Origin of the sequence: Streptomyces sp. NPDC127129 (assembly GCF_042671585.1) — a bacterium.
Taxonomy (GTDB): Bacteria; Actinomycetota; Actinomycetes; order Streptomycetales; family Streptomycetaceae; genus Streptomyces.
Map to the genome: position 1 here is coordinate 167436 of NZ_JBHXTV010000004.1, position 57671 is coordinate 225106.

The 57671-nt window shown below is 72.0% G+C and carries 45 protein-coding genes and 1 pseudogene (2 of these 46 cut by a window edge); 25 read left to right on the forward strand and 21 right to left on the reverse strand.

What is annotated here, in order from left to right; genetic code table 11:
• From ACFVGW_RS09195 to ACFVGW_RS09220, 6 genes are all read left to right on the forward strand, one after another.
• Positions 1-370 carry the final stretch of an ABC transporter substrate-binding protein gene (locus ACFVGW_RS09195; RefSeq protein WP_385851443.1) on the forward strand. Its footprint begins 941 nt before the window's first position, so the window shows 370 of its 1311 coding nt (coding positions 942-1311); its start codon lies beyond the left edge, outside the window; the stop codon is at positions 368-370.
• Positions 371-460: 90 nt separating this feature from the next.
• The gene (locus ACFVGW_RS09200; RefSeq protein ID WP_385851444.1) at positions 461-1447 is read left to right on the forward strand and encodes a carbohydrate ABC transporter permease; all 987 of its coding nucleotides are present in this window, start codon (positions 461-463) and stop codon (positions 1445-1447) included.
• Positions 1444-2379 carry a carbohydrate ABC transporter permease gene (locus ACFVGW_RS09205; RefSeq protein WP_385851445.1) on the forward strand — a complete coding sequence of 312 codons (936 nt, stop codon included), beginning with the start codon at positions 1444-1446 and terminating at the stop codon, positions 2377-2379. Before ACFVGW_RS09200 ends, ACFVGW_RS09205 begins: the two co-directional genes overlap by 4 nt.
• A gap of 86 nt (positions 2380-2465) precedes the next feature.
• The gene (locus ACFVGW_RS09210) at positions 2466-3443 is read left to right on the forward strand and encodes a hydroxyacid dehydrogenase (RefSeq protein ID WP_385851713.1); all 978 of its coding nucleotides are present in this window, start codon (positions 2466-2468) and stop codon (positions 3441-3443) included.
• 64 nt (positions 3444-3507) lie between these two features.
• Positions 3508-6393 (forward strand): glycoside hydrolase family 2 TIM barrel-domain containing protein, encoded by a 2886-nt coding sequence (locus ACFVGW_RS09215; RefSeq protein WP_385851446.1) that lies wholly within the window; start codon positions 3508-3510, stop codon positions 6391-6393.
• A gap of 94 nt (positions 6394-6487) precedes the next feature.
• A complete protein-coding gene (locus ACFVGW_RS09220) occupies positions 6488-7990 on the forward strand; it encodes an HAD-IA family hydrolase (RefSeq protein ID WP_385851447.1) in 1503 nt (500 codons plus the stop codon).
• Between the two features lie 42 nt (positions 7991-8032).
• Here ACFVGW_RS09220 and ACFVGW_RS09225 read toward each other — a convergent pair whose 3' ends face one another.
• The 4 genes from ACFVGW_RS09225 to ACFVGW_RS09240 form a co-directional block, all read right to left on the reverse strand.
• Positions 8033-10465: a polysaccharide lyase 8 family protein gene (locus ACFVGW_RS09225; protein ID WP_385851448.1), complete on the reverse strand. Its 2433-nt coding sequence runs from the start codon at positions 10463-10465 to the stop codon at positions 8033-8035.
• A 237-nt stretch (positions 10466-10702) separates the two neighbouring features.
• Entirely contained in the window at positions 10703-12001 is a 1299-nt protein-coding gene (locus tag ACFVGW_RS09230; RefSeq protein ID WP_385851449.1) for an alpha-L-fucosidase, read from the reverse strand.
• Between the two features lie 226 nt (positions 12002-12227).
• The gene (locus tag ACFVGW_RS09235) at positions 12228-13670 is read right to left on the reverse strand and encodes a lamin tail domain-containing protein (protein WP_385851450.1); all 1443 of its coding nucleotides are present in this window, start codon (positions 13668-13670) and stop codon (positions 12228-12230) included.
• 177 nt (positions 13671-13847) lie between these two features.
• A complete protein-coding gene (locus ACFVGW_RS09240; RefSeq protein ID WP_385851451.1) occupies positions 13848-15650 on the reverse strand; it encodes a glycoside hydrolase family 15 protein in 1803 nt (600 codons plus the stop codon).
• Positions 15651-15897: 247 nt separating this feature from the next.
• Here ACFVGW_RS09240 and ACFVGW_RS09245 point away from each other — a divergent pair, with 247 nt between their 5' ends.
• Positions 15898-17520: a right-handed parallel beta-helix repeat-containing protein gene (locus ACFVGW_RS09245; protein WP_385851452.1), complete on the forward strand. Its 1623-nt coding sequence runs from the start codon at positions 15898-15900 to the stop codon at positions 17518-17520.
• 180 nt (positions 17521-17700) lie between these two features.
• Here ACFVGW_RS09245 and ACFVGW_RS09250 read toward each other — a convergent pair whose 3' ends face one another.
• From ACFVGW_RS09250 to ACFVGW_RS09275, 6 genes are all read right to left on the reverse strand, one after another.
• Positions 17701-19137 carry a UDP-glucose dehydrogenase family protein gene (locus ACFVGW_RS09250; protein WP_385851453.1) on the reverse strand — a complete coding sequence of 479 codons (1437 nt, stop codon included), beginning with the start codon at positions 19135-19137 and terminating at the stop codon, positions 17701-17703.
• A gap of 49 nt (positions 19138-19186) precedes the next feature.
• Positions 19187-20209 carry a UDP-glucose 4-epimerase GalE gene (gene galE, locus ACFVGW_RS09255; protein ID WP_385851454.1) on the reverse strand — a complete coding sequence of 341 codons (1023 nt, stop codon included), beginning with the start codon at positions 20207-20209 and terminating at the stop codon, positions 19187-19189.
• Between the two features lie 34 nt (positions 20210-20243).
• Entirely contained in the window at positions 20244-22133 is a 1890-nt protein-coding gene (locus tag ACFVGW_RS09260) for a glycosyltransferase family 2 protein (RefSeq protein ID WP_385851455.1), read from the reverse strand.
• A gap of 117 nt (positions 22134-22250) precedes the next feature.
• Positions 22251-23345: a UDP-glucuronic acid decarboxylase family protein gene (locus tag ACFVGW_RS09265; protein ID WP_385851456.1), complete on the reverse strand. Its 1095-nt coding sequence runs from the start codon at positions 23343-23345 to the stop codon at positions 22251-22253.
• Positions 23346-23678: 333 nt separating this feature from the next.
• A complete protein-coding gene (gene ppk2, locus ACFVGW_RS09270; protein ID WP_385851457.1) occupies positions 23679-24695 on the reverse strand; it encodes a polyphosphate kinase 2 in 1017 nt (338 codons plus the stop codon).
• A 109-nt stretch (positions 24696-24804) separates the two neighbouring features.
• Complete coding sequence (locus tag ACFVGW_RS09275) at positions 24805-25179, reverse strand: hypothetical protein (protein WP_385851458.1); 375 nt, start codon at positions 25177-25179, stop codon at positions 24805-24807.
• 272 nt (positions 25180-25451) lie between these two features.
• On the opposite strand from ACFVGW_RS09275, the gene ACFVGW_RS09280 reads away from it, so the two are divergent.
• Both ACFVGW_RS09280 and ACFVGW_RS09285 read left to right on the forward strand, forming a co-directional pair.
• On the forward strand, positions 25452-26636 hold the full coding sequence (locus ACFVGW_RS09280; protein ID WP_385851459.1) for an NAD(P)/FAD-dependent oxidoreductase: 1185 nt from the start codon (positions 25452-25454) through the stop codon (positions 26634-26636).
• 71 nt (positions 26637-26707) lie between these two features.
• On the forward strand, positions 26708-27598 hold the full coding sequence (locus ACFVGW_RS09285) for an RNA polymerase sigma-70 factor (protein ID WP_385851460.1): 891 nt from the start codon (positions 26708-26710) through the stop codon (positions 27596-27598).
• 276 nt (positions 27599-27874) lie between these two features.
• Here ACFVGW_RS09285 and ACFVGW_RS09290 read toward each other — a convergent pair whose 3' ends face one another.
• Positions 27875-29398 (reverse strand): aldehyde dehydrogenase family protein, encoded by a 1524-nt coding sequence (locus ACFVGW_RS09290; protein ID WP_385851461.1) that lies wholly within the window; start codon positions 29396-29398, stop codon positions 27875-27877.
• A 45-nt stretch (positions 29399-29443) separates the two neighbouring features.
• Entirely contained in the window at positions 29444-30724 is a 1281-nt protein-coding gene (locus ACFVGW_RS09295) for a GAF domain-containing protein (protein ID WP_385851462.1), read from the reverse strand.
• 368 nt (positions 30725-31092) lie between these two features.
• Between ACFVGW_RS09295 and ACFVGW_RS09300 the strand changes: the two genes are divergently transcribed.
• Both ACFVGW_RS09300 and ACFVGW_RS09305 read left to right on the forward strand, forming a co-directional pair.
• Positions 31093-31947 (forward strand): bifunctional 5,10-methylenetetrahydrofolate dehydrogenase/5,10-methenyltetrahydrofolate cyclohydrolase, encoded by an 855-nt coding sequence (locus ACFVGW_RS09300; protein ID WP_385851463.1) that lies wholly within the window; start codon positions 31093-31095, stop codon positions 31945-31947.
• Between the two features lie 122 nt (positions 31948-32069).
• Complete coding sequence (locus ACFVGW_RS09305) at positions 32070-32657, forward strand: hypothetical protein (protein WP_385851464.1); 588 nt, start codon at positions 32070-32072, stop codon at positions 32655-32657.
• 74 nt (positions 32658-32731) lie between these two features.
• Here the strand turns inward: ACFVGW_RS09305 and ACFVGW_RS09310 are convergent, their stop codons facing one another.
• Positions 32732-34102 carry an SWF or SNF family helicase gene (locus ACFVGW_RS09310; protein ID WP_385851465.1) on the reverse strand — a complete coding sequence of 457 codons (1371 nt, stop codon included), beginning with the start codon at positions 34100-34102 and terminating at the stop codon, positions 32732-32734.
• On the reverse strand, positions 34099-37101 hold the full coding sequence (locus ACFVGW_RS09315; RefSeq protein ID WP_385851466.1) for a DEAD/DEAH box helicase: 3003 nt from the start codon (positions 37099-37101) through the stop codon (positions 34099-34101). Before ACFVGW_RS09315 ends, ACFVGW_RS09310 begins: the two co-directional genes overlap by 4 nt.
• Before the next feature lie 278 nt (positions 37102-37379).
• On the opposite strand from ACFVGW_RS09315, the gene ACFVGW_RS09320 reads away from it, so the two are divergent.
• The 3 genes from ACFVGW_RS09320 (at position 37380) to ACFVGW_RS09330 (ending at position 39345) form a co-directional block, all read left to right on the forward strand.
• Positions 37380-38471 carry a fatty acid desaturase family protein gene (locus tag ACFVGW_RS09320; protein WP_383229412.1) on the forward strand — a complete coding sequence of 364 codons (1092 nt, stop codon included), beginning with the start codon at positions 37380-37382 and terminating at the stop codon, positions 38469-38471.
• A gap of 15 nt (positions 38472-38486) precedes the next feature.
• The gene (locus tag ACFVGW_RS09325; protein WP_352192628.1) at positions 38487-38669 is read left to right on the forward strand and encodes a hypothetical protein; all 183 of its coding nucleotides are present in this window, start codon (positions 38487-38489) and stop codon (positions 38667-38669) included.
• Between the two features lie 130 nt (positions 38670-38799).
• Positions 38800-39345, forward strand: a complete 546-nt coding sequence (locus ACFVGW_RS09330) for an MOSC domain-containing protein (RefSeq protein WP_383229410.1) — start codon at positions 38800-38802, stop codon at positions 39343-39345.
• A gap of 167 nt (positions 39346-39512) precedes the next feature.
• On the opposite strand, the gene ACFVGW_RS09335 is transcribed toward ACFVGW_RS09330, so the two are convergent.
• The 4 genes from ACFVGW_RS09335 to ACFVGW_RS09350 all read right to left on the reverse strand — a co-directional run bounded on the left by ACFVGW_RS09335 (position 39513) and on the right by ACFVGW_RS09350 (position 43078).
• Positions 39513-40919, reverse strand: a complete 1407-nt coding sequence (locus tag ACFVGW_RS09335) for a tannase/feruloyl esterase family alpha/beta hydrolase (protein WP_385851467.1) — start codon at positions 40917-40919, stop codon at positions 39513-39515.
• Between the two features lie 189 nt (positions 40920-41108).
• The gene (locus tag ACFVGW_RS09340) at positions 41109-41948 is read right to left on the reverse strand and encodes a hypothetical protein (protein ID WP_383293725.1); all 840 of its coding nucleotides are present in this window, start codon (positions 41946-41948) and stop codon (positions 41109-41111) included.
• A gap of 123 nt (positions 41949-42071) precedes the next feature.
• Positions 42072-42377, reverse strand: a complete 306-nt coding sequence (locus ACFVGW_RS09345) for a hypothetical protein (RefSeq protein ID WP_352192632.1) — start codon at positions 42375-42377, stop codon at positions 42072-42074.
• Positions 42378-42463: 86 nt separating this feature from the next.
• Positions 42464-43078, reverse strand: a complete 615-nt coding sequence (locus ACFVGW_RS09350; RefSeq protein ID WP_385851468.1) for a class I SAM-dependent methyltransferase — start codon at positions 43076-43078, stop codon at positions 42464-42466.
• Positions 43079-43229: 151 nt separating this feature from the next.
• Here ACFVGW_RS09350 and ACFVGW_RS09355 point away from each other — a divergent pair.
• The 5 genes and pseudogenes from ACFVGW_RS09355 to ACFVGW_RS09375 form a co-directional block, all read left to right on the forward strand.
• A pseudogene (locus tag ACFVGW_RS09355) lies at positions 43230-43994 on the forward strand (MHYT domain-containing protein); the annotation flags it as partial.
• 285 nt (positions 43995-44279) lie between these two features.
• Positions 44280-47294 (forward strand): nitrate- and nitrite sensing domain-containing protein, encoded by a 3015-nt coding sequence (locus ACFVGW_RS09360; RefSeq protein WP_385851469.1) that lies wholly within the window; start codon positions 44280-44282, stop codon positions 47292-47294.
• A complete protein-coding gene (locus tag ACFVGW_RS09365; protein WP_352192636.1) occupies positions 47291-47725 on the forward strand; it encodes a roadblock/LC7 domain-containing protein in 435 nt (144 codons plus the stop codon). The genes ACFVGW_RS09360 and ACFVGW_RS09365 overlap by 4 nt, the downstream gene beginning before the upstream one ends.
• Before the next feature lie 15 nt (positions 47726-47740).
• Positions 47741-48157 (forward strand): DUF742 domain-containing protein, encoded by a 417-nt coding sequence (locus ACFVGW_RS09370; RefSeq protein ID WP_352192637.1) that lies wholly within the window; start codon positions 47741-47743, stop codon positions 48155-48157.
• Positions 48138-48755, forward strand: a complete 618-nt coding sequence (locus ACFVGW_RS09375; RefSeq protein ID WP_383229625.1) for an ATP/GTP-binding protein — start codon at positions 48138-48140, stop codon at positions 48753-48755. Before ACFVGW_RS09370 ends, ACFVGW_RS09375 begins: the two co-directional genes overlap by 20 nt.
• A gap of 77 nt (positions 48756-48832) precedes the next feature.
• On the opposite strand, the gene ACFVGW_RS09380 is transcribed toward ACFVGW_RS09375, so the two are convergent.
• Positions 48833-49258, reverse strand: coding sequence for a PPOX class F420-dependent oxidoreductase (locus tag ACFVGW_RS09380; RefSeq protein ID WP_385851470.1), 426 nt, complete (start codon positions 49256-49258; stop codon positions 48833-48835).
• Positions 49259-49422: 164 nt separating this feature from the next.
• On the opposite strand from ACFVGW_RS09380, the gene ACFVGW_RS09385 reads away from it, so the two are divergent.
• From ACFVGW_RS09385 to ACFVGW_RS09400, 4 genes are all read left to right on the forward strand, one after another.
• A complete protein-coding gene (locus ACFVGW_RS09385) occupies positions 49423-49827 on the forward strand; it encodes a roadblock/LC7 domain-containing protein (protein ID WP_385851471.1) in 405 nt (134 codons plus the stop codon).
• A gap of 82 nt (positions 49828-49909) precedes the next feature.
• Positions 49910-50938 carry a DUF6397 family protein gene (locus ACFVGW_RS09390; protein WP_385851472.1) on the forward strand — a complete coding sequence of 343 codons (1029 nt, stop codon included), beginning with the start codon at positions 49910-49912 and terminating at the stop codon, positions 50936-50938.
• 186 nt (positions 50939-51124) lie between these two features.
• Entirely contained in the window at positions 51125-51835 is a 711-nt protein-coding gene (locus tag ACFVGW_RS09395; protein ID WP_385851473.1) for a DUF6333 family protein, read from the forward strand.
• 248 nt (positions 51836-52083) lie between these two features.
• Complete coding sequence (locus ACFVGW_RS09400) at positions 52084-54342, forward strand: LAETG motif-containing sortase-dependent surface protein (RefSeq protein ID WP_385851474.1); 2259 nt, start codon at positions 52084-52086, stop codon at positions 54340-54342.
• Between the two features lie 71 nt (positions 54343-54413).
• Here ACFVGW_RS09400 and ACFVGW_RS09405 read toward each other — a convergent pair whose 3' ends face one another.
• Positions 54414-55118, reverse strand: coding sequence for a DUF4232 domain-containing protein (locus ACFVGW_RS09405; RefSeq protein WP_385851475.1), 705 nt, complete (start codon positions 55116-55118; stop codon positions 54414-54416).
• A 202-nt stretch (positions 55119-55320) separates the two neighbouring features.
• Here ACFVGW_RS09405 and ACFVGW_RS09410 point away from each other — a divergent pair, with 202 nt between their 5' ends.
• On the forward strand, positions 55321-56868 hold the full coding sequence (locus ACFVGW_RS09410) for an ATP-dependent DNA ligase (protein WP_385851476.1): 1548 nt from the start codon (positions 55321-55323) through the stop codon (positions 56866-56868).
• Between the two features lie 14 nt (positions 56869-56882).
• Here ACFVGW_RS09410 and ACFVGW_RS09415 read toward each other — a convergent pair whose 3' ends face one another.
• On the reverse strand, positions 56883-57398 hold the full coding sequence (locus tag ACFVGW_RS09415) for a DUF6328 family protein (RefSeq protein WP_385851477.1): 516 nt from the start codon (positions 57396-57398) through the stop codon (positions 56883-56885).
• 145 nt (positions 57399-57543) lie between these two features.
• On the opposite strand from ACFVGW_RS09415, the gene ACFVGW_RS09420 reads away from it, so the two are divergent.
• Positions 57544-57671, forward strand: partial view of a hypothetical protein gene (locus ACFVGW_RS09420; RefSeq protein WP_385851478.1) — the 5' portion only. It continues 283 nt past the right edge of the window; 128 of the gene's 411 nt are visible here — the first part of the coding sequence; the start codon lies at positions 57544-57546; the stop codon falls past the right edge of the window.

A 57671-nucleotide genomic window follows, 5' to 3' on the forward strand; every position in this document is an offset into this window, starting at 1 on the left:
GAAGGGCAGCAAGAACGTCGAGGCCGCGGCCGAGTTCATCAAGTGGATCACCACCAACGGTGACGCGGTCGAGGCGCGGCTGAGCGACCCGACCAAGCCCAGCAGCGCCCTGCCGGCCAACCCGGAGATGCGCGCCGTGGCCGCCGCGAAGTTCGACACCGCGTACTTCAACGGCCAGGACCTCTACAAGCTGGCCTCCGAGCAGGTCGACACGATCGTTCCCGGCTGGACCTGGGGCCCGAACCAGATGGACGTCTACACCGCCATCCAGGACGCGAGCGCCAAGAGCGGCTTCACCGGCGGCGTCGCCGCCGGTCAGGCGAAGGCCACCTCGGGCATCCAGGAGCGCGGGCTGAAGCTCGCCGAGTGACCTGGCGGGGCCCGGCCGAACCCTGACCCCGGCCGGGCCCCGCCGTCCCACACCCCCGGACCCGCAGCGCCCACACGCCAAGGAGCACCCGTGGCAGCACCACTCGCGAAGGCCGCACCCCCGCCCGCGGCCGGCGGCAGCCGTACCGGCGGCCCGCGCACCGGCCGCACCCGTAAGGGCAGTTCACAGCTGAGGCGCAACCAGCGCGCCGCAGCCGCGCTGTTCATCGTCCCGTTCTTCGTGCTCTTCGCCGCCATGACGGCGGCGCCCATCGTCTACGCGGTGTGGATGAGCCTCTTCACGGAGAGGTCGTCCGGACTCGGCTTCGGCGGCACCGAGCGGGCGTTCACCGGCCTCGAGAACTTCTTCAGGGCGCTCTCGGACGAGGGCTTCCGCGAGTCGTTCCTGCACATCGCCCTGTACTGCACGCTGTACATCCCGGTGATGATCGGCGGGGCGCTCGCCCTCGCGCTGCTGGTCGACTCGGCCGTGGCGCGCGCCCGGCGCTTCTTCCAGCTCGCGCTCTTCCTGCCGCACGCCATCCCCGGCCTGATCGCGTCGATCCTGTGGATCTACCTCTACACCCCGGGGCTCAGCCCGGTGCTCGACTGGATCGAGGCCGCCGGCGGCTCGTGGGACTTCTTCAGCTCCGACCACGTGTACTCGTCCATCGTGAACCTCACCGCCTGGCAGTGGACGGGGTACAACATGATCATCTTCTACGCCGCGCTGCAGGCCATCCCCCGCGAGCTCATCGAGGCCGCGGACATGGACGGGGCCGGGCCGGTCCGCACCGCACTGCAGATCAAGGTGCCCATGATCACCTCCGCGGTCGTGATGGCCGTCCTGTTCACCTGCGTCGGCGCCATCCAGCTGTTCACCGAGCCCAAGCTCCTCGGGCAGCGCGGCACCGCCGCCGTCGACACCGAGTGGTCACCCACCATGTACATCTGGAAGGCGGCCTTCCTTCAGCACGACTACGGCCTGGCCGCCGCCGCGTCCCTCCTGCTCGCCGCGCTCGGCGTCGCGCTCTCGTACATCGTCACCAAGATCGGAAACCGGTGGAGGGCGGCATGAGCACGCACACGGTCATCCAGGAACCCGCGGCCGGCGAAGCCCGCCCCGGCGCGGCCGCCCCGGCGGTGAGGCGCCGCGAGCCTCGCAGGAGGCGTCCGGGCAACCTGCTCTCCAAGGGCGTCGTCAACGGCGTACTCCTCGTCGCCTCCTTCTACATGCTGATGCCGGTCAGCTGGCTGCTGTTCGCCGCCACCAAGGACCACGGAGACCTCTTCTCCAGCGACGGCTTCGCCTTCGCCGACTTCAACCTCTTCTCCAACCTCGCCGCGGTCTTCACCTTCAACGACGGCATCTACCTGCGCTGGCTCGGCAACAGCGTCATCTACTCCGTGATCGGCTCGGCCGCCTCGACGCTCCTGTGCGTCGCCACCGGCTACGCCTTCGACAAGTACGAGTTCCGGGGGAAGGAGAAGCTGTTCGGGGTCGTCCTCGGCGGCCTGCTCGTCCCCGCCACGGTGATCCAGCTGCCCATGTACCTGCTGGCATCCAAGGTCGGCCTGGTCAACACCTACTGGGCGCTCCTCCTGCCCGCGCTGGTCAACCCGTTCGGCGTCTACCTCGCCCGGGTCTTCTCCGAGGGGTACGTGCCCAACGAGGTGCTGGAGGCCGCCCGCGTGGACGGCGCCGGCGAACTGGGCACGTTCACCCGGATCGCCCTGCCGATGCTCTCGCCCGGCTTCATGACCATCTTCCTGTTCTCGTTCACCGGAAGCTGGAACAACTTCTTCGGCGCGCTGGTCATGCTCAACGACGACACCTTGTACCCGGTCAACCTCGGCCTGTTCATGTGGAACAGCACCACACAGCTGCAGCCCGAGTTCTACTCCCTCGTGATCACCGGTTCGCTCGTCGCCGTCGTGCCGCTCATCATCGCCTTCATCTGCCTGCAGCGCTTCTGGCGCTCGGGCCTCACCGCGGGCGCGGTGAAGTGACCGTGCCCGTACCGGAAGCCTCCGTCCTCCACGACGGTCACACGGCCCCCGCGCCGCCCGTGCACCGGCCGCGCACCCTGCTGGCCATGGGCGCCGCCATCCACGCCCAGCTCCTGGCCGAAGGCGCCCTCGACCGGCTGGCCGGAGTCGCGGCCGTGGACACCGGCCGCTTCGTCAGCGACTTCGCCGACGCGGACCCGGCCGCACTCGCCGACACCGAAGTGCTGTTCACCCACTGGGGCGCCCCGCGGCTCACCGCGGAAGCGCTGCGCGCGATGCCCCGGCTCCGGGCCGTCATCCATGCCGCCGGATCCGTCAAGCACCACGTCACCGAGGCGGTGTGGCAGCGGGGGATCGCCGTCTCGACCGCGGCGGGCGCCAACGCGCTCCCGGTCGCCGAGTTCACGCTCGCCGCGATCCTGTTCACCGGCAAACGGATCCTCGACAGCGCCCGTGTCTACCGGGAGACCCCCGACCAGGTCTCCCTCCTGCCGTACTTCGCGGGCCACGGCAACTACCGCCGTACCGTGGGCATCGTCGGCGCGTCACGGATCGGCCGCCGGGTCCTGCAGCTCCTGCGCCCGTTCGACTTCGAGGTCCTGCTGTACGACCCGTACGTGGAGGCGGACGAGGCCGAGACGCTCGGCGCGCGCTCCGTCGGACTCGACGAGCTCGTACGGCGCAGCAGCGTGGTCTCCATCCACGCTCCGCAGCTCCCGGAGACGCGGCACATGTTCGACCGGCGTCGGCTCGGACTGCTGCGGGACGGCGCCACGCTCATCAACACCGCACGCGGCTCACTCGTCGACACCGCGGCGCTCACCGAGGAGCTGCTGGCTGGCCGGATCCACGCCGTCCTCGACGTCACCGAGCCCGAGGTGCTGCCCGCCGGTTCACCGCTCTACACGCTGCCCAACGTGCTGCTCACCCCGCACATCGCCGGGTCGCTCGGCAACGAGCTCGTACGGATGGCCCATTGGGCGACCGACGAGGTGCGGCGCTACGCCGAGGGCCGGCCCCTCGCCCATGCCGTGGGCTCCGACGAGCTCGCCCGCTCCGCCTGACGACCACCGCTCCGGCCGGGCGGCGGACGGCCGCCGCCCGGCCCGAAGAAACACAGGACATGCCATGCACCAGCCGCACGGAACCCGCTACGTCGAGGACCGTTCCCCCGGCAGCGGCCGGCTGGCGCCGCGCGCCGCCTTCGGCTCCGACGCCCCCGCCCTCGACCTGGACGGCGCGTGGCGCTTCCGGGCCGCCACCGGGCTCGGGGACCTCACCGCGGGGTTCGAGGACCCCGCCTTCGACGACACCGCCTGGGACCGGCTGCCGGTACCGTCCTGCTGGCAGCTCCAGGGTGTCGGATCCCCCGCGTACACCAACGTCACCTATCCCTTCCCGCTCGACCCGCCGCGGGTGCCCGACGAGAACCCGACGGGCGAGTACCGCAGGGACTTCACGCTCCCCGACGGGTGGCCCGCGGGACGCAGCGTGCTGCGCTTCGACGGCGTCGACTCCTGCTTCGCGGTCTGGCTCAACGGCGTCCGGCTCGGTGACGGCAAAGGCAGCCGCGTTCCCACCGAGTTCGACGCGACGGACGCGCTGCGGCGGGGCCGCAACGTCGTCGCCGTACGCGTCCACCAGTGGTCGGCCGGCAGCTATCTGGAGGACCAGGACATGTGGTGGCTGTCCGGGATCTTCCGTCCCGTACGGCTGCTGTCCCGGCCCGAGGGCTGCGTCGAGGACTTCTTCGTCCACGCGGACTACGACCACGTCACCGGCACCGGCACCCTGTCCGTCGACACCTCGGTCCCGGCCACGCTCTCCCTGCCCGAACTCGGCCTCGTCGACGCCGACCCCTCGGGACCGCACACCTTCGTGGACGTCGAGCCGTGGAACGCCGAGCAGCCGCGCCTGTACGAGGGCGAGCTGACCGCCGCCGGCGAGCGGATTGCGGTGCGCATCGGCTTCCGGCGGGTCGCCGTCGAGGACGGCCTGCTCAAGGTCAACGGCCGTGCCCTGCTGCTGCGCGGTGTCAACCGGCACGAGTGGGATCCGGAGACCGGCCGGACACTCTCGTACGAGACGATGCTGCGCGACGTGCTGCTCATGAAGCGGCACAACATCAACGCGGTCCGCACCAGCCACTATCCGCCGAGCAGCGACTTCCTCGCCCTCTGCGACACGTACGGGCTGTGGGTGGTCGACGAGTGCGACCTGGAGACCCACGGCTTCGAGCAGGCCGGCTGGCGCGGCAACCCGAGCGGTGACGAGCGGTGGCGGGAGGCCATGCTCGACCGGATGCGGCGGGTCGTCGAACGCGACAAGAACCATCCGAGCATCCTCATGTGGTCGCTCGGCAACGAGAGCGGCACCGGGGAGAACCTCGCGGCGATGGCGGAGTGGGCGCGCACCCGTGACCCCTCGCGCCCCGTCCACTACGAGGGCGACCGGGACAGCGGCTACGTCGACGTCTACAGCCGGATGTACGCCGACCACGCCGAGACCGAACAGATCGGCCGGGGCGAGGAACCGCCGACGCAGGACCCGTCGCTCGACGCGCACCGGCGCGCCCTGCCGTTCATCCTGTGCGAGTACGCGCACGCCATGGGCAACGGCCCGGGGGGACTGAGCGAGTACCAGAGCCTGTTCGAGAGGTACCCGCGGCTCCAGGGCGGCTTCGTCTGGGAGTGGATCGATCACGGCATCGCGCGGCGCACCGCGGACGGGCGGGTGTTCCACGCCTACGGCGGCGATTTCGGGGAGCCGGTGCACGACGGGAACTTCGTCGCGGACGGCCTGGTCCTCCCCGACCGCACGCCCTCCCCGGGGCTCCTCGAGTACAAGAAGGTGATCGAGCCGGTCACGATCGTCGTCGACGGGGACGGACAGGACGTCGAGGTCCGCAACGGCCACGACTTCCGGGACACGGCCCATCTGCGCTTCCGCTGGCGGGCCGAGGACGACGGGGAACGTGTCGCGGACGGTGTGTTCGACGTCCCGGTCCTCGCACCCGGCGAGCGTGCGCGCCTCCCTCTGCCGGAGCTCACGCCACGCAAGGACGCGGAGCGCGCCCTGACGGTCGTCGCCGAGCTCGCCGCCGCCGAGCCGTGGGCTCCGAAGGGTCACGAGGTGGCCTGGGGCCAGACGGTCCTCGCCCCGGCCGCGCCGGCCACGGGACCTGGCCGCGTCCTTCCGGCGGTACCGGGCCGCGAGGGCCGGCTCACCCTCGGCCCTGCCGCGTTCGACGCGCACAGCGGGCGGCTGCTCGCCCTCGGCGGGATCGACGTCGGGGCGCTCCGGCTCGACCTGTGGCGGGCGCCGACCGACAACGACCTGCTCGGTGACCGGATCGCCGACCGCTGGCGCGCCGCGGGACTTCACCGCCTCACCACGAAGGTGCTCGGCGTCGCGGCCACGGGCGAGGGCCTGACGGTCACCACGCGGACGGCGCCCGTCGGCGCGGACCACGCCGTCCGGGCCGCCTACCACTGGCGGGCGGACGGGAGTTCGCTCTGGCTGGACGTGGACATCGCTCCCGAGGGCGCGTGGCCGTGCCCCCTGCCCAGGATCGGGCTGGGCTTCTCCCTGCCCGGCTGGATCGACACCGTCGACTGGTACGGGCTCGGGCCCGGCGAGTCGTACCGGGACACGTCCGCGGCGGCGCGCCTCGGCCGCTACCGGCACACGGTCGACGCCCTGCAGACGCCCTACGTGCGCCCCCAGGAGAACGGCAACCGCCGGGCGGTCCGCCGGGCCGTGCTCTCCGGCGACCGCGGCGGACTGCTGATCGGCGGTCGTCCCTCGTACGACCTCACCGTCCGCCGCTGGACCACCGCGGAACTGGAGTCCGCCCGGCACACCACCGACCTGAGGGCCGGAGACCGGGTGCACGTCAACCTCGACGTGGCGCACCACGGCATCGGGACCGCGTCCTGCGGTCCCGGTCCGCTGCCCCGGCACACGCTGAAGGCGGGACCCGCAGCGCTGCGACTGGTCCTCCGCGCCCTCTGAACGGCCCCACCCGACAGCGCGGCACGCCCGCGCCGGCCCCGTCCGTGCTGCCTGTACCACCCCCCGTCCGCCCCGTCCGATCCGGAGGAAACCCATGCACCTTGCCGCTCGCCGCCGTCGCGTGCTCGTCGTCGGCATCGACGGTGTGCGCCTCGACGTCCTCAGCCGGCTCGACACCCCGCATCTGGACGCCCTCGCGGCGGACGGGTTCCTCGCGCCGGTCGTCGTCGAGCCCGGCACCCCGACCATGTCGGGACCGTGCTGGGCGACGATCGTGACGGGGGTGACCGTGGACAAGCACGCCGTATGGAGCAACGACTTCAGCGGCAACCGCCTCGCCGTCTTCCCCGACTTCACGACGCGGCTGCGGGACGCCGGCCGGCGCACCTACGTGGCGGCCGCCTGGCAGCCGCTGATGACGGTGGCGAACGGCGGCCCGCTCTTCCGGGCCCCCGGCCGGGTGACCCACGTCGCCCCGTCCGCCGACGACTGCGAGGGCTGGGAGGAGGCCGACGAGCTGATCACCGCCGAGGCCGAGCGAGTCCTCACCGAGTACGACCCCGAGGCGTCCTTCGTCTATCTGGGAGCCGTGGACGAGACGGCCCACATCCTCGGCTGCGGCGAGGAGTACGAGCGGGCCGCCGTACGCGCGGACGAGCGGCTCGGCCGCCTCCTCGCCGCGGTGCGCGGCCGGCCCTCCTCCACCGAGGAGGCCTGGACGTTCATCGTCGTCACGGACCACGGCCACCGTGACGAGGGCGGTCACGGCGGCCGTTCGGAGCTGGAGCGCACCGCCTGGATCGCGTGCGCGGGACCCGACGTCCCGGCGGGTGCGCGGGTGGACGGGCTCCGGCACCAGGATGTCGCCGCCCAGGTGTTCGCGTCCCTGGACCACCCCGCGGACTCGCACTGGACCCTGGACGGGCGCCCGTTCGTCGCCGGGCCGCGCGCCGTCCTGCTGGACATGGACGGCACGCTCGTCGACACCGAGACCCTGTGGTGGCGCACCGCGCAGGAGGTGGCGGAAGGGGTCGGGCACCGGCTGACCGACGCGGACACCCCCGAGGTGGTGGGGCGCTGCGTGGAGGACACCGCGGTCCACCTGCGGCGGGTCTCGGGCACCGAGCGCCCGCTCGACGCCCTGGTCGCGGAGCTGGACGCGCGTTTCCACGCGGCGGTCGAGGCGGAGACGACCGTGCTCCCGGGCGCCCGGGAACTTCTCGGCACGCTGGGGGACATGGGCATCCCCGTGGCCCTCGTCACCGCCTCGCCCCGGGCCGTCGTGGAGTCGGTGCTCAAGCTGCTCGGCGCCGAGTCGTTCCAGGTGACGGTGACCGCGGACGACACGGACCGGACGAAGCCGCACCCCGAGCCGTATCTGGCCGCCGCCCGTGCGCTGGGCGTCGACCCGGCGGGCTGCCTCGCGGTGGAGGACAGCCCGGCGGGTATCGCCGCGGCGGAGGCCGCGGGCTGCAGGGTCGCCGCGGTCCCCTCGCTCGTACCGGTCGAGGCGGGTCCCGGGCGGCGCGTCCTGACCGGCCTCACGGAGCTGGTGGAACTCCTGGAGGCCGGCCGGTCGCCCCGTGGACGCGAGTGACGGCGGGAGGGGTACCCGGCCCGACGGCGGGCGCCCCTCCGCTCACCCCAGTCGGACGGTGACCCTCTGGGTGGCGCCGAGGGTTCCGCTGAGGTCGCCGAACGTGAGGCCGAGCGAGGAGCCGGTGGCCGTTCCGGTGACCGTGGAGGGCTTGGAAGTCACGGCGGCCACGGCCCGGTTCCAGGTGAGGGTCAGACCGGTCTGCATGCGCATCGGATCGCTGACACAGATCACCGCGGTGCCGTCGCTCCTCTCGGAGATCATGACGGAGCAGGGCGCGCTCGCCGTGAGCGCCCCGACGGTGCCGCCGAACCAGAAGTTGACACCGGTGAAGCCCAGCGACGGCACGCGCACGCCCTGCTGGTCGTCCGTGTTGGCGAGGATCTGCAGCCATCCGGTGTCGGCCGCGCGCGCCGCGGTCTGGCTCGTGCCGGCACCGGGCATCAGGACGTACGCGTAGGTCGCGTCGAACGGGTTGGTGCCGTGGTCGGCCCACAGGGTCAGGTACCGGCGGGTGATCGCGGTGGTGGCCATGCCCCGGTTGATGTCGCTCCACCGGCCGGTGCGCTCCTCGCGCAGCGCCTTGACCGTCGCGCCACCGGGGAAGACGTACCCGCCCATCCCGCCGATGTGCGCCCACGTCACCCCGGTCAGCGTCTCCGACCAGGGGTGGCTCACCGGCTTCACCGTGCCGTTGACGGTGAGGGCGTGGGTGCCGCCCGCTCCGAGGTTGCGGTTCTCCACGACGGACTCGACCGCGGCGCCGTCGGTGCTCTTGATGCCCGCGCCGAGACAGACGATCGAGTCGTCCAGGCAGAACCAGGACTTCTTCGCCAGCAGAGTGCTCTGGAGGCCCTTGAGGTACTGGCCGACGGCGGCCCGGGTGCCGTCGGTCGCGCCGCCCACCCAGTTGACGTCGGGCTTGGGCGCGCCCCAGTCGCCACCGGCGCCGTCGGCGAGCGGGATGCGCGAGGTGGTGGTGCCGGGCAGCCGGTAGGGGTCGACGGTGGGCCAGAAGGCGTCGCTGTACTGCCCGTTGGCGTAGGTGTCGCCCCACCAGTAGAGCATTCCGGAGCCGGAGTGCCAGCCGTGCAGGTTCTCGCCGTTGCCGGTCTCGTAATGGGTGATGCGCTTGCCGGCCATGCTGATCGAGGCGGCCCAGCCGGGTCGGCGGTGGGTGGCTCGTGCCATGGCCGGGAAGAGCCGGTGACCGACGGGTTCGGCGATCGCGGAGACCGAGGTGTCCTCCACGACGGACTTCAGCCGCGCGAGTCCCACGAGGCCGAGCGACGGGTCGCTCAGCGGCGGGCTGTAGTAGTCACGCTGGATCCAGCCCTTGACCATGCCCCGCCAGCGCGCGTTCTCCGCGGCGCTCGCGCCCTGGCCGAGCAGCACGATGGACGCGAGGATGCCGTGGCCGCGCAGATGGTCGTCCGCCTGCACCTGGCCGGGGTCGTTGAGGCTGATGCCGCGGCTCGTTCCGCGCCCGGAGACGTTGTCCATGACGAGCCCGTTGTAGAGGAACGGGGCCCAGGCGTTCTCGACCGCGTCCAGGACGATCTGGCGGTTCGGGTCGGTGACGGCCCAGCTGGAACCGGTGAGCAGCGCGAAGAGTATGCCGAGGCCGCCGAGCATGACCGCGCCGTACGTGCCGGCGTAGGGGACGGAGGAGTGCTGGACGAAGGACCCGTCGGCGTAGAGGCCGTCGCCGGCGGTGACGTACGGGAAGACGGGCGAGAGCGCGTTCCGGCCGACGGCGATCTTGGCGGAGCTGCCGCCGACGACGCCACGCAGGATCAGCACCCGGCAGAGGTCGACGCGGTTGGCTCCGGTGCTGGTGCCGCTGTAGACGGCGACGGCCGAGTCCGGCACGAAGTGGTCGACGGCACGGCCGTAGTTCGCGATCTGCGTGGCCGACAGCCGGTCGTACAGGAGGACGCAGGTGTCGAGGAGCGCCTGGGGTGCGCCGATCTGCCAGTTGTACCAGTTCCCGAAGCGGGCCTGGCCCTCGTGGTAGATCCGGGCGTACATGTGGTCGAGACCGGCGACGACGTCGTCCGCCAGGGAGGCGTCGCCGGTCAGACCGGTGCCCGGCTGGGAATACGCCTGGGCCATCGTGAGCAGCCGGGAGTAGCTCTCGTTCATCTTCGCCGAATAGCCGAACGACTCCTGGTCGGTGTCCGGCTCGGGGTCGGTCCACACCGCGTCGGGCCACAGGGACCCCACGGCGGGGGCCATCGTCGACCGGAGCTCGGCGGCGCGGGTGCCGAGCGCGGCCAGCTTCGTCCTGAACGGCTCGGCGGTGGGGCTGAAGCCCTGTCCGAGCAGCAGGGTGCGCCAGACGGCACGCAGCGCGCCGAACTCGTCGGCGGCCATGGCCTGTCCGGTCAGCGGCGGACTTCCGACGAGGCCGAGGGCGAGCGCCGTACCGCCGGTCGTCCGCAGGAAGGTGCGGCGGGACCAGGATCGCGTCATTGCGTGCTCCTGCTGGGTGAGGGGGACGGTCTTCGCGCTCCGGTGCCGGGAGAGGCACCGGGGGCGAAGGAAACGAGTCGCGACTGGCTGGTTTCTAACATGCGCACGCTCAAACGATCCATACTGGTGACGAAATTGAGCGTTTGGATCGTTTCGCCAAGTCGACGACCGGCACCGCGGCCGAATTCAGCAGAGCGGGATGACGCGGCGCCGTCCGCGTTCCCAGGACTCCGTCCGTCAGGAGGTCCGGAGCAGTGCGTCGGCGACGGGACCCGACGCCGGACCGGATGTGTCGGCCACGTCCCCCGGCTGTTCTTCGATGTCCGGAGGCGAGGAGCAGCCGGTGTGAAAGCCGGTGGTCCGCAGGAGTCGCCCGCCCTCGCCGACGAGCCTGATCCGCACCTCGGACACGGTGACGGGCTCGAAGGCGTGGACGCGACGGACGCCTACGGTGTGGCCGGAGGCGATCACCCTGCTGTCGGCACGGATCTCGTGGTCCGTGACGCGCTGGCCCGAGACCAGGTCCTCCCGCAGTTCCAGGTGGTCGATGAGGACAGGCCGGGGGAAGCGGGCGACCACGTCTGCCCCCTCCGTGGTCAGCCGGGCGGGTACCGGGTGGGCGAAGCGGCGGGCCACCTCGTCGGTGAACTCCAGCAGGCGGGCCCGGTCGGCATCGTCGATGAGCCCCCGCCGGTCCGGCGGCACATTGAGCAACAGCCCGGCTCCGAGGCCGACCGAGCGGTACCAGACGGCGAGGAGGTGGTCGCGGCTCTTGAGGGTGTGACGGTCGTCCGGCTGCCAGAACCAGTTGTCGCGGATGGGTACGTCGCACTCGGGCGGCAGGTAGCGCGCCCGGTCGAGGGCCCTGGCGGCGTCGTCGTAGACGGAGACGCCGGTGGCCTCCACGACGTACTCGCAGGGATCGGCGGCAAGGCCGTCCTCGTTCCCCACCCACCGGATCGTCGGGCGCCCCATGTTGAAGACCATGGCCTGCGGCTGGTGGGTGTCCACGACGGCCATGAAGGCGTCCCAGTCGTACGCACGGTCCTCGGAGCCCGCGCCGTCGAACCAGAGCTCGTGCAGGGGTCCGTAACGGGTGCACAGCTCGGTCAACTGGCTCAGGTAGAAGGCGTCGTAAGCGGGCTGGTCGTCGTAGCAGGAGGCATGGCGGTCCCATGGGGAGAGATAGAGCCCGAACCTGACTCCGGCGGCGCGGCAGGCCTCGGCCACCTCGCCGACCACATCGCCCCGGCCGTCACGCCAGGGCGAGGAGGCCACCGAGTAGTCGGTCGTCGCGGTGGGCCACAGGCAGAATCCGTCGTGATGCTTGGCTGTGAGGACGACGTACGCCGCCCCGGCGGCGACCGCCGTCTCCACCCACTGTCCGGCGTCGAACCCACTCGGCGCGAACGTCGCCGGATCGAGGGTGCCGTCGCTCCATTCCCGGCCGTTGAACGTGTTGACACCGAAGTGGAAGAAGAGGCCGAATCCGGCTTCCTGCCACTCCAGTTGGCTCTGTGTAGGGGCAAGAGGCATCGGGTCGTCCTTCGGGGCGCGGCGGGGCGGCGGCCCGGCAGGGTCAGGCGAAGCCGGCCGGACCGGTGCGGCAGATCCACCGGAGTAAGAAAGCGCTTTCTCCGGTGAATCCGACGCTACCGTCTTCGGGCCCGGGCGGTCCAGACCGCTTGTGCGGCAATCCGGCCGCACGCCTCCGGCCGGGCTCGGTCCGCGCCGCCCGAGCCCGGAACCGCACTGGTGCGGCTCAGCAGTTGACGGTGCCCCTGCGGATCGCGTGACCGCCGGTGTTGCCGTCGTCGGCCCAGTACACGGGCTTGGCGCCGCCGACGCACTCGTCCGCCCCGGCGAGTCCGAAGCCCTCGTTGTTCAGGTTGGACATGCCGCTCGGGCGGTTGTGGACGGCGGCGAGGGCGAAGGTGCCGTTGCCGCCGATCTTCATGGTCCGGTGCGCGCCGGAGCAGGTGTCGTCGCAGACCAGCCACAGCCGTGCGGCCTGCGCCTCCCACTGGAGCTCCATCACGCCGGACATGCCGCTGCTGATCGTGGCGATCCGGGTGGCGGCGCCGCCGTCCTCGAGCACGTAGCCGTAGACCGTGCCGGTGCCCTCGACCCCGAGGAAGAAGACGCCGCCGGTGTGCGCGCCGTACCGATTCGGGTCGTAGGCCGCGCCGGCCGACTCGTCCTTGAAGCCCGCCGCGGTCAGGGTGGCGTCGGGGACCCAGGTGATCGCCTCGAAGCCGAGGTTGGAGCCCACGGACGGCAGGCCGGCGGTCAGGTTCCACTCCTTCGCGGCGGTCAGGCTGCTGCCGCTGCCCGTGCCGAGGTCGTAGCGGAGGACGGACAGGCGGCTGGTACCGGACGCGTCGCCGTTGCGCTCGCTCGCGATGTACGCGCCGCCCGTGGCGCCCGCGCCGGTCAGGGTGACGGCCTCGCTGTCCGGAGTGCCGCTACCGCCGGGGAAACGCAGGGTCTTGCCGGAGGTCCAGCCGTTCGCGGTGTCGGGGCGCCAGCCGCCGGAGCCGTCGCGGACCATCCGCCACAGCTTGCCGGAGTTCTGGGCGCCCCACAGCACGGAGCCCTCCTGGTACAGCCCGCTGAGGTCCGGACCGAAGACGCCGGAGCCGTCGGCCGTCGTCACGGAAGTGCCTCCGGGCCAGGCCTCCGGGCTCGTACCTCCGCCGGAGCCGCAGTCGTTCGGTGTGCCGAGCGTCAGGGCGGCCCGGCCGAAGGCACCGGTGCCGTCGGGACACCGTGACCAGGACGGGGCGGAGTGGCCGGTCCAGCTGAAGCTGTCGACGAGAGTGCTGCCACCGGGTAGGTAGAGACGGGCCTTGTCGCCGGAGCCGAGGCCGAAGGCCGCGGAGACGTCGAACGCGCGGACCGCTCCCGGGGCGAGAGTCGTCCCGGACGGCACGGTGAACCTCGAACCGTTGTTGTCGTCCTTGACGATCCAGCCGGAGATGTCCACGGCCGCCGTGCCCTTGTTGAACAGCTCGATCGAGTCGTTGACGCTGCCGGTCGTCACCACCTCGTTGATGCGGATGTCGTCCGCCGGGGCCGCTTGGGCCGCGGGCGCCGACAGCGTCGCGGCGGCCGCCAGCGTGGAGCCGGCGACGGCGAGGCGGAGAGAGGCGTGGCGGAAGGGGGCGAGGCGACGACGTCCGCGAGGAGCGCGTACTTCGGGCACGGTGTCCGTCCTGGGAGAAGCGGAGGAGTGGGGGCTGGGCGGGACGAGGATCCCGGCCGTTGCCGAACGGCGTTCGGCATCAGTCCGGTTGTCATGTGAACGCACGCCGAACGACAGCCCGCCGGGCCGGACCGCTCGCGACGCGCCGGTGGACGGTCCGCATACGGCCCGGCCCCGTCAGGTGCTCTGGTGAATGGCCCAAGCGGCGTTGATGAGCCCGATGTGGCTGAACGCCTGCGGGAAGTTGCCCAGCAGGTGGTCGCCGACGGGGTCGGCCTCCTCGGCGAGCAGTCCGACGTCGTTCACGCAGCGGGCGGCTCGCTCGAAGACCTCACGCGCGGCCGCCGTGTCCCCGGCCAGGGCGAGCGCCTGGGCCAGCCAGAACGTGCAGAGAAGGAAGGTCCCCTCGTCGCCGGGAAGCCCGTCGTCGGCCCCCACGTACCGGTACACGAGACCGTTCTCGCCGACGAGCCGAGCGCGTACGGCATCGATGGTGGCCCGCATCCGCGGGGCGTCGGCGGGGATGAAGCCGACGACGGGCATCATCAGCGCGGAGGCGTCGAGCACGGCCGACCCGAACGCCTGGGTGTACGCTCCGGCCTCTTCGTTCCAGCCGTCCTCCTCGATCGCGGCCGCGATCTCGTCCCTGGCCGACGTCCAGTCCGGCACACGCCCGGACGCGTCGAGATCGTCCGCCAGGTCCAGTGCTCGGTCGACGGCGACCCAGCACATGAGCTTCGAGTAGAGGAAATGCTGAGGGCCGCTGCGAACCTCCCAGATGCCCTGGTCCGGCTCACGCCATCGCAGGGCGGCGGAATCGGCGCAGCCGGCGAGGAACGCCTTCGTGGGCGCGTCCAAGCCGCGCAGATAGTCGCGCAGGCGATGGGCGGCCGAGAGCAGCTCCCCGTACACGTCGAGCTGCTTCTGCTCCCAGGCGCCGTTGCCCAGCCGGACGGGGCTGCTGTCACGCCAGCCGGGCAGGTGGGGGAGGACGCGTTCGGTCAGGTCCCGTTCGCCGCGGATGCCGAACATGATCTGCATGGGCGACTCCTGGCCGGGGTCGCTGGCCGCCGCGTGGGCCATCCACTGGAAGAACGCCTGCGCCTCGTCGGGGCAGGCGGCCACCCAGAGTGCGTCCAGCGTGAAGGAGGCGTCCCGCACCCAGGCGAAGCGGTAGTCCCAGTTGCGGACTCCTCCGACGGTTTCCGGCAGGGACGTGGTCGGGGCGGCGACGATGGCTCCGGTCGGCTGGAAGGTGAGCCCCTGGAGCACGCGGCCGCTGTGGTGGACGAGATCGGCCCAGGGCCCCTCGTACGACTGGTGGAGCTCCGACCACGAGCGCCAGCCTCGGACGGTGTCCTCCAGTTGCGTCAGGATGGTCTCCTGAGCGAGCAGGACGGGACTCGTCCCGGCGGGAACCTGCTGGAGGGCGAAGGCCGCCGTCTCGCCGGCGCGCAGCGCGACCCGGCCCCGGGCGGTGCCCGAGAGCTCGAGCGGGACGGGGCTGCAGAGCCCGAGGGTGTCGGGTCCTCCGTGGCACCACAGGCCACCGTGCGTCGGAATGAGCAGCGGTTTGACCAGCCCGTACTCGGGCCGCGGGGCGAACTCGACGTCCATGTCGATCCGGCCTTCCGTGCACTCCACCACACGCAGCAGCAGATGCGGCGCGTCCATACCCAGGTCGTGGCCCCGCTCGTTGAGGCCGGACGCGAGGGCGTCGGTCACGCCGACCGCTCCCGACTCCGTGCGGTAGTCCGTGCGCAGCACGAGGGTGCGGTCCAGATAGCGCCGCTGCACGTCGTACGGGGCGGCAGGCGTGATCGACCAGTGGCCCGCCTCGGGGCCGAGCAGACGCGCGAAGGTCGCCCTGCTGTCGAAGTGGGGCAGGCACAACCAGTCCACGGAGCCGTCCCGGCTGACCAGAGCAGCGGTCTGGCAGTCCGAGAGAAGTGCGTAGTCCCCGATCGGACGGTCGCTCATCCGGGCCCACCTACTCGTAGCCCCTCTCACATCCTCGCTCGTTTTCCGCGAACGGGCAGCCGGGACATGGCGCTGCCGCGCCCGCACGTGACTCGGATGCCGCACGTGCGTTGACACGACGCCTGTCCACTTTGTGGCAGTCTGCTGCTCTATATGCCTGATATGGCGCTGGAACGTCCCTCAGGGGGTGCGGGTGAACGCGGTGAAACGGTGCCGGACGACGAGGGCCGCGGCGGGAGTCTCGGCCTTGGCGCTCCTGCTGCTCACGGGGTGCGACGTGCCGGGGGTCTACCGGCCCGCCCGCCCCGCGAGCGGTGGTCCGTTCACCTTCTACGTGAGTCCGGACGGCGACGACGCGAACGACGGCATGTCGCCGGAGAAGCCCTGGAAGACCCTGGACCACGCGAACACCGTGGACTTCCGGCCCGGTGACAGGCTCCGGCTCAAGGGCGGCGAACGGTTCCGCGGCACCGTCACCCTGGAGGCGGGCGAGGCGGGCAGCGCGGCGCGGCCGGTGGTGATCGAGTCGTACGGCACGGGCCGGGCCACGATCGCGCCCCGAGGTACCTCAGGCATCAGCGTGCGCGACACCGCGGGCGTGGAGATCAGGGACATCAGGCTGGTCGGCGACCGCCAGGCGCTGCGCGACGGGGTCGGGATCTCGTTCCGTGCCACCCGGCCCGGGACCCGGAAGCTCGCCCACGTGAGGATCGCGAACGTGGAGGCGCGGGGCTTCCAGAACGGGATCAGCGTCGGCGCGTACGACGGGGCCGTCACGGGCTACAGCGACGTGCGCATCAGCGACGTCTCCGTGCACCACAACCTGGAGGCCGGACTCGCCTTCCACGGACCGAAGTTCGAGGCGGCCAATCCTGTCTACGCACACTCCGGGCTGCGGATCGAACGGGTCACGGCGTCCTCCAACAGCGGCGCCCCGGGCAGTGACAGCCGCAACACCGGAAGCGGCATCGCCCTCGGCAGCGTCCGGGACGCGAAGGTGCGGTTCTCGGTGGCCCACGACAACGGCGCGCGCTCCGCGGCCGACGCCGAAGAGGGACCCGAGGGCATCTGGGCGTACGACTCCACCGGCGTGGTCCTGGAGAACAACCGCTCCTACCGGAACCGGACCGGATCCCGGGTGGACGGCGGCGGTTTCGGTCTCGACAACAACGTGTCCCACTCGGTCATGCAGTACAACCTCTCCTACGGCAACGACGGGCCGGGGTTCCTCGTCTACTCCGGACAGGCGACCGGCGCCCACCGGGACAACGTCGTCCGTTTCAACATGAGCTGGGACGACGCGCGGAAGCTCCCCGCGTACGGCGGCATCGTCGCCTACGGCTCCCGGATGAAGAACCTGGGCATCTACAACAACACGGTCGTGATGCGGACCCGGGATCTCGCCTCCGCGGAGGCGGCGGGAATCCGGCCCCCGGCCCTGCGGCTGCGCGACGGCATGAGCGGTGTGAAGGTCCACGACAACATCCTCGCCACCGACGGGGGGCCCGTGGTCGACGCCGAGTCCGCGTACCGACCGAGTACGCACCGGTTCCGGGGCAACGTCTACCACAGCAAGGGCCCCTGGTCGCTGAGCTGGGGGAGCCGGCGCTTCACCGATCTCGCCGACTGGCGTACCGCCTCCGGCCAGGAGCTGCTCGACAGTGAGCCGACCGGCACCGGCGACGACCCGTGCCTGCGCGCCCTCACCGTACCCGTCACCGACCCGGCCGGGGCCGAGAACCTGGTGCCGCGCTGCGACGACGAGGTGTCCGTGAGCATGGGACCGCAGAACTCGGGCGTCGACGCGGGCCCCGTCGACTACTTCGGCGCCCCGCTCCCGGACGCTCTGCGCCCCGGCGCCGCGCAGTAGCGCCCCGCCCACTCGGCCGAGATCGATGCCTGCGGAGCCGGCGCACGCCGGCTCCCCTCGGTCTCCCCGGCACATGCCCGCGCGACGTCCTCGGCGACCGGACGTGCCATGACGCAGCCCCGCCCGCCCGGTCCAGGACCGGGCGGGCGGGGCTGCGTCGGCGTGCTGGGGGGGGGTGGTCTAGGACCTGCCGGTCGGCAGCGCCGGGGGCAGGAGGTCGGTGTGATCCGCTTCGGCGGCCGGCGAGGCGATCGTGGCCCGGAGCGGCTTCCCCGCCCGAGCGGCCGGCGGCCTGTCCGCCGGCGCGGGACGGCCGAGCGCCTTGACGGTCCAGCCGGCTGCCCGCCACTCGTCGTGCGGCAGTGCGTTGCGCGCGTCGACGAGAACCGGCTTGCGGACCACCCGGGCCAGCTTCACCGGGTCCAGCGTGCGGTACTGCTCCCACTCGGTGAGGTGCAGTACGAGCTCCGCCCCCTGGCATGCCGTCAGGAGGTCTGTCTCGCAGCGCAGTTCCGGGTGGGCGCGGCGCGCGTTCGCGGCACCCTCCGGGTCGTGCACCCGAACGTCGGCGCCCTGCCGGTGCAGCGCCGCCGCCACCGCCAGAGCAGGCGAGTCACGCACGTCGTCGCTGTTCGGCTTGAAGGTGGCGCCCAGGACGGTCACGCGGCGGTCGGTCAGGTCGCCCCCGGCCAGCTGACGGGCGAGTTCGACGGTCCGCGTCCGCTGCCGTTCGTTGATCTCGTCGACCTGGTCCAGGAAGGCCACCGCGGGGCCGACCCCGAGTTCCTGGGCGCGGGCGGTGAACGCCCGGATGTCCTTGGGCAGACAGCCGCCGCCGAAGCCGAGACCGGCGTTGAGGAACCGCCGGCCGATCCGGGTGTCGTGGCCGATGGCGTCGGCGAGGGTGACCACGTCCGCGCCCGCGGCGTCGCAGACCTCGGCCATCGCGTTGATGAAGGAGATCTTCGTGGCGAGGAAGGAGTTGGCCGCGACCTTCACGAGCTCGGCGGTGCTCGGGTCGGTGCCGATGTACGGGACGCCCGCGTCCAGCATCGGAGCGTACAGCCGGCGCAGCAGCTCGTCCGACTCCCGGCTCACCGTGCCGGCGACGATCCGGTCCGGCCGCAAGGTGTCCTCGACCGCGAAGCCCTCGCGCAGGAACTCGGGGTTCCATGCCAGGTCGGCCCGTACGCCCGCCGGGACGAGCTGCGCGATGCGGGCGGCCAGGCGCGCGGTGGTGCCCACCGGCACGGTCGACTTGCCGACCACGAGACACGAGGTCTGCAGGTGCGGCACGAGCCCGTCGACGACGGCGTCGACGTACCGCAGGTCGGCCGCGTGGGAGCCGGCCTGCTGCGGGGTGCCCACGCAGATGAAGTGGACCTCGCCGTGCACCGCCGCTTCGCGGAGGCTGGTGCCGAAACGCAGTCGTCCGGAGGCGAGGGCACGGGTGAGGACTTCGTCGAAGCCGGGTTCGTAGAAGGGGGGCCGGCCCTCGGTGAGGGCCGCGATCTTCTCGGCGTCGACGTCGACGCCGAGAACGTCGTGCCCGATGTCGGCCATGCACGCGGCGTGCACAGCTCCGAGGTAGCCCGTTCCGATGACGGTCAACCGCATGCGGTGTTCTCCTGTCTGAACGCGGGGTGGGGGTGTGCTCCGCGACGGGTCAGGGCGCGTAGCCGTGCGGGTTCTGCTGCTGGAAGTTCCACGCGTCACGGCACATGGCGGCCAGGTCGCGTCGCGCGGTCCAGTTCCAGGCCGAGGCGACCTTCGTCGGGTCGGCGACGAGTTCGGCGACGTCGCCCGGGCGGCGCTCGGTGACGCGGTACGGGATGCGCTGCCCCGACACCTCCTCGAAGGTGCGTACGAGCTCCAGGACGGACGCGCCGCGCCCGGTCCCCAGGTTGAAGACCCGCATCCCGGGCTCGTCGTCGATGTGGTCCAGGGCGGTGCGGTGTCCCTCGGCGACGTCGACCACGTGGACGTAGTCGCGGATCCCGGTGCCGTCCGGGGTGGGGAAGTCGTCGCCGAAGACGCTGAGTTCGTCACGGCGGCCCACGGCGATCTGGGTGAGGAACGGCATGATGTTGTTCGGCACACCGCTCGGGTCCTCGCCGAGGAGTCCGGTGGGGTGGGCGCCGGCCGGGTTGAAGTACCGCAGGGCGAGCACTCGGAGCTCGGGGTCATGGCGGCAGACGTCCGCGAGGATCTGCTCGCAGGTCCACTTGGTCGTGGCGTACGGGTTGGTCGGCGCCGCCGGCGACTCCTCGGTCAGCGGGACGGTGGTGACGTCGCCGTAGATCGAGCAGGAGGACGAGAACACCAGCCGGTGCACACCGTGCTCGTGCATGGCCGAGACCAGGGCCGTCGTGCCGCCGACATTGATGTCGTAGTACGCGAGCGGGATCTGCACCGACTCGCCGACGGCCTTCTTCGCGGCGAAGTGGATCACCGCGTCGATCGGGTGGCTCGTGAAGACGGTGTCCAGGGCCCGTCGATCGCGAACGTCCCCGACGTGGGCCGCCGCGATGGGGCGGCCGGCGATCTTCGCGACCCGTTCGAGGACCTCGGGCGAGCTGTTGGAGTGGTCGTCGAGCACGACGACCTCGTGGCCGGCGCGGAGGAGCTCGACACAGGTGTGGCTGCCGATGAAGCCGGCGCCGCCGGTGACCAGGACGGTCTGGGGCACGGGAACCTCGTTTCTCGATCGGCCGCGGGGGCCGTCACCAGGCGTAGAAGCCGGCGAGATAGGTGGGGAAGACGCCGACGGCGAGCGCCAGCGGGATCAGGGTGAGGAGCCCCGCGGCGAGCGGGACGACGGCGGTGCGGAAGGCCCGGTGCCGCGGGACGCCGGCGGCGCGTGCCGTCTCACCGATGTGCAGGGAGCAGATCGCGAGGGTCACCACCGCGTACGAGAGGGCGCCCAGGATGCAGAGGAACACGTACCCGAAGGCGGGACCGGTGAACTGGCCGACGACGGCGGTGCTGGACAGGAACAGCGTGATCAACAGGTACGGCGCCACGGCGCGCAGCGGCAGCGGTTCGAGGCCGTCGCGCTTCTTCGGCGTGACCTTGAAGGTGACCTGGCGCGGCCGCAGCTTCTGCATGAGCGCCGCCCCCACGCCCCACGCCACGTACGGCCAGCGGGCCAGGCCGAAGAGCCACATCTCCCAGCTGAGGATCGGGGTGTTCCTGGGGCGCAGCAGCCCGCGTCGCCGGCACAGCAGGGTCAGCAGGATGAGCCAGACCGACATCATCCAGAAGCGGCCCAGGAACTCGAAGTAGTTGACCTTGATCCAGGGGACGCCGGTGACCGCGGCGACCGGCGGCAGCAGCAGGCCCATCATGGTCGTCAGCGCGAGCAGCGGGTAGTACGCGAGGGCGTAGGCGAACCGGGCGCGCAGCTTGCCGGGCATTCGGCTGAGGTGGCGCGGCAGCATCCCGAAGAGCATCACGCCGAGGCTGCGCGACCACTGGAACTCCTGGGTGACCATGGCGGCGAAGGTGATCGGACCGTCGCCGTGCGCCTCCGCGTCGATCGCGAACGCGCCCTGCCAGCCGGCCGAGTTGAGCAGGAAGGTGGTGGAGAAGTCCTCGGCGAGCTCGGGGCCGAGGCCGCCGATGTCCCGCAGTGCCTGGGTGCGCACGGCGTAGTGGGAGCCGATGCACAGCGGACCGAGTCCGGCGGAGTGGCCGAGCTGGACGGGGCCGTGGAAGACGGCCTCGCGCTGCAGGCGGCCACGCGCCGCCCACGACTGGTCGGCGTTGGCGTCGCAGACGCTCGGGGCGGCGACGTAGCCGATGGCCGGGTCGGCGAAGGGCCGGACGACCTCGGCGAGGTACCGGGGGTGCGGCACGTGGTCGCAGTCGAGCTGGGCGACGACGTCATAGCGTTCGTAGCCCCAATGGTCGTAGAAGAAGGCGAGGTTGCCCTCCTTGCACCGGGTCCGCCGCGGCCAGGAGGCCCTGTGGTAGTCCGCGCGGCCACGGCGGCAGGAGAGGCCGACACCGTGAGCCAGGCACCAGTCGGTGATCTCCTCGGTGGGGTCCTCGTCGCACAGCCACACGTCGTAGGCGTACGGGTAGTCCTGGCCGAGCATCGCCTCCAGGGTCGTCCGGGCGATGTCCCAGTGTTCGGACGGGGCGCGGGTCACGACGAACGCGGTGCGCAGCCGCGGCACCTCGACGGTGGGATCGAAGCGCCGCATCCGGATCAGCGCGACGAGGAAGTGCACCGGCAGATAGGCCAGGTAGAGCAGCAGGGCGCTGTTGATCACCAGCCCGGTCCAGCCGATGCGGTGGGACGGCTCGAGCCACCACACCCAGAACCACACCAGGCAGGCCACCCAGCCGAGGGACATGACGGCGACCAGGAAGCGGTGGAAGCGCGAGAACGCCCGGACGAAGCTGGACGGGCGGGTGGTCAGGCCGCGCGCCGGACGCGCGAGGACGGGGCCGTCCGGGCCGATGGAGGCCACCGAGCCGTGCGACAGGGCGTGGATCTCCGCCCCCAGCGCCTCCCACTCCGCCGGTGAGCCGGGAGCCGGTGAGGAGAGCGGGGGTTCCTGGGCGGTGCCGGTCCCGTGGGCGGGACCTTGCTCCAAGGACGTCATGGCAGCAGGTTCTCCAGGCGGTGCGACAGGGTGAGGGGCCCGGGGGAGCAGGCTCGGCGGGCTCCGGGCCGCGGCGGGGCCGGCGGGAGGCCCGCCGGCCCCGCCGCGCCGCGTGGATCAGCCACCCGCGACCGTGGCCCCGGGCGCGGAGGACGCGATGCCGGTGGCGGTACCGGCCGGACCGGGGATCGTCTGCGGTGTGAGGGGCGCCGACGTCGCCGCGGCCAGTGGCACCGTCTCGTCCTGGCCGCCGCGGATCGACGCGGCCGAGGCGGCGAGACGGTACTCGTGGGCGGCGAAGTACGCGACGGTGCGACGCAGGCCCTCGGTGATGTCGATCTCCGGCTCCCAGCCCAGTACCTCGCGGGCGCGGGTGATGACCGGGCGGCGGCGGGCAGGGTCGTCGACCGGCAGGGGGTGGTACTTCACCTCGGATGCCGAGCCGGTCATCTCCAGCACGATGCCGGCGAGTTCCGAGACGGTGCGTTCGACCGGGTTCCCGAGGTTGAAGGGCCCCAGTTCGGAGGAGTCGAGGAGCGCGACCAGGCCGCGGACCAGGTCGTCGACGTAGCAGAAGCTGCGGGTCTGGCCGCCGTCGCCGTAGATGGTGAGCGGTTCGCCGGTCAGGGCCTGGGTGATGAAGCTGGACACCACACGACCGTCGTGGGGGCGCATGCGGGGGCCGTAGGTGTTGAAGATCCGGGCGATGCCTACGTCGACTCCGTGCGTGCGGCGGTACGCGGCGGACACCGCCTCGGCGTATCGTTTCGCCTCGTCGTAGACGCTGCGCGGGCCGATGGAGTTGACGTTGCCCCAGTACGTCTCCTCCTGCGGGTGGACCAGCGGATCGCCGTAGATCTCGCTCGTCGACGCGAGGATGAAGCGCGCGCTGTGACTCAGGGCCAGGCGAAGGGCGTTCTCGGTGCCGCGGCTCCCGACCGCGAGCGTCTCCAGCGGGTGGCGCAGATAGTCGGGAGGAGAGGCCGGGGAGGCCAGGTGGGCGACGGCGTCGACGTGGCCGGCGACCTTCACGGACACGCTCACGTCGGCGTGCTGGAACTCGAAGGCCGGGTGGGCCAGGAGATGGGCGATGTTCTCGGGGTCGCCCGTCGAGAAATTGTCGAGGCACACCACGGAGTCGCCGCGCCGCAGAAGCGCCTCGCACAGGTGTGAGCCAAGGAAACCACCGCCACCGGTCACGGCAACGCGCATGTGTTCTCCAGAAATGAGAAGCGGAATAACTCGGGATCCGCTCGTACCGACACTCGAACGACGGAATGACCTGGCGATCCGAAAAGCCGAGTCATCCCGGAAGACAGAACGAGAGTATGGGCATATGTACTCATTTTTGCGGAGGCGATTCGTGGGCTGGGCTGATCGGCGGGTCAATTGCGGGGGGAGCATGCGGCTCGCCGCCTAGTCCGTGCTTATGCCGTATGTCGAACGACTGAATAAGACGGTGTCACCCGCACGTGTCTACGTCGGCGTGCGAGGCCGCCCTCGGACACAACCCTCGGGCCCGCCCCGTCGATGAGGAGGACCTTGTCAGGCAGGGGGCCGATCGGGAGGAGCGTCCTCCTGCGGAGCGTGTCCGGAGACCGGGGGAGGGTGGTGGCCGGGGCCGACGGCCAGGCCGGTCAGGGCTGTGGGGGACAGGTCGGCGGAGTCCTCACCGGCTTCGAGGAGGGTGTCTGCGGCCCCTGCGATCAAGGGGTCCGGGCGGCCGACCGCCGCCTCGTCCTTGTTGGCGTAGTCGACCCGCCACAGCAGGCTGCGCATCGCCTCCAGGCGTGCACGCCGCTTGTCGTTGCTCTTCACCACGGTCCAGGGTGCGTGGGCGGTGTCGGTCGCACGGAACATGTCCACCTTGGCGGTGGTGTAGGCGTCCCACCGGTCCAGCGAAGCCAGGTCGGTGGGTGAGAGTTTCCACTGGCGCACGGGATCGACCTGGCGAATGGCGAAACGGGTGCGCTGCTCGGTGCGGGAGACGGAGAACCAGAACTTGACCAGCAGTATGCCGTCCTCGACGAGCATGGCCTCGAAGGCCGGACATTGGGTGAGGAAGATCTTGTACTGGTCGTCGGTGCAGAAGCCCATGACCTTCTCCACGCCCGCGCGGTTGTACCAGGAACGGTCGAAGAAGACGATCTCCCCGGGGCCGGGCAGGTGGGCGACGTAGCGCTGGAAGTACCACTGGCCCGCCTCCCGCTCGCTCGGCTTGTCCAGGGCGACGATGCGGGCGCCACGAGGGTTGAGGCGTTCGGTGAAGCGCTGGATCGTGCCGCCCTTGCCTGCCGCGTCACGGCCTTCGCAGATCACCACCAGCCGTGCTCCGGTGTCCTTCGCCCAGCGCTGTAGTTTCAGCAGCTCGATCTGCAGGATCCGCTTGGCCCTCTCGTACTCGGCCCGCCGGATCTTGCGGTCGTAGGGGTAGTTCTCCCGCCACGTGCGCAGGGGCTTTCCGGCTCCGTCCAGCAGCACTGGCTGCTCGGGCCGGCTCGCGTCGACACTCAAGCCCGCGAGCAACGCTTCCTGCGGGTCTGACTCGCGTCGTCCCTCCATGCTCACCCCGGTGGTATACCCCGCCTCGTCTGTCACTACCGTCCCAGGGGCCACGGGGGCCACGGGGGCCACGGGGGCCAAAGCCGAAAGCTGACCGCCCACCGACCTGCTACCGCGTCCGGGACCGCCGCATACGAGAGCGAATCCAGGTGGCCGAGGAGGTGATGGCCAGGGTGAGTCCCAGAACGGGGATGAGGGAGGCCAGAGCGATCGGACCGGGCCCGATGCCGTCGGCGAGTGCGATCCGTTGCGGGTCCCGAGATGCGTGGACAATGCTCAGATCGCTGCCTTTGTGGAACTTCTTGATGAGCTCGTAAGCCGGCAATTCCGCCACCACAGGACTGCCGGCGACGTCGAACGTCACCCGGCATCCGCCGAAGCAGTCCGATGGCTCGTCCATGAGCACGGCGGTTGCACCCACCCCGCCGTTGAGGTCCCTCGTCTCCTGGATCGTCGTGGCCAGGAAGTAGGAGCCGACTGCCATGACAAGTACTCCGACAATGATGAGGAGGCCCGCTCGGCCGCGAGGGCGGCTGCGAGGGCGGCTGCGATCCGGGTGCCCGTCGGTTGATCGGCTTCGTGTGTCCATGCCACCCCCTGGGGGAGCGTAGCCATGGTCGATCCCGGCAGGTGTGGAGAGTGCACCCCACCATGGTGTGGTGCAGGTCACATCTGCACCCTGTCACGTTCCTGCGCGGTCACCTGTCCCATGGGTGTCACCGGTACCGAAGCCGGTGCCTGACCTGGGAGTTCGCTATGACCAACGACCACCACGTCGTCGTTCTCGGTGCCGGCTACACGGGCATGTTCACCGCGATCCGGCTGGCCCACCGCTCCCGCCGCACCGGTGTGAAGATCACGCTCGTCAATCCCTCGGGTCGGTTCGTCGAGCGGTTGCGGATGCACCAGATCGCCGCCGGCCAGGAACTGGCCGTCCGCCGGATCCCCGAGCTGCTCACCGGCACCGGCGTCACCTTCCTCCAGGGCGCGGCCACCGCGATCGACCCCGAGGCCCGGCGCATCACCGTCGACGACTCGATGCCCCTCGGGTACGACACGCTCGTCTACGCGCTGGGCAGCTCCACCGACACCAGCAACGTCCCCGGCGCCGAGGCCCACGCCTTCACCCTCAACAGCCCCGAGGCCGCCGCCCGGTTCGCCGCACGGACCGCCGAGCTCGCCGCGGCCGGCGGCACCGTCACCGTCACCGTCTGCGGCGGCGGCCTGACCGGCATCGAGGCGGCAACGGAGCTCGCCGAGGCCCACCCGGGGCTGAACGTCACCCTGATCAGCGCGGCGGAGCCCGGTTCCATGATGGGTGACAAGGCCCGCGCGTACCTCCACCGGACGCTGGGCCGCCTCGGCATCACCCTGGAGACCGGCGTCCGGGTCGCGAAGGTGCTGCCCGACGCCGTGCAACTCGCCGACGGGCGGATCCTCCGTTCCGACGCCTGCCTGTGGACCGCCGGCGTCAAGGTACCGCCGCTCGCCACCGAATCCGGGATCGCCACCGACGACCACGGCCTGATCCTGACCGACGCCACGCTGCGGTCGGTGTCCCACCCTGAGATCCATGCCGTCGGCGACGCCGCTGCCGTCCGCATGGACTTCGGGCCGCTCCACGGCTCGTGCCAGAGCGGGCTGCCCACCGCCCAGTACACCGCCGACACCATCGCGAGACTGGTCCGCGGCAAGACTGTGAAGCCGTTCCGCTTCGGCTATTTCCACCAGCCGGTGAGCCTCGGCCGCAAGGATGCGGTGATCCAGTTCACCAAGGCCGACTTCACCCCGGCCGGCCTGCGCCTCACCGGTCGCAGCGCGGCCTGGTACAAGGAACTGGTCAGCGGCAGCCCGCTGATGACGTACCGCTACAGCAAGCGCATGAACGTCACCACCCTCGTCTCCAAGGGCGGCCGCGCCACCTTGAAGCCCGTGGCATGACCGGCACACCCGCTCCCGGCGCCGTGATCCATGCCTTGCCGTCTGCTTCGCGGCGTTGGCAGGATGAACCGGTGATCGACACCGGCGCCGGGCAGGACCCGTACCTCGAACACCGCAGGCTGCTGTTCGCCACCGCCTACCGCATGCTGGGCAGCGTCACCGACGCGGAGGACGTCCTGCAGGATGCCTGGCTGAAGTGGAGCACCGCGGACCGTGACGCGATCGGCCACCCCAAGGCGTACCTGGTGCGCACCGTCACCAACCTCTCGCTGAACCGCCTCACCTCCGCGCGGGCCACCCGCGAGACCTACGTCGGCCCGTGGCTCCCCGAACCCCTGCTCACCTCCCCGGACATCGCCTCGGAGGCCGAATTGGCCGACTCCGTCTCCACCGCCATGCTGGTTGTCCTGGAAACGCTCAGCCCCGTCGAGCGCGCCGTCTTCCTGCTCCGCGAGGTCTTCGGCTACTCGCACAGCGAGATCGCCGAGACGCTCGAGCGCCCCGAGCCGACGGTCCGCCAGATCGCCCACCGTGCTCGCACGCACGTCCGGGATCGCCGCCCCCGCTTCGACGCCGACCCAGAGCGGCGCCGGCAGATCACCGCCCAGTTCCTCGATGCCTGCGCGGGCGGCGACCTGAACGCCATGATGGAACTGCTCGCACCCGACGTCTCGGCCTGGTCCGACGGTGGCGGCAAGGTCACGGCTGCCCGCCGCCCGCTCCACGGCATCGACCACGTGGCCCGCTGGCTCCTGGGATTCCTTGCCAAACCCGAACTGACCGCCCTGACCATGGAGCCTGCCGTGATCAACGGCGAACTCGGCATCCTCGCCACGCTCGACGGTCACACCGTCGGCGCCCTCTCCTTCGACATCGGTGACGGCCGCATCCACAACCTGCGCTTCCAGGTCAACCCCGACAAGCTCGGCGGACTCACCCTCGACAACAGCCTGGCACCCTGAATCGTTCAAGCCCGGAACCGTTCGGAGACGGAGCTCTTCGCCGCTCGAGGGAGACCCCACGCGCCGGCCCCGGACCCAGCCGTTCAGCCAGAGGCACCGCGCCCTGGGGCGCTCCTCGCGCCGTCGACCGGAGGCGGCGATGTGCAGCCCGGGCCGCGTGCCCCACACGATCGACCGGCCCGCTGTCGGCGGGCCGGTCTTGGATCTCGCGGTCGCGTCCTACGGTCGAGCAGCCGCTGAGCACCTCACGGAGCGGCCTCGCGCCGAGGCCGCTGCTCAGAAGAACCCGAGCTTCTTGGGGCTGTAACTCTGCAAGATGTTCTTCGTCTGCTGGTAGTGGTCCAGCATCATCTTGTGGGTCTCGCGGCCGATGCCCGACTGCTTGTAGCCGCCGAAGGCCGCGTGGGCCGGGTAGGCGTGGTAGCAGTTCGTCCAGACGCGGCCGGCCTGGATCGCGCGGCCCGCACGGTAGGCCGTGTTGCCGTCGCGGGTCCAGACGCCCGCCCCGAGGCCGTAGAGCGTGTCGTTCGCCGTGCGGATCGCGTCGTCGAAGTCCGTGAAGGAGGTGACCGCGACGACCGGGCCGAAGATCTCCTCCTGGAAGATCCGCATGCGGTTGTCGCCCTCGAAGATCGTCGGCTGGACGTAGTAGCCGCCCGCCAGCTCGCCGTCGTGCTCGATGCGCTGACCGCCCGTCAGGATCTTCGCGCCCTCCTGCTGGCCGATGTCCAGGTACGAGAGGATCTTCTGGAGCTGGTCGTTCGAGGCCTGGGCGCCGATCATGGTGTCCGTGTCCAGCGGGTGGCCCGGGACGATCCGTTCCGTGCGGGCGACCGCCGCCTCCAGGAACTCGCTGTAGTGCCCGCGCTGGATCAGGGCGCGCGACGGGCACGTGCAGACCTCGCCCTGGTTGAGGGCGAACATCGTGAAGCCCTCCAGCGCCTTGTCGCGGAAGTCGTCGTCCGCCGCCCACACGTCGTCGAAGAAGATGTTCGGGGACTTGCCGCCCAGTTCCAGCGTGACCGGTTTGATGTTCTCGGAGGCGTACTGCATGATCAGCCGGCCCGTCGTCGTCTCGCCCGTGAACGCGATCTTGGCGACGCGCGGTGACGACGCGAGCGGCTTGCCCGCCTCCACGCCGAAGCCGTTGACGATGTTCACCACGCCCGGCGGCAGCAGATCGGCCACCAGACTCATCCAGAAGTGCACGGACGCCGGGGTCTGTTCGGCGGGCTTCAGCACGACCGCGTTGCCCGCCGCCAGCGCAGGGGCCAGCTTCCAGACCGCCATCAGGATGGGGAAGTTCCACGGGATGATCTGCGCGACGACCCCCAGCGGCTCGTGGAAGTGGTAGGCGACGGTGTCGTCGTCGATCTGGCTCAGCGCGCCCTCCTGGCCGCGCAACGCCCCCGCGAAGTACCGGAAGTGGTCGATCGCGAGCGGGATGTCGGCGGCCAGCGTCTCGCGGACGGGCTTGCCGTTCTCCCAGCTCTCCGCGACCGCCAGCTCCTCCAGGTGCGCCTCCATCCGGTCGGCGATCCGCAGGAGCACCCCGGCTCGCTCCCCGGGCGCCGTACGGCCCCAGGCGGGGGCCGCCGCGTGCGCCGCGTCCAGGGCGCTCTCCACGTCCTCGGCCGTGCCGCGGGCGATCTCGGTGAAGGGACGGCCGTCGACCGGACTCGGGTTCTCGAAGTACCCGCCCCGGGCCGGGGCCACGTACTCACCGCCGATCCAGTGGTCGTAGCGGGCCTGGTACGACATGATCGCGCCCTCGGTACCGGGTGCGGCGTAACGGGTCATGGACATGGCCTCCCTCGGACCGCGCCGGCCGTCCCTGGCCGGCGCTCACCGCCGAGTCTGCGGAGCCGGACGTTGCAACCCTGTTGCGCCCGCCGACAGTTCGGCGTCCAGAGCCCGCAACCGGGCCACCACCGGCGGTCGCCCCGAAGCCGGTACGACCTCCGACAGCGCCCGCCACATCTCGACGTCGTCCTCGCCCCAGGCGCTGTACGTCCAGTCCGCGAGGAGCGCCGGATCGCCCCGGTCCACCAGCGCCGCCCGCAGCCGGTCCGCGAGCCGCTCGCGCAGCCGTACGACCCCGGGGGCACGCGACGCCGGCAGCAGCGGACCCGCGTAGTCGGCGAGCGCGGCCGACAGCGCACCCGAGCCGAGGCGCCGGTCCACCGTGGCGAAGTCCGCGTCCACCGTCGCTGCCAGCCGGTACGGGCGGGAGCGCAGCAGCTCAGGCCCGAGCAGCCCGCGGAGCCGGGACAGTTCGGCCCGCAGCGTGACCGGGGTGACCGACTCGTCCTCGTACAGCAGTGTCAGGAGCTCGTCGCCGCCCACTCCCTCCGGGCGATGGACGAGCACGACGAGGATCTCGCTGTGCCGCCTGCTCAGCCGCAGCCGCTTCCCTGCCACGCTCAGCACCGCCTCGTCCCGGCCGAGCGCCGCCAGCCGTACGCGGTCCGAGGCCGGCGTCGGAGCGAGGAGGGCCAACTGGGACTCCGCCGCCCGCGCCACCGCCTGGACGAACGCCAGGCTGTGCGGATGCGCCAGCCGGTCCCCGCCGGTGATGTCCACCGCACCGAGCAGCCGCCCTGTGTGCGGATCGTGTACGGGAGCGGCGGCACACGTCCAGGCCTGCACCGGCCGCTGGAAGTGCTCCGCGCTGAACACCTGGACCGGCCGGTCCACGGCGATCGCGGTGCCCGGGGCGTTCGTCCCGGCCACCGACTCCGACCAGCGCGCCCCGGCGACGAAGTTCATCTCCCGCGCCCGCCGCAGCGTGCCGGGGTGGCCCTCCACCCACAGCATCCGTCCCGCCGCGTCGCAGACCGCCAGCAGATGTTCGCCGTCCGTCGCGTACGTGCCCATCAGCTCACGGATCACCGGCATCGCCGCGGAGAGCGGATGCTCCTCGCGGTGCCCCGCCAGCTCGTCGTCGGCGAGCTCCACACAGGCCGCACCGTCGGGACTGACCCGGGCCCGTGCCGAGCGCCGCCACGACTCCGCCACCAGCGGCCGTACCGGAGGAAGGTGGACCTGGCCGCCGCTGGTGAACACCTCGTGCGCCCGGCGCAGCGCACCGGCGTCCGGCTCCGGCGCCACCCACGCATCGCTCAACTCGGCCTCCATGTCGAGGTCCCACGGCCGAATCGCCCGGATCGTCGACCGGTCCGCCAGTCGGTCGGTCCGCCAGTCGGTCGGTCGGCCAGTGGGTCGGTCCGTCTCTCCGTCTTTCCGTCCGTCATCGTCGTGCGCGCCGAGGGCGTCGACAAGCTCTCCGGCGCCACCGCGTGCGCACCCTGTCCGGACACCGCCCCCGTGGGCTCCCTCGGGCCTCACGTAGAGTAGGGCTCGGGCCGTGACTGGCGCTTGAGGTGGATCACCACCGGGGAGCGGTCCCGCCGGACCCCGCGCACCCGCGCGGATCCGACGCTGCCGTGCGCCTGGGCGATCTCCCTGTCATCGACGACGCCCAGGAGTGGCCCATGTCCACCAGCACCGCATCCCTCATGGACGGCACCGCGCTCGCCCGCCGTACGGTCGAGGAGACCGCCGCACGCGCCGCCGAAATCACCCGCCGCACCGGCGTCACGCCCTGTCTCGCCACGGTTCTCGTCGGCGCGGACCCCGCCTCCGTCACGTACGTGAAGATGAAGCAGAACCGCTGCGCGAAGGCCGGAATCCGCTCCAAGCACGTCGAGCTGCCCGCCGAGACGACGACCGAGGAACTCGTCGCCGCGATCACCGCGCTCTCCCAGGACCCCGAGGTCCACGGAATCCTGCTCCAGCACCCGGTCGGCCCGCACATCGGCGAGCGGGCCGCCTTCGAGGCGATCGCGCCGGAGAAGGACGTCGACGGTGTCACCATGGCCTCCTTCGCCGCGATGGGCTTCGGCCTTCCCGGCTTCGTCTCCTGCACGCCCGGGGGCATCATGCGCCTGCTCGACGCGTACGACGTCGAGCTGAGCGGCAAGCGGGCCGTCGTCGTCGGACGCTCCGCGATCCTGGGCAAGCCTGCCGGCCTGCTGCTGCTCGGCCGCGACGCCACCGTCACGTACTGCCACTCGCGTACCACCGAGCTCTCCTCGATCGTCCGCGAGGCGGACATCCTCGTGGCCGCCGTGGGCAAGCCGCGCTTCATCAGGGGTGAGGACATCAAGCCCGGCGCCGTGGTGATCGACGCGGGCTACAACCCGGGCAACGTCGGTGACGTCGACTTCGAGACGGCCGCCGAACGCGCCTCCCTCATCACTCCCGTACCGGGGGGAGTCGGCCCGATGACGATCGCCGTGCTCCTCGCGCAGACCGTCGAAGGGGCGGAGCGCCAGCTCGGCCTGTAGCACGACGGGTGCTGCCGAACGGCCCTTACAGGTAAGGGAATTGTCACAGTCCTGTACGGGCCGTGCTGCAACTCGGCGGCCGGCCGGGCGTGGTGAGGCACGGGCGGGCGACCCTGGTCGTCATGTCACCGCGCACCGGCGAGTCGCCGTCGCCCCTCCGGTACCTTCTTGTGCCGCTCGTCCTCCTTCTGGTCGGGGCGATCATGATGGTGAGCCGCCAGGGTGCCGAGAGCCGGCTCTCCGCCGCTCCTGGGACCCGCGCGGCCGCAGCGGACGACGCCACCGGCGGCGACGCCGCGCCCGCCGCGGGCGGACGGCTCGCGCCCCAGGGAGGGGCGGCCGACGGGCGCGTCGCCGTCGCCTACGACCGCCTCGTTCCCGGGGAGTGCTTCGACATCGACCGGGCCGAGCCGGGCACGGTCGTACGGCGCGGCTGCGACCGGCCACACGACGCCCAACTCGTCACCGTGTTACGACTCGCGGGCGACCACCGCACGGACGAGGGCATACGGAACGCGGCCGCGGCCCTGTGCCGCGAGCCGCTGCACCGCAAGGCGGCCCGGCAACCGTCCGGCACCCGCTGGACCACGTTCGTCCAGTACCCGTACCGCTCCAGCTACCTCCTCGGCTCCGACACCGTGGCCTGCAGCCTCACCGCGTACACCCGACCCGGCGCCGCGGCGCGCCCGCTCACCGCGCCTCTGCTGTGACCGTGCCGTAGGCCGCCGCCGCCCCCCCCGCACACCGCCTGCCCTCACCGTCATTCCTCCCGTCATTCCTCCCGTCATTCCTCCCGCGCCGACAGGGCCGCGAGCGCCGCGGCGGGGTCCTGGTCCGCGGGGCCCGCCGGGATCCACTGGCCGCGCTCCTTGCGGAACGGCCACCAGCGGCCGTCCTCGCCCAGTCGCAGTTGCGCCTCCGCACCGACCACCGTCCAGCGCGCCGCCCCGGCCTGTCTCAGAACGGGCCGGGCGTCGTCGTCCTCCCAGGCCTCCATGAGCACCGCCTTCGCCCGGGCGAGCGCCTCCGCGCCGGGCGTCCACTCCTCCTCCAGTACGGCGAGCGCGGCAGCGCCCCCGAACCGCCACGCGCGCGTGGCCACGTCCAACTCCGCCCGCCGCCGGCCGGACCCATCCGCCAGACGAGCCGCGATCCACGACGGGGGAGACCCGGCGGCGAGCCGCACCGCGTCCTGAGCGACCGTCAGGGTCTGTTCCGTCGCGCCCAGGCCTGTGCCTGACATCGTGCCCTTGACTGAACCCGTGCCCGTGACGGACACCGTGTCCGCGCCCGCGCCCCCGCCTGTGCCCGCCCGGCCACGCCCCGGAGCGGCGAGCGCCTCGGCGAGCAGTCGGTGCGCCCGGGCGGCGGCGTCCGCCGCGAGGACCTCCAGCGCAGACGGGTCGATCCCCGGACCAGGTGCGGTCTCGGTGTCCAGGGACGGCGGCTCGCCGGGCGTCGGCGGGAGCACGGGAGGAGCCGGCAACGGAGGGAGGATGTCGCGCGCGGCGAAGGCCTCCTCGGCCGGCACGCCCTCGGGCACGGAATCCTCGACGGCGGACTCCTCCGTCCCCGCCCGCGCCGCACTGCGCTCCTGGAGCGCCTCCACGAGCGCCCGCTCACCGCGCCCCCGCATCAGCAGCAGCACGAACGGGTCCTCGTCGAGCAGCCGGGCCACCTGGTAGCAGAGCGCCGTCGTGTGCGGGCAGTGGTCCCACGCCTCGCAGCCGCACTCGGGGTCCAGATCGCCGATGCCCGGCAGCAGTTCGAGCCCGGCCGCCGCCGCGTCCTCCACCAGGTGCGGCGGCATCTCGTGATCGAGCAGGGCGGCGATGTGCCCCGCGCTCTCCACCGCGAGGTCGAGCAGCCGGTCCCAGTCGTCCTCCGAGAGCTCCTGCAGGAGGACGTCGCTGCGGTACGAGGAGCCGTCTCGGTCCTTGACGACCGCGGTGATCCGGCCCGGACGCACCGACACCGCGCCCACCGCGCCCGCCCTCGCCTGCCGCCGCCCCCGCTTCAGCTGCTCGCCGTCGAGCGCCGTGTCCTCCAGGGCCTTCAGCCACGCCCGGCCCCACCAGGTGCGGGCGAAGGCCGACCCCTGCGCCGGCGGCATCGCCGCGAAGGTCCGCTCGTCGTCGTACGCGTACTCGCTCATCGTCCGTCCCCGTTCCCGTTCCGGCCGTCGTCGTCGTGGCTGCCTCTGCCGTCCCCGTCTCCCTCCCCGCCTCCGCGGAGCCGGACCAGATCCGCCAGTTCGGCGTCCGTCAGTTCGGTCAGGGCCGCCTCGCCCGAGCCGAGTACGGCGTCGGCCAGCGCCCGCTTGCGCAGCAGCATGTCGGCGATCCGGTCCTCGATCGTCCCCTCGGCGATCAGCCGGTGGACCTGCACCGGCTGCGTCTGCCCGATCCGGTACGCGCGGTCGGTGGCCTGGGCCTCGACCGCCGGGTTCCACCACCGGTCGTAATGCACGACATGCCCGGCTCGGGTCAGGTTGAGTCCGGTGCCGGCCGCCTTCAGGGACAGCAGGAAGACCGGCACCTCACCGGCCTGGAAGCGTGCGACCATCGCCTCTCGCTCGGCGACGGGGGTTCCCCCGTGCAGGAACTGCGTGCGCACGCCCCGCCCCGCCAGATGCCGTTCGAGGATCCGCGCCATCTGCACGTACTGGGTGAAGACCAGCACGCTCGCGTCCTCGGCGAGGATCGTGTCGAGGAGTTCGTCGAGCAGCTCCAGCTTTCCGGAACGGCCGTCGATGCGCGGCCGCTCCTCCTTCAGGTACTGGGCCGGGTGGTTGCAGATCTGCTTGAGCCCCGTCAGCAGTTTCATCACCAGACCGCGCCGCTCCATGCCGTCCGCCTCGGCGATCGCCGCGAGCGTCTCGCGTACCACCGCCTCGTAGAGGCCCGCCTGTTCCTTGGTCAGGGAGACGGCCCGGTCGGTCTCGGTCTTCGGCGGCAGCTCGGGCGCGATGCCCGGGTCGGACTTGCGGCGGCGGAGGAGGAAGGGGCGGATCAGCGCGGCCAGTCGCCCGGCGGCCGCCGGGTCCTCGCCTCCCTCGACGGCGGCTGCGTACCGGGACCGGAACGTGCCGAGCCGGCCGAGGAGACCGGGTGTCGTCCAGTCGAGGATGGCCCACAGTTCGGAGAGGTTGTTCTCGACCGGGGTGCCGGAGAGGGCGACGCGTGCCTTGGCCCCGATGGTGCGGAGCTGTCCGGCGGTGGCCGAGTACGGGTTCTTGACGTGCTGGGCCTCGTCTGCGACGACCATTCCCCAGGTACGGGCGGCCAGTTGGCCGGTGTCCAGTCGCATCGTGCCGTACGTGGTGAGGACGAACTCGCCGTCGGCCAGGGCGTCCAGGCTGCGCGCCGGACCGTGGAAGCGGCGCACGGGCGTGCCGGGTGCGAACTTCTCGATCTCCCGCTGCCAGTTGCCCATCAGCGAGGTCGGGCAGACGACGAGGGTGGGTCCCGCGGCCGACGGCTCGCTCTGCCGGTGCAGATGGAGCGCGATGAGGGTGATGGTCTTGCCGAGCCCCATGTCGTCGGCGAGGCAGCCGCCGAGGCCCAGCGAGGTCATCCGGTGCAGCCAGTTGAGGCCGCGCAGCTGGTAGTCGCGGAGGGTCGCGGCGAGCGCGGCGGGCTGGGCGACCTCCTGCGGGCCGCCCTCGGGGTCGTCGAGGCGGGCGCGCAGCTGCTCCAGCCACCCGGTCGCCTGGACCTCGACCCGTCGGCCGTCGAGTTCCGTCGCGCCCGTGAGTACGGCCCCGAGCGCGTCCACCGGCGTGAGCTTGTGGTCCGTGGCGGCGCGGGCGCGGCGTACCTCCGCGGGGTCGACGAGGACCCACTGGTCCCGCAGCCGGACGACCGGGCGTCCGGCCTCGGCGAGCTGGTCGAGCTCGGCTCGGGTGAGCTCCTGGTCGCCGATGGCGAATCGCCAGTTGAAGGCGAGCAGCGCGTCGGCGGAGAGGAAGGAGGGGAGCGCCGAGGAGCGCCGGCCGATTGAGCCCGTGCCGTCCCCTTCGGCGTCGTCCCAGGTTCCCGCGGACGTCGTGCCGTCCTGCGGCCCGGCTGAATCCGGCATGCTGCCGTCCGGCATGCCGCCGTCCGCCGGGCCGATGACGGCGCGGGCGGTGAGGCGGTGGGCCAGGTCGCGAGGCCAGTGGATCTGCAGACCGGTCGCGGCGAGCGCCCGCGCCGCCGGGCCGAGCAGCTCCGCGACCTCTTCGTCGGCCAGCTCCACGGCGTCCGGCACGGCAGCCGAGAGCAGCGGTGTGAGCGGTGCCCAGGCGCGGGCGGCGCGGCGCAGCGCGAGCAGGGCGTCCATCCGGGCCCGGGGTCCGAACGACGCGCCTGCCGGGCTCGAACCGGACCAGACCTCGGCCGCGTCCGCGACGAGCGTCGGGTCGGCGACGCTGTGCATCTGGAGCACGGCCCGGAAGGCCGGCGCTTCCCGCTCGTCGAGCCCGGGCAGCTCCAGACGGAGCGAGAGCCGTACGCCCGCGTCATGGCCGGCGGCCACGTCCGCCGCCCAGGCGCGCTGTCCGGGGAGTTCCTGCGGCTCGTCGGCGGCGAAGGCCGGCCCGCCGGCGGCGAGAGGGGCGGCCGGGGTGCGCGGCAGACCGTCCACGACGGCGTCCACGAAGGCGCGCAGCAGCCCCTCGGGCTCGGGGAGGAAGAGGGGTTCGGTCTCAGGCGCGGTTCCGTTGCCCGGCAGCGGTACGGCATGGGCGGCCGGCGGCATCGACGCGGCGAGCGCCCGGAGTTCGGTCAGCTCTTCGGGGCCCAGCGGTCCGGCCCGCCAGGCGTCGCGATCGGTGGCCGTGAGGCCGGGCAGCAGCAGCCCCCGCGCGGCCAGGTGCAGCGCGAAGAGGGTGGCGGCGCCCCAGAACGCGGTCGCGGGCGAGGCTCCGTCGGAGAACCGGGCGCGCGTGAGGAGAGGCAGGGCGTCCCGTACGGGGATCAGGGCGGCCGCGACCGACTGCGGGCGTACGTCGTCGGCCACCACGGTCAGCCGGTCCTCCGTCGCCGGCAGTCCGTCGGCGGGAGGGGTCCCCTCGGGGGACCAGAAGGCGATGTGGCCCGCTCGGGGCGGATCGGCGGGCAGGAAAACGGCGGAGCAGCGGACGAGTTCATCGAGTCTCTGGGACGGCGACAACGCATTCCTCAAATTTGACTACTGGGGGCCGAGCGGCCGAGGGTACAGGAACCGCCCGGGCGTCCGGGAGCGGAATCGCCGTGACCTGGCTCACCTTCCGCGCCCTCCGCGCCGGGAACGAACCCCTGGAGGTGGAGCCAGCCCCACCCCCGTCCCCTGGGCAGCCCCCCGGCACCTCGGGGGGTGACGCCATGGCTGCGGAGGATCACCGATCCGTACGTTCGAGGGAGTCCGGGCGGCCCGCGCCCGGCCACCGCCCACGGACACCGGAGACCGCCATGCCCCAGGCCACCGCAACGCTCACGGCGCCCGATCCGAGCCCCGCGACCCGGCGCGGCGGCGACCGCGGCGGGGGCAGCGAGTTCGCGCCACTGCTACGGACCATCAAGGAGCAGGGACTCCTCGAACGCAGGGCCGGCTGGTACGCGCGCGGCATGGCGGTCAACTTCCTCGGCCTCGCCGCCGTCGTCGCGGGCCTCGTCCTGCTCGGCCCCTCGTGGTGGGCCCTCCTCCTTGCCGTGCCGCTCGCCCTGCTCTCCGCCCGCGTCGCCTTTGTCGGCCACGACGCCGGACACGCCCAGATCAGCGCGGACCGCCGGTGGAACCGGATGATCCAGCTCGTCCACGCGAACCTGCTGCTCGGCATGAGCCAGGAGTGGTGGAACGACAAGCACAACCGGCACCACGCGAACCCCAACCACCTCGACAAGGACCCGGATGTGGCGGCCGACATCCTCGTGTTCGCCCAGCACCAGACGGCCGGCCGCGCCGGATTCCGCGGCTGGCTCACGCGCCACCAGGCCTGGCTCTTCTTCCCGCTGACCACCCTGGAGGGCATCGCGCTGAAGGTGTACGGGTTCCAGGCCCTGTTCGCCGAGGACGGGCCGTACCGGAACCGGCGCGAGCGGCTCGTCGAGGGCGCCCTGCTCCTTGCCCACGTCCTCGGCTACGCGACGCTGCTCCTCACCACCCTCACCGTCGGCCAGGCGCTCGTCTTCGCCCTCATCCACCAGATGCTCCTCGGACTCCACCTGGGCATGGCCTTCGCGCCCAACCACAAGGGCATGGAGATGCCGGACGCCCACCCGGACGGCGCGAGCTGGGGGCATCTGCGACGCCAGGTGCTCACCTCGCGCAACATCAGGGGCGGATTCCTCACCGACTGGTTCCTCGGCGGACTGAACTACCAGATCGAGCACCACCTCTTCCCGAGCATGCCGCGCCCGCATCTTCGGCTCGCTCAGCCCGCCGTGCGTGCGCACTGCCGTACGGTGGGTATCCCCTACACAGAGACCGGTTTCGTCGAGTCCTACCGACAGGCGCTCGGACATCTGCACGAGGTCGGGGAGCCGCTGCGCTCGGCAGCGTGACAAGGAGGCGTCGACATGTCGACACGGACGAAGATCGTGATCGGGGGAGTGGCCGTCGGCCTCCTCCTGATGCCCCTCATCGGCTTCTGGATGTCCCTGCTGGTGGTGCTCGGCGTACCGGCCGTGGCCTACCTGGCCCTGGACCCCGGCCAGCGGCGCCGACTGCGCCGGATCTCCCGCAAGGAGCTCAACCGCTGAGGAGACCCTCAACCGCTGAGGAGACCGCCCGGCGAGCGACCGCGCGGCGCCGGCCCCGACGGACGTCTGGCGTAGGCTCGACGATGATCACGTCCATGTGATCATCGGATCGGAGAAGGGGGCTCCCGTCATGAGCAGCGCCACCGTCACGACGGTCAGCAGCAACGGCGTCTACTCGTTCACCAAGCCGAACCGGGACAGCGTCACGCTGCTCGCCGGTCTCGGCGTGGAGGGGGACGTCCACGCCGGTGTCACGGTCAAGCACCGTTCCCGCGTGGCCAAGGACCCGACGGTGCCGAACCTGCGGCAGGTGCACCTGATCCACGCGGAACTCTTCGACGAGGTCGGCGTCGCCGGGTTCGAGGTCACGCCCGGCGCCCTCGGCGAGAACATCACCACCCGGGGCATCGACCTCCTCGGCCTGCCGACGGGCACCCGCCTGCACCTCGGAGCCGAGGCCGTCGTCGAGGTCACGGGGCTCCGCAACCCCTGCGCCCAGATCGACACCTACCGGCACGGGCTGCTGAAGCAGGTCCTCGGCCGGGACGAGAGCGGGCGGGTCGTCCGCAAGGCCGGGATCATGAGCATCGTGCTCACCGGTGGCGAGGTGCGGCCCGGCGACCCGATCAGGGTCGAGCTGCCGGCCGAGCCGCACCGCCCGCTGGAGATGGTCTGAGCCCGGTTCCGCCGATGCGCGTCCCGGACGGTCCCGGCGCCGTGACCCGTGCCCGTCGTTCCAGGGCCTGTCTTTCGGATCAGGGCTTCCGGCCGCCTTGCGATCGCACGCACCGGACGCCGCGAGCCCCGCCCTGCGGGCGGACGGCGATACTTTCCGGACACGCCCTAGGGGCGCGGCAGCGCGCAGGAGTTGACCACGTCCCCGGCCGCCGGCCGTGCGATCGTACGGTTCGCGGGCGGCGCCGTACCCTTCTCGACCCACGCGCGGAGCGCGGCGAACGCCGAGCGGTAGCAGGGCAGGATCGGCCGCAGCCGTTCCGGGTGGGTGTCGTACAGCCCGTCCGTGTGCGTCCCGCCCTGGACCGTGTAGTACCGGTGCTTCCCGGACCGGCCCCGCGCGTCGACCATCCCGGCGTACACGTCGGAGTCGGTCGCGATCGGCAGCAGCGTGTCCAGATCGCCGTGCAGGGTGATGAGCGGCTTGCCGATCCGCCCCGTCAGCGCCACCTGGGCGACCGCGCGGCGGACGGACGCGGGGCGTGAGGCGTAGTCGTACGAGGCGTCCGAGGCGCAGGGGGCGAGGATCTCCTCGACCGTCGAACCGGCCGTGGTGCCCGGGCACGCGGGGTCGTACGCCGGATCGAACTCCGCCCGGAAGCTCTTCTGCGTCACGCCCCAGTACGCCTTCTCGTGGTAAGGCCACAGAAAGCGGGAACCCTCCGCGAAGCCGGCGTCGATCAGGTCCTCGTCGGAGGCCCGGCCGAGTGAACGGGCGACGGTGACCGGAAGGCTCGTCAGCAGGTTGGGTCCGTGGGCCGTCCAGAGGACGCCCTCCCAGTCGACGCCGCCGTCGTACAGCTCGGGACGGTTCTCCAGCTGCCAGCGGGTCAGATAGCCACCGTTGGAGATGCCCGTCATGTAGGTGTGCCGGGGCGCGCGGCCGTAGTGCTGCCGCACGGTCTTCTTCGCGGCCCTGGTCAGCTCCGTCACCCGCCGGTTCCACTCGGCGACCGCGTCGCCCGGCTCGCGCCCGTCGGTGAAGAAGTCCGGCCCCGTGTTGCCCTTGTCGGTGGCGGCGTAGGCGAAGCCCTGGGCCAGGACATGGTCGGAGATGAGGGTGTCGGTGGCGTACTGGCGCCGGGTGCCGGGCGCGCCGGTGACGACCAGACCGCCGTTCCAGTGCTCGGGGAGCCGGATGACGAACTGGGCGTCGTGGGACCAGCCGTGCGTGGCGTTGAGGCGTGAGTCGTCCGGGAAGTAGCCGTCGATCTGTACACCGGGGACGCCGGTCGGGTTCCTGGTCCCCTTCGCGGAGAGCCCGGCCTGGTCGGACATGTCGGTGTACCGGGTGCCCGCCAGGCCCGCGGTCGTCAGATCGGCGAGGCACGCGGTCTCCTGGTACGCGGCGCCGGGGACGTCGACCCGGTGCACGCCCGCGCAGCCGGACCGCGCGGGACCGGACTCGGCCCCTGCCGGTACGGCCCCTGCCGGTACGGCGGGGCCGGCGACGGTCAGCGCGGTCAGGAGCGCGGTGAGGAGCGGAACGCCTCGGAACAGGCGCGTGGACGGCATGGACAGCCTCCGATGGGACGACGGGAAGGGGGTGTGCCGCCACATCGTGCGGCCACCTCTTTCCGAGCGGCCATGGTTCCGCGCCACACCTCGGGCCCGTCCGCCATGTGGGGGGTCAGCCCGGGGCGGAGCGGCGGGCGGACCGGTGGTCGGACCGGTGGACGGATCCGGGAGCGGACCGTGAGCGGATCAGGCGGGGCGCACCGCGATCGCGTCCAGGGCCTCCAGGAGCGCGGGCAGCCTGGGGCCGCGGGCGACGGGCAGGACCTCGCGCGGTTCGTCGTCCAGGAGGACGAAGGCCATGTCGTCGGTCCGCGCGACCAGGGACCAGCCCGGTCCGTCGGCCCGGAGCATCCGGGCCTCACCCGTCGCGAAGCTCGACCGCACCCGGCCCACCGGCGGGGTGTCGTCGAGGTAGCCGCGCAGCTCGCCGAGGGCACGGCGCACCCCGTCGTACGGGTCGTGCGCCGGGCCGCCGGAGGGTTCCGCGCCCGAGCCGCCGGCGGAATCCGTCCTGCCGTCGGCCTCGCCGACGTCTACGGCCACCGCGTCGTCCTCGTCCATCTGCGCCCGCCAGGCCGCCCACTGCAGCGCCACCTCGTCGGCCCCGAGCCTGCGCTGCGCCGGACCCCAGCCGTCCTCCTCGGGTGGGGACAGCGGAGCGCGGTCGCCCTCCTCGGGCTCGGGGTCGTGCGGGGCCGGCAGGCCGGGTGCGGCCGAGGCGACGGCGAGCGGCCAGCCGGGGAGCGCCGCCACCACGGAACGCTCGTCGGGGGAGAGGTCGTACTCCATCCCGCAGTCCCAGGAGGCGATGGCCACGGCGACCAGAGAGACGTCGTCGACGATCACGGTCCAGCGGGCACCCAGGCCGTCCTGGCCGAGGACCAGTCCGTACCCTCCGGCGTACGGCTCGATCTCCAGCGCCGCGCACGCCGCCGGGTAGTCGTCGCCCAGCACGCTCGGAAACTGCGCGGGCGTGAGCAGCACGGCGGTCAGCACATACAGCGCGTCGTCGTCGGCGGTAGCCACGGCAGCCTCCTCATCTGGTCGTCGGCGCACCTTAACCAGTGGGTAACGCGCGCGTCGAGAGTCTCCGGAAGGGAATGTCGCGCGGAGGGCGACGGAGCGGTCGCCGGGTCCGTTCCGTACGGCTCAGGCCGGCGGCAGCCCGAGGAGCGACCGTGCCACGGTCTCGGGCGACTCGTCCCGCTCGCGCGCCAGGGCGATCACCGCCCGGCAGGCGAGCTCGTTGATCCCGAACGTCATGGCTTCGGGGGAGACCCAGGTGACGGCCTCGTCGATCCGGTCCTGATCGTCCTCCACGCAGCCCGCGACATAGGTCGCCGCCGCTTCGAAGATGTTGTGCTGCCGTCGCACCGGGGCGGGTTTGCCCGGTGTGTCCGGTGCCCGTCGCGCGGTCGGCAGGAGGGCGTTGAACAGTGCTCGCACACGGGCCATGGCCTGCCGCCTCTCCCGGACACGGCTGCCCGGCCCTTCCACGGTAGACAGGGAACTGCCGGGAAAGAAGGGTGCGTCGGGCGTCTCTACGACGGAACCGTGTCGTCCTGCCGAACGGCGAGCACGAGGTAACGGTCGTCCTCGTCCACGTAACTGAGCATCCGCCAGCCGGAACCGGAGAGAAGCGGACGCACGTTGGGTTCGGCGCGCAGGTCGTCGTCGGTGATCTGCCGGCCGTGCCGGGCGGCGAGCGCGACCCGTCCGATGGGATGGAAGAGGGCGAGCCTCCCGCCGGCGCGCACGACACGGGCCAGTTCGCGCAGGTCGGCGGCCGGGTTCGCCAGATGGGAGATGAGCCCGGCACCGAACACGGCGTCGAGAACGCCGTCGCGCAGAGGCAGCCGGGCCACGTCGGTCCGGATCAGCTCCCCGGCCTCGTCGCGCCCGGCCCGTACCGCCTCGTCGAGCATCTCGGGGGTGAGGTCCGCGCCGATGACGGTTCCCGTCGGGCCCACGGCGGTGCGGAGCGCGGGCAGCGCCCTGCCGGTTCCGCACCCCGCGTCCAGCACGGCGTCCCCGGAGCGCAGACCGAGGCCGGCGACGGCCGCGGCGTAGGCGGGGCCGTCGTCCGGGAAGCGGGAGTCCCATCCGGCGGCGCGGGGGCCGAAGAACTCTTGGACACGGGTGGGGTCATCGCTCATGTGTGCATGATGCCTCAGCCCCAGGGGTGAGCGCCCGGTGTCCATGTTCGAGCGCGGCACGATCGTTCTGGAACATCTCTACGTCATATTCCATCAGCTTTCGAAATGCGCCCCTGATGCGCCCCCTTGTGCGGTCTAGCGTCCCTGGGTCATGGGACACCTGGACCACGCCGCCTTCGGCTGGCTGACACCTGTGCTGTCGTACGCGATGGCCTGCATAGGCGCCGCCCTCGGGCTGCGCTGCACCGTACGGGCGCTCGACGCGACCGGCCGATCGCGACGCAACTGGCTGCTCACCGCCGCGTCCGCCATCGGCACCGGCATCTGGACGATGCACTTCGTCGCGATGCTCGGCTTCGGTGTCACCGGAACCGACATCCGCTACAACGTTCCGCTCACCATGCTCAGCCTGCTGATCGCCATGGCGGTCGTCGGCGTCGGCGTCTTCGCCGTCGGCTACGGACGTGAACGGGGCCGCTCGCTGCTGATCGGCGGGCTGACGACGGGAATCGGCGTCGCGAGCATGCACTACATGGGCATGGCCGCACTGCGTCTGCACGGCCAGGTGACGTACGACCCGATGCTGGTCGGGCTCTCCGTCGCCATCGCCGTGGTCGCCGCGACCGCCGCGCTGTGGGCCGCGCTCAACATCCACGCGCCGGCCGCCGTGGCACTGGCCTCGCTGGTCATGGGGGCCGCCGTCAGCAGCATGCACTACACGGGCATGTTCGCCGTCGCCGTCGAGGTCGTCCCGTCGACGGCCGGGCTGCCCGGAGCCACCGCCATGCAGTTCATCTTCCCGCTCGCCGTGGGCCTCGGCTCCTATCTCTTCATCACCTCGGCCTTCGTGGCCCTCTCCCCGACCGCCAAGGAGCGCGCCGCGTACGCCTCGGCCGAGCGGATCACCGAGCCGGACGAACGCGCGGTCGACGTGGCACCTCCCGGTTTCCACACCCAGGGACGGGGAGACGGCATCGCGGAGCCGGGGACCGCGGGCCCGGGAACGGCCGACGCCCCGCGCTCCTACGCGTACCGGGCCCGGACGGTCGACCCGGGGCCCGCCCCCTCGTAGACGGGACCCAGCCCGCTCGGAAGGCCCCGTGCATGGTGCACAGCCGCCTCACCGGGCGGCCCCCGGGCACACGGAGCGGCACGGGGCACGCACATCGCACCAGGACACAGCATCCGGAACGAGGAGGCCATGCGAACTCCCCGCAAGACCCAGGACGCCGGGACGACGGCGCCGCCGCAGGCGGCGCGCGGACGGCGCGCGCACGCGGGGCCTCCCGCCGACGAACCACCGGCGCACGCCTCCGGGGCGACCCCCGGCGGGGCCGCATCGTCCGGACGATCGACCCCCGCCGCGCCCTCCGACGGGTCCGGATCCACCGCCCCGTCCGGATCCACCGCGCGGTCCGGATCCACCGTGCGGTCCGTGCCGTTCCGCCGTCGCGGGCTGCGGCCCCGGACCGTCCGCGCGAAGATCGTCTCGCTGCTGATGGTCCCGGTCGTCTCCCTGCTCGCCCTGTGGGGATTCGCCACGGTCACCACCGCCCAGGACATCGCCCGGCTGCGCCAGCTCCAGAGGGTCGACGCGGAGATCCGCGAACCCGTCGCCGCCGCCGTCACCGCGCTCCAGGCCGAACGCCGCGCCGCCGTGCGCCAGGTCGCCTCGCCCGGCACAGGACGCGCCGCCGAGCTCAAGGACCAGGCACGGCGCACCGACGCCGCCGTCGCCCGGCTCCGCCTCGACGAGGGACACACCGTCGGCGACAGGGGAGACCTGCCCCGGGACGTCGCCGACCGGATCGGCCGGTTCGTCGCCAAGGCCGAGGGCCTGGGCCCGCTTCGTACCGCCGCCGCGGCCGGCAAGGGCGACTGGGACCAGGTCTACACGGAGTACACCGCGGCCATCACCGCCGCCTTATCCGTCGGCGGCGCCCTGACCGGCATCCAGGACGCCGAGGTCGGCGCCGACGCGCGCGTGCTCCTCGAATTCGGCCGCGCCGGCGAGATGCTCGCCCGCGAGGACGCCCTGTTCGGCTCGGCCCACCTCGACGGCGAGCTGAGCGCGGAAAGGCTGCGCCAGTTCACCGGAGCGGCCGAGACGCGCCGCTCGCTCATCGAGTCCGCCACCGCCGACCTGCGCGGCACCGAGCGCGCCGCCTGGCAGGAACTCGCCGGCCAGCGCGGCTACCAGCAGCTCACCACCGCCGAGGACCGCATCGGAGCAGCAGCCGCCGGCCGGAAGGCGGTCCAGGCCGTGCCCGCCGCCACCTGGGACGACGCCATGGCGGTCGTACGAGGCGGGCTGGCGTCCATCGAGACCGACGCCCGCCGCGCCGCCGCCGACCGAGCGGACCCCTTCGGCGGAGGCGCCTTCACCGCCGGTGGCGCCGCCGTCCTGCTCGGCCTCGCCGCCGTCGCCGCCTCCCTGGTGATCTCCGTACGCATCGGCCGCGGCCTGGTCATCGAGCTGATCAGCCTGCGCAACACGGCCCTCGGGATCGCCCGGCGCAAGCTCCCCGGCGCCATGCTGCGGCTGCGGGCCGGAGAGGAGATCGACGTACAGGCCGAGGCCCCGCCGGGGCCCGCCCCGCAGGACGAGATCGGACAGGTCGGGGAGGCCCTCACCGTCGTCCACCGGGCCGCGCTCTCCGCCGCCGTGGAGCGCGCCGAACTCGCGAGCGGCATCTCCGGCGTCTTCGTCAACCTCGCCCGCCGCAGCCAGGTCCTGGTCCACCGTCAGCTCAACCTGCTCGACAGCATGGAGCGCCGCGCCGACGACCCGAGCGAACTCGGCGACCTCTTCCGGCTCGACCACCTGACCACGCGCATGAGACGCCACGCCGAGAGCCTGATCATCCTCTCCGGGGCGGCCCCGGGCCGCGCCTGGCGCATGCCGGTGCCGCTGACCAACGTCGTACGGGCCGCCGTCTCCGAGATCGAGGACTACGCGCGCGTGGAGATGCGCCAGCTCCCCGAGACGTCGGTCATCGGCGGCGCGGTCGCCGACCTCACCCACCTGCTGGCCGAACTCATCGAGAACGCGGCCCAGTTCTCCCCGCCCCACACGAAGGTGCGGATCAGTGGGGAGCCCGTCGGCAACGGCTACGCCCTCGAGATCGAGGACCGGGGTCTCGGCATGGGCAAGGAGACTCTCGCCGAGGCCAACACGAGGATCGCGCAGTCCGAGGCGCTCGACCTCTTCGACAGCGACCGGCTCGGCCTGTTCGTGGTCAGCCGGCTCTCCTCCCGCCACGACATCAAGGTCCATCTGCGGACCTCGCCGTACGGCGGTACGACCGCCGTCGTCCTGCTCCCCACCGACGTGTTGCAGGGCGCCCTCCCGCCCGGGAGGAGCACGGCGCACGGGCGGACGGCGGAACCGGCACGCGGGGACGACCCGCGAGGGTACGCGGTGCACCGCGAGCGGCCGGGGGCCGAGGAGGCGCCCTACCCGCGCCACCGCGCGCAGTCGCCCGCCTCCGTGGGCGCCGTACCGCCCCCTGCCCGGAACCAGGCTCTGCCACCGTCCCGGAACGCGTCGCCCCGGCCGCAGTCGTCGCCCGCGTCGGCCTTCCCGTCGGCGTCCCCTGCGTCCCCGCCGCCCTCCGCTGCGCCGTCGCAGTCGCCGTCGCACGCGTCGTCGACCTCGCTGCCGCGCCCGCCCCGGATCCCCGCTCTCGCGGGGCAGCCGGAGGCGGAGGACCAGGGGTCCCCGGAGCAGCCGCCGGCCGGCGTCACGACCCTGCGTCAGCGCGGCCGCTCCGCCACCCCGCCGCCGCAGACACCCCCCGCGGCGCCCGCGCCCGGAGGTTCGGAACCGCCCTCCGACGACTCCGGCGACCTGCCCCGGCGTATACGCCAGGCCAGCCTCGTACCGCAGCTGCGCGAGGCGCCACCGGCCGACCTGCCACCGGCCCCGGCCGTCCAGGGCGCGGACGAACGGACCCCCGAACAGGTCAGGGACCGCATGACCGCCTACCGGGACGGCTGGGCCCGTGGCGGCGGTCCGGCCCCCGGCACCAGAAGGCCACTGGGAACAGGCTCCGGCCGTGACACCGGACGCGAACCCGGCCGTGCTGCCCGTCGCGAGACCGGCCGTGAGTCCGGCCGTGAGACCGGCCGGGACTCCGGCCCCGACTTCGGCAACGCCTCAGACCACGGCCGCCACTCCGGCCACGACTTCGGCAGTGAAGGAGACCACGCATGATCGACCACGAGAGGATGTCCCACCACCGCTCAGGCGAACTCGACTGGCTCCTCGACGACCTCGTCGTCAGGGTCCGCGAGGTCCGGCACACCGTCGTGCTGTCCAACGACGGACTCGCCGTCGGCTCCTCCAGCGGACTCAGCCGCGAGGACGCCGAGCATCTGGCCGCCATCGCCTCCGGTTTCAACAGCCTCGCCAAGGGCGCCGGCCGCCAGTTCCACACCGGGGGCGTACGCCAGACGATGGTGGAGATGGACGACGGATTCCTGTTCGTCGCCGCCGCCGGTGACGGCTCCTGCCTCGCCGTCCTCAGCTCCGTGAGCGCCGACATCGGCCTGATCGCCTACGAGATGGCCCGGCTGGTGAAGCGTGTCGGCGAGCATCTGCACACCCCGCCGCGGCTCACCGCGACCCCGCCGGCCGCCGGCTGACCGGAGACACCATCCATGAACGAGGACAGCCCCGGCGACGGCCAGGCCCCGCCGGGCAGTCAGTGGTACGACGCGGACGCCGGGCCGCTCGTGCGGCCGTACGCCATGACCGGCGGCCGGACGAAGCCGGGGCCCAGCAACGTACGGTTCGACCTCATCGCACTCGTCGTCGTCGACGACAACCCGCCCGGCCGGGCCGAGGAGTCGCTCCTCGGCCCCGAACACCGGGCCCTGCTCACCCTGTGCAGGGCGGAGACGCAGTCGGTGGCCGAACTCGCCGCCGACGCCGATCTGCCCGTCGGCGTCGTCCGGGTCCTCCTCGGCGACCTCCTCGAAGCGGGCTTCGTCAGGGTCAGCCGACCCGTACCGCCCGCGCAGCTGCCCGACGAACGGATCCTGAGGGAAGTCATCGATGGCCTACGAGCGCTCTGAGAGCATGGATGCGGGCGGTGGCGTGGACACCACGGCCCTCGCGTTGAAGATCCTGGTCGCCGGAGGCTTCGGCGTCGGCAAGACCACTCTGGTGGGCGCCGTCAGCGAGATCCGCCCGCTGCGCACCGAGGAACAGCTGAGCCGCGCCGGGGAGTCGGTGGACGACACCGGGGGCGTCGACCAGAAGACCACCACGACGGTCGCCATGGACTTCGGCCGCATCACCATCCGCTCCGGCCTCTCCCTGTACCTCTTCGGTACGCCGGGACAGGACCGGTTCTGGTTCCTCTGGGACGAGCTCTCCCAAGGGGCGCTCGGAGCCGTCGTCCTCGCCGACACACGGCGGCTCGAGGACTGCTTCCCCGCCGTCGACTACTTCGAGCACCGCAAGATCCCCTTCGTCGTGGCGGTCAACTGCTTCGCGGGCGCCCGGAACTACGGAGCGCACGAGGTCTCGCGGGCGTTGGACCTGGACCGCGGCACTCCGGTGGTGCTGTGCGACGCGCGTGACCGGGACTCGGGCAAGGAGGTGCTGATCAGACTGGTCGAGTACGCGGGACGCATGCACACGGCGCGGTTGCTCGACTCGGTCGGGTGAGGCGATCGCAGACGAAGCGGTCCCGAGGCTCCGGCCGTCCGGAGCCTCGGGAGTGTGCCGTGCGGGGCTGTGCGCGGTCAGTCGGAGACGCCGCTCTCGGCGGTCACCTTCTCGATCCGCAGGCGTACGAGGAGTTCGCCGGGGACACCGTTGCGGGAGCCGAACTCCTCGGCGCGCTCCTCGCCCATGTAACGGCCACCGATGCGAGCGGCCCAGCGCCGCAGCTCGCCCAGGTCCTCGCTGATCTCGGCACGGCCCCGGATCGAGACGAAGGCGAACGGCGGCCGGTCGTCGTCGACGCAGAGGGCCGCCTGCCCGGTGCGGGCCAGGTTGCGGCCCTTGACCGTGCCCTTGCCGGTGTTGAAGACGATGTCGTCTCCGTCGAGCACGAACCAGATCGGGACCACGTGCGGACTCCCGTCGTCACGTACGGTCGCCAGCTTCCCGGTGCGCGTTCCCTCGGACACGAACGCCCGCCACTGTTCCTCGGTCATCTTCGGCATGCGTCCATGGTGCGCCACCGGGGGCATGTGCGGCGTGCGCGCCACCCCCGGCATCGCCGGGGGTGCTTGCTCTGTCCACGACAGTGCGTAAGGCTTGCCACGACAGGCGGACCGCGGGGACTGCGGGGTCACGGGGCCGCCACACACAGGGGGAAGGACCACAGATGGCGCTGGACAAGGAACTGGACTGGCTCCTGGACGACTTGACCCGGCGGGTCGAGTACATACGGCACGCTCTCGTGCTGTCCAACGACGGGTTGGTCACCGGAGCGAGCAGCGCCCTGGCACGGGAGGACGCCGAGCATCTGGCCGCCGTCTCCTCGGGCCTGCACAGCCTCGCGCGCGGCTCGGGGCGGCACTTCCAGGCCGGGCGGGCACGGCAGACGATGGTCGAGTTCGACGAGGCCCTGCTCTTCGTGACGGCGGCGGGCGAGGGCAGCTGCCTGTGCGTGCTGAGCGGCGCGGACGCCGATGTCGGCCAGGTGGCGTACGAGATGACGTTGCTGGTCAACCGGGTCGGCGAGCACCTCGGGGTGGCGGCGCGTCAGCCGGGGGTCGGCGGCCTCTGAGTTGTCCACAGGCCGAGCGGGAGCGGGACTGACGGAGTACGGTCGTCACCGAGAGTAATCGCCACTCACGGGGGAGACCGTCATGACAGGAGAAGAGACCGCTCGCGTCGCGCCCGCATCGGCCGCACCGCCCGCGTCGGCCGCACCGCCCACGTCGGCGATGCCCGCGCCGGCGGTGCCCGCGGCCGCGCTGGCGCTGACGCGGGCAGCGCAGGAACTGGAGCTACGGCGGGACGAGTTCCAGCTGGCCGTCCAGCTGGGTCTGGTGCGGACCGTGCCGGGAGGCGCCGGCGCGCGAGGCGGACGCCGACGCGTGGAGCGGTCGGAGATCGACCGGCTCAGGAGCGCGCCGGACTTCCCGGCCGGACTGCGCGACCGCGTCCGCACGGTGGGTACGGGCGAGGCGGCCGCCCTGCTCGCCGTGCCGCAGGACCGCTTCACCAGGCTCGCGAGGACCGGGCACTTCAGCCCGGTGCGGTTCTACCTCAACCGCTACCGCGCGGTGGTCTGGCTCTATCTCGCCGGTGAGCTGGGTGAGTTCGCCCTGGCACACCCCGGGCTGCTCACCGGGAGACTGCCGAAGCAGATCCGGGAGCGCGTCGACGGCGGAGAGGACCGGCGGCCGCGCAACTGGCGGGCCCGCCGACTGGGGCTCCTGCTCCGGTCGACCGAGGACCCCTGGGCCCGGGCCGCGGCCATCGCCTCGCTGCTCGGCCCGGGTCAGTTGTCCGAGGTCGTCGACGACCCGTACGAACGCGCCCACCTCGACCGTCTGCGCCCCGAACCGCCTTCGGGACGGCCGGAGTCGGCGGTCGCGCGTGACCTCGTGGACCGGCTGACGGTGGCGGACGACCCGGACGAGATCCTCTGGCACCGGATGAGCCTCGCCCTCGCTCTGGACGAGGCCCGGGCGGACCGTCCCGCCCCGCGTCCCGACACCGCGCCCGCGCCGGACGCGCCGACACCGCGCCCACCCCGCGGGTTCGTCCTGATCCGCCCGCCCGCGCACCGCCCGCGCCGCAGTCTCCTCGACCGGCTGAGGCGCCGCAGGGGGACGGCCGGCGCGGAGCCGGAGGGGAGGTCACGGGGCCGGCTCCCGTCGGAGACATAGGGAGGTCCCTGCGCGTCATCGGCGGCTGCGACCAGCACGTTCACTTGGTAGCGGACGGTAAGTGCCGGACGCGCGGACGGTCCGGCGGCACCCTTGCGCCAGCAACCGCTCCAGCCCGTGGCCGACAAGACGCGGCGCGATCCGTCTTCGCCCCCCGCGTCGCCGTCCGCACTACGGTGGATGGCTATGACCGACGACACCCACTGGGACTCGCCGCCCGACGCCTCCGTGCTCCGCGACGGCACCTACAGCCTCACCGTCATCAACGCGCCCTCGCCCCACGAGGTTCAAGCGCTCCCCGCGCACGATCCCGCACGCGCGAGGGAGGTGGTCGCGTCTCTGATCACTGTCGCCGGCGTCACCGCGGAACTGTCTCCACAGCCCGCCACGGAGCTGGTCCCGCAGGACACCCGTGCCGATCTGGAACTGGTGCGGGTCGGCTGCTGGGGCCCGGTCACCGAGATCACCGACGCGGCGCTGGCCTTCCGGGGTGGGTGCTTCCCGTTGGACGACCAGGCCGCCGCCTTTGCCCGGCGACACCCGGGGGCGGCGGTGATCGGATCGGTCCGTGTCAACTTCCCCATCCGCTACGGGGCATGGGTCTTCCTCCATCCCGACGGAACACGCCTCTGGGCCGAGGGGTGGTCGGGTGAGGGCCCGTGGAACGTGCAGGGGAGCGTCGACGGCGTCCTCGACGCCTTCCGGGCCCGGACCGCCCTCGACGCCGACTTCGACCTCGACGCGGAGCCGCAGACGATGGACTTCAGTGAGCTGGAAGACGCCGTGCTGCGCACGTTGATGCCGGTGGACCGGCGCGAGCGGGTCCTGTCGGTGTTCCGCGTCGCGCGCACGCCCGAGGCTGTCGATCACCTGGAGGAGACCTGGTTGGAAGAGTAACGATCGGGAAACATAAGGAAGTTGTCAGCAATCGATCGTCGCGTTCTGGCCTTCGCAGTTGCGATGTCCCCTAGGGTGGTCGGTCTCCAGCGTCGCAACCGTCGCCGACCTCAGGAGCCTCACGCGGCGCTGTACCGGGGCTCTCCAGGGGGACAAAGAACGTGACTGCGCAGATATGGCCCTTAGGCCGCACCCGTCGACTGTGGCCACGCACCGTGCTGGCTCTGAGCGCGGCAACCGCGATATCCGTGACCGGACTTCCCGGGCTCCCGGGCTTCCAGATCGGCGAGGCCGACGCGGCGCCCAAGCCGCAGCGCTGCGACGAGATGTACCTGGGGCACAGCTACGGCAGGACCCCGGCCAACTCCGGCCCGCCGATGACCGGTGACTACGACCCGTTCCCGACGGACGAGAACTACACGTACGTCAACCCCGCCAAGGACTTCGACGGGGTTCTCGCTCCCACCGACAAGCAGCGCGAGACGGCGGGCACGAACTACCGCAAGTGGCAGCGGCTCTGGGAGAAGAACGGCAACCCGGCCGACCGCGTCATGGAGATGTACGCCCGGTACAACGCCCAGTACAACAACTCCACCGGGTACAAGAACTGGGACGACTGGAAGCAGATACGCTGGCTCGCCCCGCACGGCAACCCGCCGCGCGGCTTCGCGTTCATGCAGCGGATGGTCAAGAAGTACAACATGATCGGCCCGGACTGGTGGTGCGAGGACACCCTCGAATACACCGACGAGAAGGGCAACAAGCAGGAACGCCGCATCGACGCACGCAACCGGGTCAAGGGCGTCAACGTCGAGGCCAAGTCCAACGGTCACATCGAGAACGACCAGTTGAAGGGCGACAAGCAGCTCGCCAAGCAGTACCCGAAGGACAAGTTCCAGTACCTGACCGGTCAGACGACCGAGAAGGGAACCAAGGAGAAGATCGACGCCTTCAACAAGGAGATGAAGGCGGACCGGAACACCAGTGCGCGGCAGGCCAACATCGTCGAGCGCCGCTCGAACGCCATCGAGCGCCCGCTGAAGCCGAACGTCTACACCGCCGCCGACCCGCGCTTCAACGCCGACCCGCTGAAGGCCGGCCGCTCCTCGATCATGGACCAGGCACTTCGCTCGGGGAAGACCCCCGCCGAAGCGCTCCGTATGCAGAAGCAGTACGAGGCCAACAACCGGGGCGGCTACTTCAACCGGGGCCCCGGCGGCATCGACTTCTCCAGCATGGAACTGAACTACGTCTCCACCCCCGCCAAGGGCAAGGGGATGCGGTACTCCATGAAGACGACGTACGTCCCCGACGCCGAGGGCAAGCCCGGCTGGGGCGGTGAGGCGCGCCTGAACCTCGCCAACGACGCGTTCTTCACCTGGCTGGCGCTGACCCCCGACAAGTTCTGGGTGAACCTCAACCCGGTGCAGCCCGACGTCATCATGGACAAGGAGTTCGCCAAGACCGACGCGGGCCGCATCCTGCTGGAGGCCGACCTCACCCTCAAGCACGACTACGCCGACGCCATGAACCCCGACAAGTACGAGCGCGGGGAGCGCTTCTGGCGCGCCGCGCCGCGTACCGCCGAGGGAGCGCCCTGCCTGCCGATCATCCGGCAGTGGATCACCCCCAAGACGGCGACGGTCCGCGAGCAGGACGGCGGCATCTACATCCTCGACGCGCCGCTGAAGGTCAACATGGAGGTGGCCAGCGGCCCCAACAAGCCGCCGAACACCTGCGACATCACCGAGGCGCAGTCCAAGCAGGCCGAAGCGCTCATCCGCAGCGAGATCCTGCCGGAGGTGGAGCGCCGCGTGAACCAGGAGGCCGGCTACGCCGACCTGCGCTACGTCTACCGCTCCCGCGTCGCCGCAGAGCACGTCCGCCGCGCGGACGCCGCCCAGCCCACCGACTTCCGCACCGTCATCAACAGCAACGACGTGAAGCGGTGGCCGCTGAGGGGCGAGAACAAGGACTGGGACAAGAAGACGGTCTACGACAAGTACGTCCACTCGTTCAAGAACGGCGACTACAAGTTCGAGCGGGTCTACGACGGCAAGGTCTGGATCCTGTCCATGGGCGGGGTCGACTTCTCCAAGTCCCCCAAGCGCAACATCACCCGGACCGAGTTCAACGTCCAGCACCGTGAGCTGGACAGGACCACCAAGACGTCTCTGCAGACCGAGACGACACACCGCGGAACCGAAGAGGTCTTCCTCGGTTCGTCCGGCGAGCGTGACGGCGGCGGCGGTCCCACGCCGACGCCCACACCGACTCCGTCGGGCACCGGCAAGCCCACCGAGCAGCCGACCACTCCGGCGCCCGGCCCCTCCACGCCCGGTGGTGACAACAGCGCACCGCCGGCGACGAAGGATCCGGACGGCGACCTCGCCGACACCGGCAGCAGCACCCCCGTCGGCATGATCGTGGGCATCGCGGCGGTCCTCGCCGTGGCCGGCGGAGCACTCCTGTGGTGGATGCGGCGTCGCAGGACGGCCGGCGAGTAGGCCGACCGAGGCATGACAGAACCCGGCGGCGGGTGGTGGGCGCGGAAGTCGCCCGCCACCCGCCGCCGGGCCTAGTCGGCGCCCGACCTGAACAGGAGATCCTCGATCGCGCCGAGATCCCGGTTCCAGTAGGTGACCCGGGGGTTGGTTCCGACGTTGAGGGCCCCCATCTCGTCGGAGGGCGAGATGTCCAGCATCGCCACATCTCCGTTGCTGTCGGGGGCGCGGTCCTGGTAGCCGATGGACAGCGCCTCCGCGGCGACCGTCTTCTCGCCGCCCCGGAAGAGGTACACCCCCGCGTACGCCTTCTCCTTCGGCCCGATCGTGGCGATCGCCCGGGGCCTGGCCCCCATCGCCTCGATCGGCCCGTCGATCTCGGCGCCGAAGCCGACGTACGGGTAGTGGTAGAGGGTGCAGGCCTTGCCGGTGATGTTGCCGGCCGTGATGAGGACGTTCTGCCCCGAGTCCTGGCGCCAGTACGACAGCGTGATCGAGAGGTCGTTGTCGTTGCAGGCCGCGGGCCTGGTGTTGCCGTCGTCGCCGGGTTCGCCCGAAGTCCGGCCCGGACTCGGCGCGGCGTCGGAGGTGCTCGGCTTCGCGGAAGGCGTGGGCGTCCCGGACGCACCCGGGGTGCGTGAGGTCGTCGGGCTCTTGCCGGTGCTCGGGCTCTTGCCGTTGTCCGTGCCCCCGGACTCGCAGGCGGTGGTCGCAAGGAGCGCGGCGACGGCCGCGACGCCGACCGCGCAGGTTCTCCAACTGTTCCGGACAGTGCTCATGGTGGCCCCCCGTGTGTCGTCCCATGGCTCGCATGGCTGGGTGATCTGTCCGGTGCATGCCCGAGGGATGGCGTGGAAGTCCCTTGGCCGGGGGACCGTTACGGACTTCGGACGTGAAGGTGACCGTTCCGTTCGCGCCGCCCACCCCTCCCGGGCCGTGTCCGACATGCGGCCCGCGCACCGGGCGGGGGAGTATGGGCCCATGCTTCTGGCACGACTCGCCGACGCGTCCCAGCAGGTCACCGCCACGTCCGCCCGCTCGCGGAAGATCGCGGTGCTGGCCGAGCTGTTCTCGGAGGCCGCGCCCGAGGAGAGCCCGCTCGTGATCGCGTACCTCTCCGGCCGGCTCCCGCAGGGGCGCATCGGCGTCGGCTGGAGCGTGCTCAAGAACGTGGTCCCACCGGCCGTACCGCACGCCGCGCACCCCGGCCTGACCCTCGCCGCCACCGACGCCGTCATGACCGAGCTGGCGGCCGTCTCCGGCGCCGGGTCGCAGTCCGAGCGTGCCCGCCTCGTGCACGAGCTGATGGCCGCCGCCACCGCGGCGGAGCAGGAGTTCCTGATCCGGCTGCTCTCCGGGGAGGTACGGCAGGGAGCCCTGGACGCCATCGCCCTCGAAGGGGTCGCGCGCGCCGCCACCGTGTCCTCGGCGGAGCTTCGCCGGGCCGTGATGCTGGAAGGCTCGCTGCCCCGCGTCGCGCAGGCCGTGCTCGCCGACGGGCCCGCCGCCCTCGAGGGCTTCGCGCTGCGGGTCGGTGTCCCCGTTCAGCCGATGCTCGCCCACACGGCCGCCTCGGTCACCGAGGCCGTCGCGGGTCTCGGACGGTGCGCGGTCGAGGAGAAACTCGACGGCATCCGGATCCAGGTGCACCGCCGCGGCGACGAGGTGAAGGTGTTCACCCGCTCCCTGGACGACATCACCGGCCGGCTGCCCGAAGTCGTCGCCGTCGCCCGGGAGACGTCCGCCGACCCGTTCATCCTGGACGGTGAGGTGATCGCCCTCGACCCCGCCACCCGTCGGCCGCTCGCCTTCCAGGACATCGCCTCCCGGGTCGGCTCCCGCGTCGACGTCGCCGCCGCCAGCGCCACGGTGCCCCTCTCTCCCGTCTTCTTCGACGTGCTCGCCGCCGACGGTGAGGTGCTCATCGACCGACCGGGCCAGGAGCGCCACGCCGCCCTGGTCCGCCTGCTGCCGGAGAACCGGCGGGTCCGCCGCTTCGTCGTCGACGACCCCGACGCGCCCGGACAGGTGGAGGCCGCCGAGCGGTTCCTCACCGACACCCTGTCCCTGGGACACGAAGGCGTCCTGGTCAAGGCCCTGGACGCGCCCTACGTGGCCGGCCGTCGTGGCCGTACCTGGCTCAAGGTCAAACCGGTGCACAGGCTCGACCTCGTCGTCCTCGCCGCCGAGTGGGGCCACGGCCGCCGCACCGGGCTGCTCTCCAACCTCCACCTCGGCGCCCGGGCCGCCGACGGGACGTTCGTGATGCTCGGCAAGACGTTCAAGGGCCTCACCGACGTGATGCTTCGCTGGCAGACCGAGAAGCTGGGCGAACTCGCCGTGGACGACGACGGCTTCACCGTACGCGTACGGCCGGAACTCGTCGTCGAGATCGCGTACGACGGCATCCAGCGCTCCACCCGCTACCCCGCCGGGGTCACCCTGCGCTTCGCCCGCGTCCTGCGGCACCGGCCGGACAAGCCCGCCTCCGAGGCCGACACCGTGGAGCGGGTCGTCGAGGGAGCCTGACCTGGCGGGCTCGCTCAGTCTCCGCTGGTGTAGCGGCGCCGCACCCAGAGCGGGAGCACGTACCAGCACAGCAGGTACCAGGCGACCAGGCCGGTGACCAGCCACGGCACGTACCCGTCGTCCGTCGCCACCCGCAGGACGAGCAACAGCGCCGAGGTCAGCGTGGCCAGCAGCAGCACGAGCCCCACGAACGTCAGCCGCGAGGCCCACACCACGGTCTGGGGCTTGATCCGCCGGCCCGCCACGATGCGGTGGAACGACACCGGGCCGATCAGCGCCCCCGTAGCCGCCGCGCCCAGTGACACCGTGACCACGTAGATGGCCCGGTCGGTGTCCGACAGGTCCGAGAACCGGGGCGCGAAGACGACGGTGAGCAGGAAGCCGAACAGGATCTGGACGCCCGTCTGGGCGACCCTGATCTCCTGCATCAGCTCGGCCCAGCGCCGGTCCGCGCTCTCCTCCTGCGTCTCGTGACGACCACGGACGAGGTCACCGCCGCCCGACTGTTCCTGGACTGGCCGAGTGGACACGGAACCTCCTGTTGTCGGCCCTCGCTTCGCGGGTAACCGCATGGGGCCCGCTTCAACCCTGGGCCGCCCGAGCCAGGGGGCGGCCGCGCCCGCCCCGGGCGCACGGGACGTCGCGGGACGCCCCGGCGCGAGGGATGCTGGAAGCGTGGCAGGACGACGAACGCCTGGCAGCGAGGAGATGAGCTACGTGTACGACCACCACATCGACACCGACGTCACCGTGCAGCTGAGCGACTGCGACCGCCAGGACGCCCAGGCGGTCTTCGACGCCCT

Bases quoted from the DNA above. Each gene is read 5' to 3' on its own strand.
- ACFVGW_RS09220 (WP_385851447.1), top strand. From the start codon at position 6,488: ATGCACCTTGCCGCTCGCCGCCGTCGCGTGCTCGTCGTCGGCATCGAC.
- ACFVGW_RS09305 (WP_385851464.1), top strand. From the start codon at position 32,070: ATGTCACCGCGCACCGGCGAGTCGCCGTCGCCCCTCCGGTACCTTCTT.
- ACFVGW_RS09310 (WP_385851465.1), bottom strand. From the start codon at position 34,102: ATGAGCGAGTACGCGTACGACGACGAGCGGACCTTCGCGGCGATGCCG.
- ACFVGW_RS09405 (WP_385851475.1), bottom strand. From the start codon at position 55,118: ATGAGCACTGTCCGGAACAGTTGGAGAACCTGCGCGGTCGGCGTCGCG.
- ACFVGW_RS09330 (WP_383229410.1), top strand. From the start codon at position 38,800: ATGAGCAGCGCCACCGTCACGACGGTCAGCAGCAACGGCGTCTACTCG.
- ACFVGW_RS09300 (WP_385851463.1), top strand. From the start codon at position 31,093: ATGTCCACCAGCACCGCATCCCTCATGGACGGCACCGCGCTCGCCCGC.
- ACFVGW_RS09325 (WP_352192628.1), top strand. From the start codon at position 38,487: ATGTCGACACGGACGAAGATCGTGATCGGGGGAGTGGCCGTCGGCCTC.
- ACFVGW_RS09365 (WP_352192636.1), top strand. From the start codon at position 47,291: ATGATCGACCACGAGAGGATGTCCCACCACCGCTCAGGCGAACTCGAC.
- ACFVGW_RS09215 (WP_385851446.1), top strand. From the start codon at position 3,508: ATGCACCAGCCGCACGGAACCCGCTACGTCGAGGACCGTTCCCCCGGC.
- ACFVGW_RS09205 (WP_385851445.1), top strand. From the start codon at position 1,444: ATGAGCACGCACACGGTCATCCAGGAACCCGCGGCCGGCGAAGCCCGC.
- ACFVGW_RS09260 (WP_385851455.1), bottom strand. From the start codon at position 22,133: ATGACGTCCTTGGAGCAAGGTCCCGCCCACGGGACCGGCACCGCCCAG.
- ACFVGW_RS09360 (WP_385851469.1), top strand. From the start codon at position 44,280: ATGCGAACTCCCCGCAAGACCCAGGACGCCGGGACGACGGCGCCGCCG.
- ACFVGW_RS09350 (WP_385851468.1), bottom strand. From the start codon at position 43,078: ATGAGCGATGACCCCACCCGTGTCCAAGAGTTCTTCGGCCCCCGCGCC.
- ACFVGW_RS09290 (WP_385851461.1), bottom strand. From the start codon at position 29,398: ATGACCCGTTACGCCGCACCCGGTACCGAGGGCGCGATCATGTCGTAC.
- ACFVGW_RS09345 (WP_352192632.1), bottom strand. From the start codon at position 42,377: ATGGCCCGTGTGCGAGCACTGTTCAACGCCCTCCTGCCGACCGCGCGA.
- ACFVGW_RS09410 (WP_385851476.1), top strand. From the start codon at position 55,321: ATGCTTCTGGCACGACTCGCCGACGCGTCCCAGCAGGTCACCGCCACG.
- ACFVGW_RS09250 (WP_385851453.1), bottom strand. From the start codon at position 19,137: ATGCGGTTGACCGTCATCGGAACGGGCTACCTCGGAGCTGTGCACGCC.
- ACFVGW_RS09320 (WP_383229412.1), top strand. From the start codon at position 37,380: ATGCCCCAGGCCACCGCAACGCTCACGGCGCCCGATCCGAGCCCCGCG.
- ACFVGW_RS09390 (WP_385851472.1), top strand. From the start codon at position 49,910: ATGACAGGAGAAGAGACCGCTCGCGTCGCGCCCGCATCGGCCGCACCG.
- ACFVGW_RS09210 (WP_385851713.1), top strand. From the start codon at position 2,466: ATGGGCGCCGCCATCCACGCCCAGCTCCTGGCCGAAGGCGCCCTCGAC.
- ACFVGW_RS09395 (WP_385851473.1), top strand. From the start codon at position 51,125: ATGACCGACGACACCCACTGGGACTCGCCGCCCGACGCCTCCGTGCTC.
- ACFVGW_RS09335 (WP_385851467.1), bottom strand. From the start codon at position 40,919: ATGCCGTCCACGCGCCTGTTCCGAGGCGTTCCGCTCCTCACCGCGCTC.
- ppk2 (WP_385851457.1), bottom strand. From the start codon at position 24,695: ATGGAGGGACGACGCGAGTCAGACCCGCAGGAAGCGTTGCTCGCGGGC.
- ACFVGW_RS09225 (WP_385851448.1), bottom strand. From the start codon at position 10,465: ATGACGCGATCCTGGTCCCGCCGCACCTTCCTGCGGACGACCGGCGGT.
- ACFVGW_RS09375 (WP_383229625.1), top strand. From the start codon at position 48,138: ATGGCCTACGAGCGCTCTGAGAGCATGGATGCGGGCGGTGGCGTGGAC.
- ACFVGW_RS09275 (WP_385851458.1), bottom strand. From the start codon at position 25,179: ATGGCAGTCGGCTCCTACTTCCTGGCCACGACGATCCAGGAGACGAGG.
- ACFVGW_RS09280 (WP_385851459.1), top strand. From the start codon at position 25,452: ATGACCAACGACCACCACGTCGTCGTTCTCGGTGCCGGCTACACGGGC.
- ACFVGW_RS09230 (WP_385851449.1), bottom strand. From the start codon at position 12,001: ATGCCTCTTGCCCCTACACAGAGCCAACTGGAGTGGCAGGAAGCCGGA.
- ACFVGW_RS09370 (WP_352192637.1), top strand. From the start codon at position 47,741: ATGAACGAGGACAGCCCCGGCGACGGCCAGGCCCCGCCGGGCAGTCAG.
- ACFVGW_RS09265 (WP_385851456.1), bottom strand. From the start codon at position 23,345: ATGCGCGTTGCCGTGACCGGTGGCGGTGGTTTCCTTGGCTCACACCTG.
- ACFVGW_RS09240 (WP_385851451.1), bottom strand. From the start codon at position 15,650: ATGAGCGACCGTCCGATCGGGGACTACGCACTTCTCTCGGACTGCCAG.
- ACFVGW_RS09385 (WP_385851471.1), top strand. From the start codon at position 49,423: ATGGCGCTGGACAAGGAACTGGACTGGCTCCTGGACGACTTGACCCGG.
- ACFVGW_RS09380 (WP_385851470.1), bottom strand. From the start codon at position 49,258: ATGCCGAAGATGACCGAGGAACAGTGGCGGGCGTTCGTGTCCGAGGGA.